Source organism: Halobacillus sp. BAB-2008, from assembly GCF_000328325.1.
GTDB lineage: Bacteria > Bacillota > Bacilli > Bacillales > Halobacillaceae > Halobacillus.
In genome coordinates this window covers 1-57,671 of the sequence record NZ_ANPF01000066.1, presented here as the reverse complement: position 1 = coordinate 57,671, position 57,671 = coordinate 1, and the positions used below count along the sequence as shown (strand labels likewise).

Sequence of the window (57,671 nt, the reverse complement as noted above, 5' to 3'; positions counted from 1 at the left end):
GGTGTCATCCACCGTCATCAAATGGCCCATTATGTATCAGATAAGGATCTAAAGTTAATTACACCGCGTAAAGAAGTTAAGCCGAAGGTGTACCAATTAAACGAAGAGCAGACATTGTTCATTGGTGGACTTGCCAGACTTGACTTTGAGGCCGGCTCCAGAAGTTCATTTATATGTTACGTTTCCAATGAACTCTCCATCCATAGGACAAAGTTGGAAAAGGCTGATGATTTGTATCAGAACCATCTGGGAGAGCTGCTTTCTCCACCAGATGCTGCAACGAAGGAAAAACTCCCGCCGTTAAAAGGGCACACATTAAAGATCAAAGAGGATAAGACGGATATCGTCTTTTCAGGTCTTGGATGGATAACCGTTCCTGAAGGCGGAGTGACCGTTCAGGCGTATGCTCCTGAGGGTGTGAAGGTATCTTTACGAGAGTCTTTGATATAGGAGGGGTTCCTTTGTTGAACTTAGGATTGATTGGACATCCGGTCGGACACTCTTTGTCGCCTTGGATTCATAACCAGCTTATGCAACAACAAGGTTTAAACGGGGAATATAAACTTTATGATATAGATCCGGAACAATTTGATGAGCGAATGGCATGGCTGAAGACGCAAAATCTTGACGGGTTTAATGTAACCGTTCCTTATAAAGAGAAAATAATAGCACACCTGGACGGCTTGGACACGAGCGCCCGCCACCTTGGAGCGGTCAACACAGTAAAGTGTACGGAAGAGGGCTGGATCGGATATAACACAGACGGAATCGGATTCGTCTATTCTTTGAAGCAGCGCTATCCTGATTTATTCAACGGCAGTGCAAAAGCTCTTCTTCTCGGGAGCGGCGGCGCAGCGCGTGGTATATTCGAAGCGTTAATACGCGAAGGGATACGGGAGGTCAACGTATCTAACCGTACCGTAGAACGCGCGGAGAAACTGATCAAGGAGCTGCCGTTTGATGGGAAAGCAGATGCTGTTACTTTAGCGGACGCAGAGCAGACACTCGGCATGTATGATCTGGTTATCCAGACAACTACTGTAGGAATGAGTCCTGAGGAAGACAGCCTTATAATAGCTATGGAACGCTTGACAAAAGGGACGGTTGTGAGCGATATTGTTTATCGTCCTATGAAGACGAAACTGCTGGCAGAAGCAGATAAGAGGGGAGCTCGTCTCCATTTTGGCCATGAAATGCTTTTGCAGCAAGCAGTTTATGCATTTTCCATTTGGACAGGGACCAGTCCCGAGTCCAAGCTGCTGCTTCAAGAGTTCGAACAAAAGTTGAAAGGGGTATAGAATGTTAACAAGTAAACAGAAAAAGCATCTGAGAACAATATCTCATCCGATTCAGCCTATTTTTCAAGTAGGTAAAGCGGGTGTTAATGAAAATATGACCGTTCAAATCAGTGAAGCGCTGGAGAAACGGGAGTTAATTAAAGTGAGTATTCTCCAAAACTGCTTTGAGGATAATCGTCAGGTGGCTGACGAAATTGTAGAAGCAACAGGAGCTGAGCTCGTTCAAATGATTGGAAACACGATTATTTTGTATAAAGAATCCGAAGAAAACAAACAAATCGAACTACCTTAAAGGAGTTTAGATATGAAGAGGATTGGAATACTCGGCGGAACCTTCGATCCACCCCACCTCGGACACTTAACGATGGCCGAGTATGTGTATGAAGAAATGGACCTCGACGAGGTTTGGTTCATGCCTTCTTATATTCCACCGCACAAGGAAGAGGCTTCTACGGATGCCGATAAGCGGGTGGCCATGGTGGAACGTGCCATCAGCGGCCATCCGGACTTCCGAGTGTGTGATATTGAAAGAAAGCGGGAAGGCACGTCTTATACAGTCGATACCATGCGTGATTTAAAGCGGCTGTATCCGGAAGTCATTTTCTATTTCATTATCGGCGGAGACATGGTAGAACATCTGCCGAAGTGGAACAGGATTGAGGAGTTGGTGGATATCGTCCAGTTTGTAGGGGTGAACCGCCCTGGGTATGAACGCAGCCATGAAATACCCGTCGAATTCGTCGATATCCCATCTGTAGACATTTCTTCGACTGTGATCAGGGAGAGGGTCGCTGCCGGAAAGAGTATCCGCTATATAGTCCCCGAATCCGTCACACAATACATGAAGGAGTATGGTCTATATGAAACTGACTCGTGAACAAGCGCTGGCATATGTGAAACCGTATTTAAAGCCGGAGCGGTATGAACACACAGTAAGGGTGGCGGACACTGCGATTGAGCTTGCTTCCCGTTTCGGAGTGGATAAATCGCAGGCGGAGCTTGCTGCAGCCCTCCACGATTATGCAAAGTATATGCCCAGAAACTTGATGGAGCGCTGGATTAAGCAGGACAGGCGCCTGCCGAAAGACCTGCTGCATTACCACCACGAATTGTGGCACGGACCTGTAGGGGCATTGATGCTGGAACAGGAGCTGGGACTCGAAGATGAGGCGGTTCTTTCGGCGATCACTTACCATACCACAGGAAAGAAACACATGTCTCCATTAGACAAGGTCGTATTTCTGGCTGATTATATAGAACCTGGCCGTAACTTCCCCGGGGTTGATGAAGTGCGGGAAATTGCAGAAACTAATCTGGAGCAAGCATGTGCCCTTGCCTTGAAGAATACCATCGTATTTCTAATTAGTAAGGAAAGGACCGTTTATCCGGACACGTTTCATGCATATAATGATTTAATCTAACTTTTATTCTTAAAGGATAAAAGTTATGGAGGATTAAGGGAGGAAACTCATTGGAAAGCAAAGAACTAGTGACACTGGCCGCACAGGCCTGTGACGAAAAAAGAGCAAACGACATTGTCGTACTAGATATGGCCGAAGTATCGCTGATTGCCGATTATTTTCTGATCTGTGAGGGATCAAATGAACGTCAAGTGCAGGCGATTGCAAGGGAATTGAAAAACCAGGCCGAAGAGCAAGGGATCGAAGTGAAAAGAATGGAAGGTTTTGAGCAGGCGCGTTGGATACTGGTGGATCTGAATGACGTTGTTTGTCACATTTTCCACAAAGATGAACGCCACTATTATAACCTCGAAAGACTATGGGGAGATGCGGATACTGTTCCTGTAGAAGGGATCGGCAGTTAAAGTGAGCTATAGGGAGATGGCGCAAGTATATGATCGTCTGATGGAGGATGCTCCTTATGACCGCTGGGTTGAATTCACGGATCGTATGCTGAAGAAATTCCATCCGAAAGCTGCAGCCATTATTGACCTGGGTTGTGGAACCGGTGAAATCACCCATCGCCTTCACAAACGTGGATACCATATGACAGGCATCGATCTTTCTTCCGATATGCTGACTATTGCTCAGCAAAAGGATCCAAAGGCTCCGATTGCCTGGCATAGGCAGGATATGACATCCTTGAGTGGCTTCCATGCTGCAGATTGTATCATCAGTTACTGTGATGTTATCAACTACGTAACAGAAGAGGATGCGGTAAAGGATTCTTTCCGCCATATTCACGAAGCTCTTGGTAAGGGTGGTCTATTCTTGTTTGATGTTCATTCTATAGAGCATATTCAACAAGACCTTTTAGGTGCCACATTTGCCGAAGTGTATGACGATTTATCTTATGTATGGTTTTGTGATCCTGGTGAAAAAGAGAACAGCTTCGTCCATGATTTGACGTTCTTCGTTCAGACGAATGGTTTGTATAATCGTTTTGATGAAGTTCACTACCAACAGGGGTACCAGACAGAAGATTTGGCAACCTGGCTCAAAGATGCAGGCTTTCTTTTGAAAGGCATTTATGCCGACTTTCGTGAACAGCCTTCACAAGAAGGAGATAGGCTTCTGTTCGTTTGTCAAAAGGAAAGCAAATGATATCTATAGGAGGGACTCCTCTAAATGGGGCCCATTCCACTGAGGCATCTGCCTTAATAAGTTTTAGCTGAGGCGTTTTTTCTGAAAAAAAAACGTTCTATGTGAAGCAAGCTAAGTCTGTTGATCATATATGATTGGAAGTTGAAGTTGCTCCACAGCCTGCAAAGAGTCCGATTTTTAGTCGGACTCTTTTTTTTTGCAGGAAACAGGCAGCTTTTGTCGAATACGTTATTTAGCTTAAATCAATTGTTGCTTTATCCTCTTTATGCTTCTTCTGGGTTGCTTCAAACATCTTTTGAAACAAAGGACCTATATTGTCTTCCAACGCCTGAAGTCCTTCTCCGGTAACTCCGCCCTTCACGGTCACTTTGGCCATCAGCTCTTCAAGGGTCATCACCTTTTGGGAGAGCAGCTCTCCAAGTCCCACCACCATTTCTTCGGTCAATGCCGTCGCTTTATCTTCCGGCAGGCCGGCAACTTCTCCTGCTGCCTTAATCCAATTACTAAGTAAATAACTGATGAAGGCTGGACCGCACGAAACGATATCGGAAGAGACTCTGATATGTTCTTCTTGGATATCTATCGGCGTGGAAATGTTTTCAAATAATTTTTCTAACAGAGCACGGTTGGATGCTGTCACTCTGTCGCTGAATGTGAACAGACTTACTCCTGCCAGTGCGTGATTTGTGATCGAAGGGACGATTCTTGCGACCTGACACGGAGTCACCTCTTCCAGCTGTGAAACAGAGACCGGGCTTGTAATGGAAATGAGGCATTGCTGTTCGCTCCATCCTGCTTTTAAGGCATCCAACACATCCTTGTAGTTATGCGGTTTCACACAAAGGAATACGATATCGCTGTTCTTCTGAAGGGCCGCTAAATTTTCCGCCACCTGAATGGTTGGGAATTGATCTTTTAATGCGTCCGCTTTTGCCGGCGTCCGGTTGAATATGGTAATGTCTTTTTCTGCGACCGCACCACTTCTAATAAAACTGGTTACCAGCAGATTTCCCATGTTTCCAGTTCCGATGATTCCTATATTCAAATGGAATCCCTCCCTTTATCCTTATCTAATTATCCATATTCTCCAAAATCAAATATATGAAAGGAGGTCCACTGCCATGACCAAATGGAAAAGGTACCTATGGCTGGGAGCCCCTCTCTTGATCATTCTTCTTCTTTACTGGCGGGAATCTACGTCACCTACACCGGCAGCGGTAGAGAAAGTGGAAGCTAAACACGAAGAGGAAGCAGAGGCGAAGCAAGAAGAGACTGCAACGTTCCGTGTGGATGTAAAGGGAGAAGTGAGCAAGCCGGGCGTATATGTCGTCCGCCCGGGAATGCGGGTGGACGATGTAATTCGTGAGGCGGGCGGTATGACGGAATTTGCAGACCCGCTTCAGGTGAATTTAGCACAGATCCTCCAGGACGAGATGGTCGTTTTGGTACCGAGTGCTGCTGAAGAAGCGGCCGTACCCGGTCCGAGTGCTTCAGCGGTGGGAGAGAAGCTGGCCGTCAATCAAGCGACTGCGGCGGAAATGGAGACACTACCGGGAATTGGTCCTTCTAAGGCTGAGGCGATCATCCAATACAGGGAAGAGAACGGCCCCTTTGCATCTGTTGATGATCTAGTGAATGTACCCGGGATAGGAGAGAAGACCCTTGAGAATATGAGGGACAGTATAAGGGCTCCTTGATCGTTTGACGACCGGTGTTTCGGGAGAGTAAACTGAAGGAGAATAAATAGGAGGAGTACATAAAATGGAACGGATTACTTGGAATCAATATTTCATGTCCCAGAGTTACTTGCTGAAGTCTCGAAGCACTTGTCAGCGGCTCGCCGTCGGGGCAGTCATTGTTAGAGATAAACGAATGATCGCAGGAGGATATAACGGCAGCGTCTCAGGCGGTGTCCATTGTATCGATGAAGGGTGCTATGTGGTGGACGGCCATTGTGTACGTACCATTCATGCAGAAATGAACGCCCTTCTTCAATGTGCCAAGTTCGGTGTTGCAACGGAAAATGCAGAAATTTACGTCACTCACTTTCCGTGCCTTCACTGTACAAAAGCCATCATTCAAGCTGGTATTCAAGCTGTGTATTATAGTGAAGACTATAAGAATGATCCTTATGCGGTCGAAATGCTTCAGCAGGCAGGTGTACGCATTCAGAAAGTCGCTATTGAACGGGAGCCGATGCACGTGGAGCATCAACAGCTCATGGTTGAACTTCTCGACAAACTGGAACATTATGAAGATCCTGACGTCCAACATTTGAGAAAAAAGGCGGACGAACTCTTCCGTTATTCTGAATGATGTGGAAGGGGATATGGCATGTCCCCGTCCTGGCCTTCGTGCTTGGCGGGGTAACTGCTATACAAAGCATCGCGATTCAACTTGTAATGGGTTTCCTTGTTGTGGTGTGGCTGTTCATCCATAGAAAACAAACCTACTGGTGTTTTATCCTCGCCTCTTTTTTTATCCTCGGCTGGTCCTACCTCCCTCTCCATGAGTCTCCTCCCTTTGAAACGGAAAAAGCGCGGAGTTTTCAAGGGACGCTCTCCTCAAATAGAACAGAAACGAGCCATACCTATCAGACAATAATTAAAACTTCCGATGGTACCGGATTTATTCTCCGTCTGTTTAAAGAGGAGGAAGGGCCTGTACCTGATTGGCCGCATGGAGCCTCGTGTGTTGGTGTCGGTGATGTTGAACAAATAGAAGGAGCTAGAAATCCCGGTAATTTTGATTATAAGAATTACATGGCTTCCAAAGGGATATATCAACAAATCACACTTGCCTCGCCTAGTGATCTGGAGTGTGAAGGGCGATCTTTTCTCAGTTATTTGTTTGAATTCAGAAAAAATATGATGGATGCTTTAGAGGAGCAGGTAGAACCTTCGTTATATCCTTGGATGAGGGCGCTTCTCTTCGGGGATTCAGGGGAGCTTCCGGAGGATACCTTGTTCTGGTTTCGGAAATTTAACCTCGCTCATGTTCTCGCGATTTCCGGTCTGCATGTCGGATTGACCGTCGGGGGCATGTATCTCGTTCTTTTCCGAAGCGGGGTGGCAACACGACGTCAAGCCTCTCTGTTCCTTATGTTCTTCCTGCCTTTCTATATCGTTTTTGCTGGATCGGCGCCTTCGGTCATCCGAGCAGGATCGATGGCACTCGTTCTTCTTCTTTTTTCCTTTTTAAAAATACGGATTCCGTTATCAGACCTCCTGTCCGTGACGGCGTTCGTTCTTCTTCTCCTTAATCCTTCCTACTTCCACCATATCGGTTTTCAATTTTCCTTTCTGGTTACATTCAGTCTCATTCTGTCGTTGCCCATTCTTAAACAATACTCGAATGCTGTTCTCCAATCAGCCGTTATCAGCCTCATCAGTCAATTATCGATCCTATCCCTTCAAGTACACTACTTCTACGAATTCCAGCCGCTCTCCTTATTTGTGAATACCGTCTTGGTTCCCTACTTCTCTTTTGTATTTATTCCACTTCTTTTTCTCGTCTTTGCCTGCAGTTTTCTGCTGCCGCAAACAGCTGGACCCTTCTCTTCTTTTGTCTTTCAGTTGCATGAAAACGTTATGGACGTGTCCAAAGGAGTGACTTTCTATATGGATATCCCCTGGGTAATCGGTGCTGTTCCTTCTTCTGTGATCCTGCTCTATAGCACATGCTTCATCCTTATGGTTATATGCTGGTCGAAAAAGAAACGGATTACAGCCTTTCTGGCTGCTTGTGGAGCGGTGGGCGTGCTGATGATATACAGTGCGATTCCTTATTTCTCTGACAAGGGTGCTGTAACCATGCTGGATGTCGGCCAGGGGGACTCTTTTATCATAGAGCTTCCCTACAGAAGCGGTGTATTGATGATTGATGCAGCTGGTCCGCCGACTTTTCAAAAAGCAGGGGATGAAACAGCCAAGCAGATTATCCTGCCTTTTCTTAAATCCCGGGGCATCCATCAGCTGGATGCGTTGATTGTTACTCATGAGGATCAGGATCATAGTGGTAGTGTTTTCCCGTTGTTTCGAGAAATGCAGATTGGACAGCTTGTGGTCAGTCCTTTTTATGAGGGGGAGACGATAGCTGATAAGACAGAGGTGATAGAAGCGGGTGACGTGTTGGAAATCGGATCGTATCGTTTTGAAGTGCTTCACCCGAATGAGGATCAGAACGATGCGAATCATAACTCTTTAGTTCTTGCTTCCGAAATGGGTGGTAAGCGGTGGCTTTTTACAGGAGATGTTCCGCTGGAGGTAGAGGACGAAATTCTGTCCGGTCATCCCGATATTCATACGGACGTATTGAAAGTTGGTCATCATGGAAGTCGTACATCTACTTCCGAATCCTTTCTAGAACAACTATCCGTGGAATATGCATGGATTTCCGTCGGACGGAATAATCGCTACGGCCATCCCCATGAGGAAGTGACGCAGAGGCTGGAGGAGAGAGGAACGGTGATCTTCCGTACGGACCTTCATGGAGCGGTAAGCTATATTTTTTCCGGGCAAAGTGGAACATTTAGGACCTATCTTCCGTATAATGCGAGCAGAGAATAAAAAAAGACTGCCGTTACAGCAGCCTTCCTGACACAAATGGTCATTGTCCGAGGATGGAAAATACCACACCTATGAAGAAGATGACGAAGAAGAAAACAAAGGAAAACACAAACCCTAATCCAGAATCAATGACGTCGTTCGTCTTAGATTGTATGTCGTTCTTAAATTCGTTCATTGTTACCCCTCCTCTTATCTACATCCAGTATAGTCCAAGATAAGGAAAAAATCTACATTCCTTGAAAACAGTCAAGAATCATTCCCACAGCTAGCAAGACTTGTCACAGATAATTCTTTTGGAAGCGGTCAAACTAAACGCAAGAGAGGAACAACATCGTCCTCTTCAAAAGCGCCCGGGGCTTTTGGAATGGCGTTTATATAGATGGAACATACGGCGATACGGTTCACTGTTTTGACAGATGTCCGAAACGGGCATAAAATGGTGACACCGGCACCCGACAGGGGTCGCCGTATCTTTTTTTCATGGAAATGGAAACATAAAAGGAAGGTTAGCCACTATTATGGTCAAAGTAAAACAATCACAGGTATATTTATTATATGGAGAAGAATCCTACCTCATTCAGGAATATAAGAATAAAATCATTGGACAGACACTGAAAAAGGAAGATCAGGAATTCAATATTTCGCAATACGATCTGGAAGAGACACCGATTGAGGATGCGGTCACAGATGCAGAAACGTTTCCTTTCCTCGGAGACGGCAAAGTTGTCATTGCCAATCATCCCGGATTTCTAAAGGCAAAACCGGATAAACTGCCTTTTGAACATGATGTGGATACGCTGTTGTCCTATATTGAAAACCCCGCGGATTACTCGGTGTTGATCTTGATTGCTCCTTATGAAAAACTGGATGAACGTAAAAAATCTTTAAGCAGCTGAAGAAGCACGGCGAGGTTATCTCTTGTCAGCCAGTTAAAGAGTGGGACATGGATAAATGGATTCAAACACTAGCCGGGGAATTACATATTACCGTACCGGAATCGATCCACGAGCTTTTCACACAGGAAATCGGAGCAAATTTGATGGCGCTGCGAATGGAAATGGAGAAGCTCGCATTGAATGTCGGGGAGGGCGGCGTCGTAACCAAAGAATTGGCGGAAGAGCTCTTATCCCACAGTGCCGAAGCATCAGGATTAAAGCTGGTGGATGCGGTAATGGAACGAGACCTTGGAAGGGCGATCCGTATTTATAAGGATTTGGAGAAGTTGAACGAGGAGCCTATTGCATTGACGGCGCTTCTTGCTTCCCAGTTTCGGATCATCAACCAGGCAAAAGTATTGAAGCAGAAAGGATACGCCCAAAACCAAATGAAATCTTACATCAAGGCGCATCCATATGTACTTAAAATGGCTTTGAAGCGGGAGAAGTTCTTCACAAATGAGGAATTAAATCAAATAATGGAGCAGCTTGCGGAAACGGATCATACGCTTAAACAGGGAATGATGGACAAATCTCTGGCCTTTGAGATGCTCCTATATAAGATGATTAACATCAAACAAGGTCATGCTGTATAAAATAGGGGAAATTGTGATTAAGGGGAAAGGCAGCCGTCTCCGGGAAATGGTTGCATCGTATAGCTGTTACAGCTTTGCTGAAGCGGGAGATCTTTATTTATGTGGTAGGAGTTAAAAAAATCACTGGTTCTCTTAAATATGTAGTTTGAAGAAGCCCTCCCGGAATACCGGGAGGGCTTCTTCATGAGAAAAACGATCCGTTCATAAGAAGGATCGTTTGTGTTGGTCATAAATAACAAATTAATTATAATGCGTTAACTAATTTAGTTAGGCGAGATTTCTTACGGTTTCCTGTGTTTTTATGAAGGGCACCGCGTTGCACTGCTTTGTCAATTTTCTTGACAGCTGTAGGAAGTGCTGTTTTCGCGTTGTCAGTATCTTTCGCTTGTACAAGCGTTTCAACACGCTTGACAGCAGTACGCATGTCAGATTTGAAAGCTGCGTTCAAAGCACGAGCATCGCTGTTAACACGTACACGTTTTTTCGCTGATTTAATGTTAGGCATAGTTTCACCTCCTAGGTAAAAACAAAAAGACTCATTCATATCGAACAAGAGACATTTTACCAGAGCGGGACGTGCTTTTCAATACTTATATGCATCTGTTGGAGGATTTGCATAGGATCCCGTCCATTGGGAGAACATGGATATAAGGAGGTTGAAGCGTAATGGATGAACAAATACCTTATACACTGCGTACCGATTTAGCTTTGGAAGCCCACGAAATGAACGTAGATAATGACCCCTCATCGACGGATGATGATGGTGTTCAGGTCAAAGAAGAAGAAGCGGATGATATTAAAATCACCTACGTCACCATTGATCAAAAAGGAGCGGATCGAATCGGAAAGAAAGCAGGGCACTACGTCACCCTTGAATCGCTGGCGATTCGTAAGCAGGATACGGCTATGCAGGTGCGCCTGGCTAAGACGCTTTCTGCCCAGATCAGACAACTGCTCCTTGAATGCGGCATTAGTGAAATGGACAGAGGTTTAATTGTCGGTCTTGGCAACCATAATGTCACGCCGGATGCTCTCGGACCGCTTGTCACAGAGGAGGTGCTCGTAACGAGTCATCTGTTCGAACTTCATCCCGAAACGGTTTCTGAAGGATACAGACCTGTTTCAGCCGTTACACCGGGAGTCATGGGTGTGACCGGGATCGAAACGAGTGATATGGTACACGGAATCATTGAAGAAATTAAACCGGATTTCGTGCTGGTCATTGATGCTCTCGCATCCAGATCCATTAACCGAATCAATGCTACCATCCAATTATCTGATACGGGTATTCATCCGGGTTCCGGTGTAGGAAACAAACGAAAGGAAATCAGTAAGGAAACGTACGGTATTCCTGTCTTATCTATTGGTGTACCAACCGTTGTGGACGCGGTTACCATCACAAACGATACGATTGATTATGTATTGAAACATTTCGGAAGAGAATGGAAAGAGAAAGACAGACCTTCTAACGCTTTGTCCCCTGCAATGAATCCATTCGAGAGAAAATCGCTGACGGACGAAGACCATCCGAATGAAGAACAGAGCAAAGCACTCCTCGGCATGTTTGGAGAGCTGGAGCATGAAGAGAAAAAGCAGTTGATTAAAGAAGTTCTAACCCCTCTTGGTCACAACTTGATGGTCACTCCGAAAGAGGTGGACAGTTTCATTGTGGACATGGCTCACGTCATTGCCACCGGTATCAACGGCGCCCTCCATGCCGGGATAGAGGATGGAGAAGCAGAATCTTTTTCCAGATAAATTCAATAGAGACAGGTTCTATTAAATCCCTCTCATTCATACCATCTACTAGATAGAGTATGAGGAGAGGATTTTTAATGTCTCAATACCCGAAGAAGTGGAAAGGGAAAGAACCGGGCTATATGAAACAGGTAACAAGGTGGACGATCGTCTCCATCACGGTCTTGATTTTACTCTTTATTGGTATTGGAATTCTGACAGGAGCGAAGACGACTTACCGTTTGTATTCCGATACAATCCAGGAATGGACGACTAAGTTGGAAGGGAGTTCTTTTCTTTATCTATTTGAGATGGAGAACAAATCGTATAAAGAAGCGCACCCGGAAGGGAACAGGATTCCCGGGCTTGGAACCCTTTCTTTTCAATTGTTCACCAGTCTTACTCCTAACGATCCACGCAGCCTGCTCGGAAGAGAGATACCCGGCCTGTCTTCTTATAACAGTCAGATTATCATAGCGGGGGAAGGAACCGATTTTTCTAACCTGCCGATCGAATCCGAGCCGCCGGATGAAGTGAAGGAACGGGGCGAAGAAGGTGTGGTCGAGGAGGATCAAGGAAAGGACCAGCAGCAGGAAGAACAGGAGGAAACCCCGGTAGGCGAAGATAAGGTTTACATCTATCATACGCATAATACAGAGTCTTTCTATCCTCACCTGCCTGATGAATCAACCAGCTACGATGGCAAAGTCAACATTACACTGATCGGAGACAGGCTTGGAGAGAGCCTTGAAAAACAAGGGATTGGCACCATAGTAGATAAAACGGACGTTGCAGCAATAAGAAGTGAAAAAGGGTTGGAGTATTATCAATCTTACGATGCTGTCCGCCCTGTAGTCGAAGAAGCCATCAGTCAAAATGACGGACTCACGTACCTCTTCGACCTTCACAGGGACAGTATCGGAGGGGAGCATACGACAACAACGATCGAAGGGAAAAAATACGCAAGGTTCGCTTTCGTGATCGGGGCCGAACACCCAAATTATGAACAGAACTTGAAATTTGCCTCCGCCCTCCACCAACGCCTTGAGAAGGAGTATCCGGGAATCAGCCGTGGTGTTATTACGAAAAAGGGATCAGGTGTTGACGGGGTGTATAACCAGGACCTTAATCCAAACGCTATTTTAATTGAGTTTGGAGGGGTGGATAATCACTTGGAGGAATTATACCGTTCTGCGGATATTCTGGCAGAGGTATTCGGTGAATATTATTTCGAAGATCAGAAAGTGGACACACCATCTTGAACAAGGAGGTCCTAGTGTGAAGGCGATATTGGCTGTGATCTTGATAGCTGCTTCCTTCTTGTTCGGGGCTTTGACAGGGATCGATCGTAACAATCTTAAGGAACCGGAAGAGAAAATCGTAACCAGTGAGCAGGCAGAATCGGCGTCCGCCGTCTCTTCTGCCGGGCTCTCCTGTGAAGTCGGTCCCCAAGAGACGGATATTCCTTGGATTGCCAAACTTGCAGGAGCTATAGGGGAGGGTGTAGCGATTTGTTTCCATGCTGTCATTCTTGTTTTTTCAGGAATCATTCAAAGCGGTTAGCTCTTTAAAAGGGGACAGCTTTATGGTTTAGATTGAATAATGCCCTTTGTATTGCTATAATCAAGCTAGATATTTGTGCCGAATTTCAGTAGGAGTGATTTATGTTGACAACACAATCGAAACAAGAAAGGGTACGCAACTTTTCGATCATCGCCCATATTGACCACGGGAAATCGACGCTTGCTGACCGAATTTTAGAAAAAACAAACGCCCTTACCCAAAGGGAAATGAAAGAACAGTTCCTTGATGCGATGGATCTGGAAAGGGAACGCGGAATTACGATTAAGCTGAATGCCGTTCAGCTGAACTATAATGCTAATGACGGGCTTGACTATACCTTTCATTTAATCGATACACCAGGACACGTCGACTTTACATACGAAGTGTCAAGAAGCCTTGCTGCCTGTGAAGGTGCCATTCTTGTAGTAGATGCCGCACAAGGGATTGAAGCGCAGACGCTTGCAAACGTCTACCTTGCATTGGAGAACGATCTGGAAATTATCCCGGTCATCAACAAAATCGACCTTCCAGGTGCGGACCCGGAACGGATAAAACAAGAAATCGAAGACGTTATCGGCATTGATGCGTCGGATGCAATCCTCGCTTCTGCAAAAGAAGGAATCGGGATTGATGAAATTCTGGAACGGATCGTAACGGATATTCCTGCTCCGGAAGGTAATGCGAACGACCCGACGAAGGCGCTTATCTTTGATTCTTTATATGACTCTTATCGTGGAGTCGTTGCGTACACATGTGTGCGGGAAGGATCTATTAAGCTTGGTGATAAGATTAAAATGATGGCTACTGGTAAAGAGTTCGAAGTTAATGAACTCGGTGTTTTCCGCCCTACACCGACGCCATTGAAAGAATTGAATGTCGGGGACGTCGGGTACCTCTCTGCATCCATCAAAAACATCGGCGACAGCCGCGTCGGTGACACGATTACTTTAGCCAACAATCCTGCTGCCAATCCGCTGCCGGGATATAAAAAGATGAACCCGATGGTGTTCTGCGGGATGTACCCGGTGGATGCCAGTAAATACAACGATCTCCGTGACGCACTTGAGCGTCTGGAGTTGAATGATTCTTCCCTCCAGTTCGAGCCGGAGACCTCCCAGGCACTCGGTTTCGGTTTCCGCTGTGGTTTCCTTGGTATGCTCCATATGGAAATCATTCAGGAACGGATTGAAAGAGAATATAAAATCGATTTAATAACGACTGCTCCGAGCGTTATCTATAAAGTCCGCATGACGGATGGCTCCGAAATGGACGTGGACAACCCATCCATGATGCCGGATAACCAGAAATTAGAGGAAGTGCAGGAGCCCTATGTGAAGGCGAGCATCATGGTGCCGAATGATTACGTAGGTCCTGTCATGGAGATCTGTCAGAGAAAACGCGGGAATTTCATGGATATGCAGTATCTCGATGATAATCGTGTCAATGTCGTCTATGAGATTCCGTTGTCAGAAATCGTTTATGACTTCTTCGATTCCTTGAAATCCCAGACGAAAGGTTATGCATCCTTTGACTATGAATTGATCGGTTATCGTTCTTCCAATCTTGTGAAGATGGATATTCTTCTTAACGGGGACACAATCGATGCCTTGTCCTTTATCGTCCACCGCGACTTCGCTTATGAGCGAGGGAAGCTGATTGCCGATAAACTGAAGAAACTTATTCCGAGACAACAGTTTGAAGTCCCTGTTCAGGCTGCTATCGGCAACAAAGTCGTTGCGCGTACGACAATCAAGGCCATGCGCAAAAACGTTTTGTCCAAGTGTTACGGGGGAGACATTTCAAGGAAGCGTAAGCTCCTTGAGAAACAGAAGGAAGGGAAAAAACGCATGAAGATGGTCGGCTCTGTAGAAGTGCCGCAGGAAGCGTTTATGTCCGTCCTTGATTTGAATGAAGACTAAAAAGGTGCGAAAGAAGCAAACCGCAGGAGATTTTCTCTTGCGGTTTTCCTTATGAAAGGTGGAAACACATCCAATGACTATATCATCCGCTTATATACACATCCCGTTCTGTCAGCAGATCTGCCACTACTGTGATTTTACGAAGTTTTTCTATAATGAGCGTTTAGCTGATGAATATCTTATTGCTCTTGAAAAAGAGATTCACACATACATTCCGAGCGGAAAGGCAAGTGTGCGTACCATTTTCGTCGGAGGCGGGACCCCGACGGCGGTAAACCATCAGCAATTGGAAAAGTTATTGAAAATGATCGACGCCCATTTCGATGTCGCCGGTTGTGAGGAATATACATTTGAGGCGAACCCGGGCGATTTGGATATGGAGAAAGTCCGGCTCTTGAAAGCCTATGGAGTCAACCGCATTTCCCTCGGTGTTCAAGTGTTCGATGATGATATGCTGGAAAAGATCGGCCGTGTCCATAAAGTGAAAGATGTCTATACAAACATCGACAGACTTTTGAGCGGCGGGTTGTCGAATATAAGCATCGACCTCATGTACGCCCTGCCGGGTCAGACGGTCGAGGATTTTAATAAAACCATTGACGAAGCCCTGCAGTTCGGGCTTCCGCATTACTCCTCTTATTCGTTGCAAATTGAACCGAAAACGGTGTTTTATCAAAGGTACAAAAAGGGTAAGCTCTCCAAGGCTCCGGAGGAACGCGAAGCTGAAATGTATGAGCTGCTGCAGCGCAGGCTTGCTGATGCAGGAGCAGTCCAATATGAGATCAGCAACTTCGCAAAGCCGGGGTTTGAAAGCAAGCATAACTTGACATACTGGGATAATGCTTATTATTACGGAATAGGTGCCGGGGCACATGGATACATGCCCGGCAAGCGTACCATCAATATTCGTCCGCTTCCTGCCTATGTTAAGCAGGCGATGGAAAACGGGAAACCTGTCCTTCACGAGGAACCGATAACGAGAAAAGAAATGATGGAAGAAGAGATGTTTCTCGGCCTTAGGAAAACGCAGGGGGTAAAAGTGGAACGTTTCAAAGAAAAGTATGATCAGCCAATAGTCGATGTGTTCGGGCAGGCGATTTCAGCGATGAAGGACCGCCGGTTAATGGAGGAAGAACAAGGATACCTCCGCCTGACTCCAAAAGGTCGCATCCTCGGCAATGAAGTATTCCAGGAATTTTTATTAGATGACTGAAAAAACCGAGCTTAACCGTTGACATGGGAAAGTCCTTTTGATAATTTATTATTAGATTTAGCACTCGCTGTATAGGAGTGCTAACAGAGGTGATCATCGATGTTAACAGATAGACAATTGCTGATACTGCAAGTCATTGTTGATGATTTCATTTCGACTGCGCAGCCGGTCGGCTCGCGGTCCATATCAAAGAAGGACTCTGTGACATTCAGCTCGGCGACTATACGGAATGAAATGGCCGACTTGGAGGAAATGGGCTTTATTGAGAAGACACACTCTTCTTCCGGTAGAGTGCCCTCAGAGAAAGGCTACCGTTTCTACGTCGATCATCTGCTGTCACCACTTCGATTATCCGGTTCAGAGATAACCACTATTCGGGGAGCATTCGCTGAACAAATGATGGAATTCGAACGGGTAGTTCAGAAATCGGCAAGCATACTTTCCGATTTGACGAACTACACTTCCATTGTACTCGGGCCGGAAATATTCGAGACGAAATTGAAGCAGCTGCAAATTGTTCCTTTATCCGAACAATCAGCTATAGCCATCCTCGTCACGGACACCGGCCATGTGGAGCACAGAGCTTTCAACGTTCCATCCGAAATCTCTGGTGCCGATCTGGAGAAGATGATGAATATCCTGAACAGTCGGCTGCAGGGTGTACCGTTAGTGAAGCTTCACGAGAAGCTTTTCACAGAGATTGATGAACTGATCCGTAAACACACTTCCCAGCATGAGGAAGCTTTCACTTATTTGAGGGCTGCCCTTATTGACGATCATCCGTCTAAATTGTATATCGGAGGGAAGACCAATATTCTCATGCAGCCTGAATTCAGGGATCTGGATAAAGTCCGCTCTCTTTATGCCACTATGGAAAAAGAGGCAGAAATGGCAGATCTCCTCCGTTCTGATCCAGAGGGCATCCATGTGAGAATCGGACAGGAAAATCCTTTTGACAGCATGCAAAACTGCAGTTTGATTACAGCAAGTTATCATTTGGGAAATGATCAAGTAGGAACGATTGCACTGCTAGGTCCTACGCGTATGGAGTATAATCGAATGTTTTCCCTTATGAACGTGTTATCCAAGCATATGACCAGGACCTTCCGCGATTGGTATTGAATCGTGTGAGAAAACTTCAGATGGGTGCATGATTCCCATCGCTTCTTTTTGTCTAATGCTTTTTTATGGATAGGAATTCATGTTATAGTCAGTAACGGCTAATGGAAAGTAGGAGGTGGAAGTCATGGAAGAGAACAAACAGGAAATCATTGATGACAAAGAATTAGAAAACGAACAAGATGCAGACCAGGAAGTTGTAGAAGAAAGCAACGACGAGCTGGAACAACTGCGACAGGAGAAAGAAGAAATTAATAATCGTCTGCTTCGTCTGCAGGCAGATTATGATAATTTCCGCCGCCGTACTCAGAAAGAGAAAGAAGCGGATCGGAAATATAGATCCCAAAGCTTGGTGGAAGAGTTGATTCCGGCATTGGATAACTTTGAACGTGCCTTGGCGGTTCAAGTAGACGGAGATTCTGCCAAAAACTTCTCTGAGGGTATGAAGATGGTGTATAACCAGTTCAAGACTGCTTTGGAGAAAGAAGGGGTGGAAGCAATCCCTGCCGAAGGAGAAGAATTCGATCCTCACTTGCACCAGGCTATCATGCAGGTGGAAGATGAAAACTACGAATCCAATGTCGTAGTAGAAGAGTTGCAAAAAGGTTATCGCTTGAAAGACAGGGTTATTCGCCCGTCTATGGTTAAAGTAAATCAATAATATTAGAAGAGTATGTTAAAGGAGGACACAAACCAATGGGTAAGATCATCGGTATTGATTTAGGTACAACAAACTCTTGTGTTGCAGTTATGGAAGGTGGAGAAGCGAAAGTTATTCCCAACCCGGAAGGAAACCGCACGACTCCATCCGCTGTAGCCTTCAAAAATGGGGAACGTCAAGTAGGGGAAGTCGCTAAGCGTCAAGCGATCACAAACCCGAATACAATCCTTTCTGTGAAACGTTACATGGGTACAGACCACAAAGTTGAAGTAGAAGGCAAAGAGTACACACCACAGGAAGTGTCTGCCATCATCCTTCAATATATCAAGAGCTATGCAGAGGACTATCTTGGAGAAACAGTGGATAAAGCTGTTATCACTGTTCCAGCATACTTCAACGATGCAGAGCGTCAGGCAACGAAGGATGCAGGGAAGATCGCAGGACTTCAGGTAGAGCGTATTATTAACGAGCCTACGGCCGCAGCACTTGCTTACGGCATTGACAAAGAGAATGAAGATCAAACAATTCTTGTATACGACCTTGGTGGCGGTACATTCGACGTCTCTATCCTTGATATCGGTGAAGGTACCTTTGAAGTAGTTTCTACTGCCGGAGATAACCGCCTTGGCGGAGATGACTTCGACCAGGTTATCATCGATCACATGGTAGCTGAATTCAAGAAAGAGAACGGCATTGATTTGTCTCAAGATAAAATGGCGAAACAACGCCTGAAAGATGCAGCAGAAAAAGCGAAAAAAGACCTTTCTGGTGTAGCTCAGACGCAGATTTCCCTTCCGTTTATTACGGCTGGCGAAGCTGGTCCACTTCACTTGGAAATGAACTTGACTCGTGCAAAATTCGAAGAGCTTGCATCTGACCTTGTAGAACGCTCTATGAAGCCGACTCGTCAAGCGATGAAAGATGCCGGTATGAGCGCAAGCGAAATCGATAAAGTTATTCTTGTCGGTGGTTCCACACGTATTCCTGCTGTACAGGAAGCCATTAAGAAAGAAATCGGTAAAGAACCGTCTAAAGGTGTTAACCCTGATGAGGTAGTTGCGCTGGGTGCATCCATCCAAGGCGGCGTATTGCAGGGAGATGTTAAAGACGTTGTTCTTCTTGACGTGACACCACTTTCCCTGGGTATTGAAACAATGGGTGGAGTAACAACGAAATTGATCGAAAGAAATACGACGATTCCGACAAGCCACTCCCAGGTGTTCTCTACTGCTGCAGATAATCAGACAGCGGTTGATATTCATGTCCTTCAAGGGGAACGTGAAATGGCTCAGGATAACAAAACACTCGGCCGTTTCCAATTGACGGATATCCCGCCTGCACCACGTGGTGTTCCGCAAATCGAAGTTAGCTTTGATATCGATGCGAACGGTATTGTAAACGTGCGTGCGAAAGATATGGGTACCAATAAAGAGCAATCCATCACGATTAAATCTTCTTCAGGACTTTCTGATGAAGAAGTGGAAGATATGGTACGTCAAGCGGAAGAAAACGCCGAAGAAGATAAGAAGAAGCGGGAAGCTATCGAACTTCGTAACGAAGCAGACCAGCTAATCTTCACAACAGATAAGACTATCAAAGATCTTGGCGAGCAGGTAAGTGAAGAAGATAAGCAAAAAGCGGAAGCAGCGAAAGAAGAACTTCAAACGGCGCTTCAAGGAGAAGATCTTGAAGTGATCAAAGAGAAGAAAGAAGCTCTTCAAGAGCACGTACAGGCTCTTTCTGTAAAACTTTATGAGCAGGCGCAGCAGCAGGCTCAAGAAGCGCAGGGTGCTTCTGGAGATGATGATGTCGTTGATGCAGATTACGAAGAAGTCAACGAAGACGATAAAAAGTAAGAGAAGGTAGAATTCAAAAGTCAAAGTCAGGTTCTTCTTGACTTTGGCTTTTTTCTTGAAGAGGAAGGACGATGGTTTCGGCAAGAGAACCATTTGCCTGCCTCCTTCTTCAATGTTAATATAAACGTTATGTAATAGCGTCCGGGAGAGTGATCGACAAGTGAGTAAACGTGACTATTATGAGGTTCTAGGAGTTTCCAAAGACGCCTCCAAGGAAGAAATCAAGAAAGCTTATCGTAAACTGGCACGTAAGTATCACCCTGATGTCAGTCAGGAAGAAAATGCATCAGATAAGTTCAAGGAAGCGAAAGAAGCCTACGAAACGCTGAGTGATCAACAGAAACGTGCACAATACGATCAATTCGGCCATGCCGGTCCAAATCAGGGCGGCTTTGGTGGTTTCGGCGGCGGAGGAGAAGACTTCGGCGGCTTCGGTGACATCTTTGACATGTTCTTCGGCGGCGGTCGTCGTCGTGACCCGAACGCTCCGCAAAAAGGTCAGGACCTTCAATACACGATGACCCTGCAATTTGAAGAAGCGATTTTTGGTAAAAGTGCAGATATTCAAATTCCGACGGAAGAAGAATGTGATACCTGCGACGGTTCCGGTGCGAAGCCCGGCACGAGTCCTGAAACCTGCCCGCATTGTCAAGGAAGCGGTCAAATTAACCAGGAGCAGAATACACCATTCGGCCGTGTCGTGAATCGCCGCGTCTGCCATCACTGCCAGGGGACTGGTAACCTTGTCAAAGAAAAATGCCAGACCTGCGGTGGCGATGGTCGTGTGAAGAAACGCAGAACCATCCACATCGACATTCCTGCCGGCATTGACGATGGTCAGCAGATCCGCGTTCAGGGCAAAGGCGAAGACGGTGTCAATGGAGGACCGGCAGGAGACTTGTTCGTCGTTATCCGTGTCCAGCAGCACGAGTTCTTCCGCAGAGACGGCGATCACATTTTCTGTGAAATTCCGCTCACGTATGCACAGGCGGCACTTGGCGATGAAATCGAAGTTCCGACTGTTCACGGCAATGTGAAGCTGAAAGTGCCTGCGGGTACACAAACGGGAAAAACCTTCCGCTTAAAGGAAAAAGGGTCTCCGAATGTTCATGGCCGTGGTCATGGCGACCAGCATGTCAAGATGAAAGTGATCACACCGAAGAACCTGACAGAGCGTCAAAAGGAACTGTTGCGTGAATTCAATGATATTAGTGGAAATGAAGCGACAGAAGAGCAGCATGGGAATTTCTTCGAGCGTATGAAGCGCGCGTTTAAAGGAGAATAACAGATGTACGTGTCTGTACGAAAAGGTCTAAAGGGTCTTCTGACAGGATTTCCCTGTCCTGTCGTACAGGCACTTTTTGTATGAGAAGAATTCAATATAATGAAAAGGGTGGGAACCTATGAAGTGGTCTGAAGTCTGTATCCATACGACCAGTGAAGCAGTTGAACCGGTATCGAATATTCTCCATGAGTCTGGAGCGAGCGGAGTCGTCATCGAAGATCCGGAAGATATGAAACGATATAAGACTAAGCTTGGAGAAATCTATGAGCTTAATCCGGATGACTATCCGAAAGATGGAGTATATGTCAAAGCTTATATGCCGATGACTAGTTTTCTTGGGGAAACCGTGGACGGCATTAAACGTTCGGTTAACAACCTAACCGAATTCGGTATCGATATCGGGAGAAATGAAGTCACGATCCAAGAGGTACATGAAGAAGATTGGGCAACATCGTGGAAGAAATATTATAAACCGGTGAAGATTTCCGAGAAAATTACCATTATCCCTACGTGGGAGGACTACACGCCGGTATCCAGTGACGAAATCATTATTGAAATGGATCCAGGAATGGCATTCGGTACGGGGACTCACCCAACGACGGTTCTCAGCATTCAGGCACTGGAACAGTACCTTGTTCCGGGAGACAACGTGATCGATGTAGGAGCAGGGTCCGGCATTTTAAGCGTAGCATCCATTCTTCTAGGAGCGGAACACGCGTATGCTTACGATTTGGACGACGTTGCTGTGTCCAGCTCAAAAAATAATGCTGCTCTAAATAAGGTCGATGATAAAGTGACGGTTCAGGTCAATGATCTTCTTCAAGGGGTGGACTGGGAAGCGGATCTGATCGTTTCCAACATCCTTGCAGAAATCATTGTTAAGTTTACTGATGACGCGTATAACGTGGTGAAACCGGGTGGCTATTTCATCACATGTGGTATTATTTCAGCCAGGAAAGAAATGGTCAGAGATCGTCTGGTGGAATCTGGTTTTGAGATCGTCGAAACAAACATGATGGAAGACTGGGTCAGCATTATTGCACGAAAACCGGAGTGATGGACGATGCAGCGATATTTCATTGATCGAGAACAGTGGCGGGATAGCCATATCACCATAGTTGGTAATGACGTACATCATATAACGCGTGTGATGAGAATGGGAACCGGTGATGAAATCATAGCCATCCATCCCGATAAGGGACCGGCTCTTTGTAAAATTACGGATATATCGGAGGACACCGTTGTATGTAAGTTTGGTGAATGGCGGAAGGAAGACAGGGAACTTCCGGTACAGGTGACGATCGTGTCCGCAATCGGTAAAGGCGACAAGCTTGAGCAAGTTGTTCAGAAAGGAACGGAGCTCGGTGCCCATGCCTTCATCCCGTTTAAAGCGGAGCGTTGTGTCGCGAAATGGGAGAATAAAAAAGTGGATAAAAAAATCAACAGGCTCGAGAAAATCGCTAAGGAAGCGGCGGAGCAGTCAGAGCGGTCTCACGTCCCTGACATTTATCCACCCGTATCATTATCAGAATTAAGAACCAGAAAAAAAGCTTTCGACCGGTGCTTTTTTGCATACGCAGACGAGGCAAGAAGAGGAAGTTCGTATGCACTGCACACACGATTGGCAGAAGCATCTCCGGGAGAGAAGGTTCTCGTGGTCTTTGGTCCCGAGGGCGGCTTTTCTGACCAGGAAGTGCAGACGCTGGATGGGGATGGATTTTTATCTATCCGCTTAGGACCCCGGATCCTTCGTATGGAGACAGCCCCTCTTTACTTCTTGTCCAGTATTTCTTTTCTGTTCGAGGAACAGGAATAAGTGTGCGGTTTTTATATTTGAATCGCTTTCATGCTGTGCTACAATAAGATGTACGAACAACTAAACCGTGAAAGGACGAATCATCCATGGAACAAAACTTAGCTAAAATGATAGACCACACGCAACTGAAGCCGGATACACCAAAAGAAAAAATCACTCAGATTTGTGAAGAAGCGAAAGAGAACCATTTCGCTTCTGTTTGTGTAAACCCACACTGGGTCGAGTATTGCTATAGTCTGTTGAAGGATACAGATGTGAAGGTTTGTACCGTTATTGGTTTCCCGCTTGGAGCCACTTCGAAAGAAACGAAAGCTTTTGAAACGAAGCAGGCAATCGAGAACGGTGCTACAGAAGTGGACATGGTTATTAACATCGGAGAGCTTAAATCAGGGAACAGTGCTCTTGTACAGGAAGATATCGAAGCTGTCGTTAACGCTGCCAAAGATCAAGCTCTTGTAAAAGTTATTATTGAAACATCTCTTCTGACAGACGAAGAAAAAGTAACGGCATGCAAACTTGCCAAAGCAGCAGAGGCTGATTATGTTAAAACATCAACAGGTTTCTCCGGCGGCGGTGCAACGGTTGAAGATATCAGCCTGATGCGCAAAACCGTAGGCCCGGAAATGGGTGTCAAAGCATCCGGCGGTGTCCGCGACTATGATGGAGCAAAAGCGATGATTGAAGCGGGTGCGACCCGGATCGGTGCAAGTGCCGGGATTTCCATCATTAATGGAGGACAGGGTACCTCTGATTACTAATCAAGGATTAGCAGCTGGTTAACGTGGAAGAAAACGGTAATAAAGATCGGTTATTCCGCAAAAAAAGTTGACCGTATGTGCTCCTTATAATATAATTGTCAAAGGTATGGGGGGTTCCCATACAAGAGAAACAGTTTTGTTTGCTTCGGAGGGAGGGAAATTAGCATGTCAAAAACAACTCGCGTTCGTAAAAACGAGTCTCTTGAAGATGCTCTTCGTCGCTTTAAGCGTGATGTATCAAAAAGTGGTACATTAGCGGAATATCGTAAGCGTGAATATTACGATAAGCCTAGCGTACGCCGTAAGAAAAAGTCTGAGGCGGCTAGAAAGCGTAAGTAATTGTAGAGGGTGTTGAAGAGATGACTATTACAGACCGTCTAGCCCAGGATATGAAAACGGCCATGAAGGCACGTGACAAGGAACGTTTGTCAACGATCCGCATGGTCAGAGCTTCTATGCAGAATGAAGCGATTAAACTGGGGAAAGACTCATTATCTGAAGAAGAAGAATTGACTGTTTTAACCCGTGAGGTAAAACAGAGAAATGATTCCCTCCATGAATTCAGAGAAGCTGGACGTGAAGATCTTGTAGAAGGACTCGAACGTGAACTTGAGATTTTACAAGTATATATGCCGAAACAGCTGACAGATGAAGAACTCAAGCAAATCGTTGATGAAGCGATTGCGGAAGTAGGAGCTGCTTCCAAGAGTGACATGGGTAAAGTCATGAGCGCCGTCATGCCTAAAGTTAAGGGCAAGGCCGACGGAACCAAGGTCAATAAACTCGTTCTTCAGCAATTATCTTAAACAATATAAAGGCCTCTCTTATTAAGTAAGAGAGGCCTTTTTATATTTTTGAAACCTGAAACCGCATTCGTTCGTATAGGAATGGTACGATGGGAAAACTATCTGGAGGGAGGTGATGGAGGAATGAAGAAATCGGTTCGCGTTTCGCTCTATGCGGCAATCCTTATCTTCGCCTTATACTTAGCAATCAGTCCTGGAGATATCATAACTCAAGCAGATGGTGAAGGAGAGACTGTATATATCGTTCCTGTAAGGGATACGGTGGAAAGGGGAATGGCGGCCTTTCTTGAAAGGGTAACGTCTGATGCCGAGGAAAACGGTGTCGACCACATCATTTTTGAAATTGATACTCCCGGCGGAAGGGTAGATGCGGCCGGTGACATCGGCGAGATCTTTCAGGATCTCGACATTCCCAACACAGCATTTGTCACAAGCAGAGCGTATTCAGCCGGTTCTTATATAGCATTGAATGCAGATACTATATACATGAAACCACAGGCGACGATGGGAGCTTCCGGAGTAATCAATTCTGATGGGACAGCGGCCGACAAAAAAGCACAGTCTGCCTGGATTTCAGCTATGGTGGCAGCCGCTGAAGCGAATGGAAGAGATCCACAGTACGCAAGAGCCATGGCGGATAGTAATGTAGACCTCCCCGACTATGGTGCGCCGGAAGGAGAATTCCTCACGTTAGGTCCGAAAGAAGCAGAGGAAGTCGGTTATGCAGAAGGAATCGTAGAAGATCGTAATGAACTGTTGAGTGCGCTTGGTTTATCGGATGCAGAGATAGTTGAAGAGAACCCAACGCTTTCAGAGAACGTGGCCAGATTTTTAACGGATCCTGTCGTCATTCCGATCTTGCTTTCAATCGCAAGTATAGGGCTTGTAGTGGAGCTTTATTCACCTGGTTTCGGTATACCTGGAATTATGGGAGCGTTGGCACTCGTCCTGTTCTTCTACGGACATATTGTCGCAGGACTTGCGGGATATGAGGCGATCATTCTGTTGATTCTTGGTGTAGGCCTGGTGATAGCGGAGTTGTTCCTTCCGGGAGGGATAGCCGGGGTGATTGGGGTTGTAGCTATTGTCGCCGCCCTTATGATGTCCTCCGCGGATATGGGGCACATGGCGATGAGTATCGGAATAGCTCTGATTGTTACCATTATCGTGTCCGTCATTCTTTTCAAGACGATCGGACTCGAAAAGGGATTTTTCCGCCACATTATTTTAAATGACTCCACCTCCAGTGATAAAGGATACGTGTCGTCGGTAAGCAGGCTGGAGCTTATAGGTTTGGAAGGAAGCGCCATCACCCCGCTTCGCCCATCCGGAACCGCTGATTTTGATGGAGAAAGGCTTGATGTAGTCACAGAAGGCGGTTTCATCGGAATAGGAGAAAAAGTGAAAGTTGTGAAGACAGAAGGGTCCAGAATAGTTGTCAGGGCCTTAAAAACAGACGAATAAGAGGAGGAAGTATTTTGACACTTCAGGAATTAATGCCGTTAATTATCATCGGTATCATTATTATCGTATTAGCAGTTCTGTTCACGTTTATACCCGTTATGCTGTGGATCAGTGCCTTGGCTGCGGGAGTGAAGATCAATATCTTTACACTGGTAGGTATGCGTTTGAGAAGGGTTATTCCATCCAGAGTCATTAACCCGTTGATCAAGGCCCACAAAGCGGGGGTAAACGTCGATACAAACCAGTTGGAGAGTCACTACTTGGCGGGAGGTAACGTAGACCGCGTTGTTAATGCCTTGATTGCAGCGCAGCGTGCAAATATCGAACTAAGCTTCGAGCGTTGTGCGGCCATTGATCTTGCCGGCCGTGATGTACTGGAAGCTGTGCAGATGAGTGTTAACCCTAAAGTTATTGAAACGCCGTTTATCGCCGGTGTAGCGATGGATGGGATTGAAGTGAAAGCGAAGGCGCGGATTACTGTGCGTGCCAACATCGACCGCCTCGTCGGTGGTGCAGGGGAAGATACCGTTATTGCCCGTGTAGGTGAAGGTATCGTCTCTACTATCGGTTCCAGCTCCAGTCATGGTCAAGTGCTGGAGAATCCGGATCGTATTTCGCAGAATGTTTTAGGCAAAGGGTTGGACGCGGGGACTGCATTTGAAATTCTATCGATTGATATTGCAGACATTGATATCGGGAAGAACATCGGTGCCATCCTTCAAACCGATCAGGCGGAAGCAGATAAAAACATTGCCCAGGCGAAAGCGGAAGAACGCCGCGCTATGGCAATTGCCCAGGAACAAGAAATGCGCGCCCGTGTTCAAGAAATGCAGGCGAAGGTTGTTGAAGCAGAGGCGGAAGTTCCACAAGCCCTTGCTGCGGCTCTCCGTTCAGGAAAAATGGGTGTGATGGATTATATGAACTATCAGAATATCAATGCCGACACAGATATGAGGAATACACTCGGCAAAGGATCTGACGAAGATTCCGAAGGTGAAGATAAATAATCCAATGATGGACGAAAAGGAGAATGGATATGGGAGATCTTCTTGATCTGATATTCAGTAACTTCCTCGTCGTCGCTGCAATCATCGGTGGAATCATCAGCTTTTTCAGTGGAGCAGGGAAGAAAGAGCAGCAGGCAGATAAACCAGCCCGGCCGATGCCGTCTTCCAGCCCGGCTCCTGAGAAGGTGCCGGAACAGAAGGTGGAAGCAGACAAGACGAGTGGAGAAGATCGTCTGAAGCGTTACTATGAAGAGAAACAGCAGCGCTTGAATGAAGTGCAGCAATCCAGAGAGAGAATGCGCGGGTCGGAGCGACGGTCGTCCGGTCCCGGCCCCCAGGTGGAAGTAACTTCTGCGCAGTCAGCAGGAACAGGGCGCAGAGAAGTTAGTGTTGCAAATCCGAAGAGCTGGAATAAAAAGAAGCTTGCGGAAGGAATTTTGATGGCGGAGGTGCTTGGTCCTCCCCGGGCACACAAGCCCCATTCCTCTCATCCGCGAAAAAGATAACCGAAACGCACGAATTGTAGTGATACAATTCGTGCGTTTTTCGTATAAATAAAGAGAGAGGAGGGCGGGCGCATGTCAAAATGGCAGCAGCATATCCGTACATGGATCGGTCGTTACTTTGATTTACCTTCTGATGTCATGCTGGATTTGCCAAGGATCACGACGATCGGCTCGATTCATTTGTACATAGAGAATCATACAGGCCTCCTGCATTTCTCGGATCATGAGATCAGGATTCAATATAAAAAGGGGCAGGTTCGCATTTTAGGTAAGGACCTTGGCGTGAAAATGATGTTGAAGGAAGAGCTGCTACTGGAAGGAGAACTGCAGTCGGTGGAATTCTTGCCTGACTCGGCCGGGGGGGTGAAAACTTGAGGAACCAGCGTGACTTTTTTCATGGCAGGATGATGGTGGAAGTTCAGGGGGCATTAATGGAGCCGTTTCTGCAGGCGTGTGTTAAACGCGGGTGCCATATATCGGATATGAAGCGCACGGAGGAGGGGAAGGTCCTCCTTACGATCCGGTTGAAAGACTGGCAGATACTTCGTCAATTACGGAAAAAGTATCGATGTAAAATATCTATTAAAGGTGGAAACGGGCTGCCGTTTTTTATTAATCAAATGCTGGGGCGGTTGTATTTAGTCTTCGCCTTCCTTGCTGCAGTCGTCGTCATATTTCTCCTCGCTAACACCCTTTGGTCCATCAAAGTGGACGGGCTGACGCCGGAATTAGAAGCGGATGTGGAGACACATTTGAAGGATTATGGAATCAAGCCGGGTAAGTTGACCATCGGGATGAGTGATCCGATCGAGATTCAGCAGAAGCTGCTTGATGATGTACCTGATCTGCTTTGGATAGGGGTCAAGAAGCAGGGGACGAGTTATCACCTTTATGGTGTGGAGAAAACTCGCTATGATACGAAAATGGACAACCGTCCCTCAAACCTGGTTGCTGCAAAGAAAGGGATGATAGTGGAGACGTTTATTAAGAAAGGCCGTCCACTTGTTTCCGTGTACGACGTCGTTAAAAAAGGACAAGTGCTGGCGACCGGAAAACTTGTAGAAGACAAAGAAACTGTCATTCATTCGGACGGGGAAGTAATTGCAGAGACATGGTATAAAGTGGAGCAGAACCTGCCTATGAAACAGGTGCTGACGCTTACAGACGGTCAAGTGGAGTCGGAGTATCACTTCCGCCTTGGGGAGTGGGAAGTTCCCTTCTGGGGATGGTGGAAAGGGGAGGACGGAAATTTTCGAGAAGAGAACCACAGGGATGGCTGGGACTTGTTCGGTTGGGAAAGTCCGTTTGGAATGAAGACGACGGATCACTATTCTATTGACCCGAAAGCATATGCGTCCTCAAGGGATGAGTTAGAGAAACTGGGTCTTGCATCGGGAAGACGAAGCTTGCAGCAGGAGATCCCTAAAGATGCAGAAATCAAGGAGGAAAAAGTTTTGCACCTGGGTGAGGAGCATGGTAAAGTAAAATTAATCCTATTGTATAAAGTACATGAAAATATTGCAGTCACAAAGTATTTAAGCCAAGGAGATTGAGTATGCCAGAAGACTTGAAGAACATGGACATTCAATTAGATAATACGACAGAAGCATTAGCTCTGTTCGGTACAGAAGACCGCAATTTAAAACAGATTGAAGAGCAGTTGAAAGTGACGATCATCACCCGTGGGGAGAAAGTACGTGTGTCCGGCCCGGCTGAGCATGTGAAGATGGTAGAGGACATCCTGATGAGTGTACTCGCTATTATCAGAAAGGGACTGACTGTAACAGAACGTGATATTGTCTACGCGGTGGAACTTGCTAAAAAAGGGAAAATAAATCAATTTGAAGCATTATATGAAGATGAGATCACCAAAAACGCCAAAGGTAAGTCGATCCGTGTTAAGACGCTCGGGCAGCGGAATTATATTGCTGCTATTAAGAAGAACGACCTAGTCTTCGGTATCGGGCCTGCGGGAACAGGTAAGACGTATTTGGCTGTCGTCATGGCGGTAAATGCACTGAAGAACGGAGATGTTAAACGGATTGTCCTGACAAGGCCAGCGGTTGAAGCAGGCGAAAGTTTAGGTTTCCTGCCTGGAGACCTGAAGGAAAAGGTAGACCCGTATCTTCGTCCGCTATACGACTCCCTGCACGATGTGTTCGGTGCCGAGCACACGGCGAGGCTCATTGATAGAGGAACGATTGAAATTGCCCCTCTGGCCTACATGCGCGGGCGGACTCTGGATGACGCTTTCGCAATTTTGGATGAAGCACAGAACACGACACCTGAACAAATGAAAATGTTTTTGACTCGACTAGGATTCGGATCCAAGATGATCATAACGGGTGATATCACCCAAGTCGATCTTCCTAAAGGCGTGAAGTCCGGACTAAGAGTGGCGGAAGAACGCTTAGGGAAAGTGAAAGGCTCGGCATTCATCCACCTGGAGCAATCCGATGTAGTCAGACACCCGCTCGTTCAACGGATCATAGATGCGTACGAAAGGGAAGACAAATAAGGCCCTGAGAAAAGGGTCTTATTTTCTGTTCTGCAAGGAAAATTATGTAAGGGAGTGGCGTGATGTTCGATAGGATGCGTGAAAGATTCTTTAAGGGCGAATGGCGTACATCGAAGCCGATCATCGGATTGTTGGCCTTGGTCGTTGCAGCCTTTTTCTTTATACTGGCGATACCGAACATACAGACTCAGACCTATAATTTGGAGAAATACGGAACGGCCCCGGAGACGATCCGGTCCCCGATTACGATCGAAAACGAACAGAAAACGGACCAGCAGATAAGGGAAGTCACGAGAGCGGTAGATGACCGCTACACGGTTTCTGAGGATATAACGGAAGAGCGGATATCCATGATCGAAGAAATTTTTGATGTAGTGGAAGAAACGGGCGCTGAAGGAGACGATGCCGCTGGGAAGGAAGAGCAGCTTAGGAAAGTGCAGGCTCTTCTTTCTGATGAAATTACTTCAGAGCTTCCGACGGAGATTTTTCTGCCGCTGCTACAGGCAGACAAAGAGGAAAGGGAAACGGCGAAACAATTTCTTATCCCCTCCGTACATACTGCTTTAGAAGATGGAATCCGTGCGGAAGATCTGCCGGATGCCGAGCGGAACATTCATCTCAAAGCAGAATACTCCAGCGTGCCTGCTTCTTTAAAGCAAGTGGTTTCCGACATTGCAGCGTTTGGGCTCGTGGAAAATTCGCTTTACGATCCGAGGAGGACGGAAGAAGCAATTAAGTCAGCAGCCTCCCAGGTCGAACCCATCATGATCCGTGCAGGGGAGGTGCTGGTCCAAAAAGGGTCAACCATTACCAATGATATTTACGAAGACCTTCGTTTAACGGGTGTGTTGAAAGAGCAGAGAAACCTTTTGCCGTTTTTGGGACTGGCATGTTTTGCGCTTCTTTTGGGGACGATTATGTATATGGAAAGTTTTCGTGCTGTGCATCATTACGGCCTTTCACTAAGTCATCTGGCGATTACGGCGCTCATATCCATCTTTATGGTTTTTTTGATGAAGATGATCAGTCTTTATGATAGTATGGATCAGCCTATCTTTTATTTAGTTCCGGCAGCGACAGGGGCGGTGTTGATCAAAGTCCTTTGTCGGGAGAGACTGGCTCTTGTTATGGCGATCCTCTATGCGCTTATGGGCTGTGTATTGTTCAACGGACAATTGTCCGGTACGCTGAATGCTGCTGCCGGTATGTACCTGCTCTTATCCCAGTTGGCCGGTATCTTCTTTCTTACAAGGAAGAAAGAAAGGTTGTCCATCGTGAAGGCGAGTGCCGGTGTTGCTATCACCAATATATGTACCATCTTGTTCTTCCTATTCATTTCTTTTGAGAAATACACCTGGTCGGAAGTGCTCCTTTATTGCGGGTACGGCTTTGCTGCTGCCATGATTGCGGCGGTTCTTACCCTTGGTCTCCTTCCTTTCTTCGAGACAGGTTTCGGTATACTGTCCGACCAGAAACTGTTAGCCTTGGCAAGTCCCAATCACCCGGTCCTGCGGAAAATATTGATAGAAGCACCCGGGACGTACCATCACAGTGTTATGGTCGCTAACTTAAGTGAAGCGGCATGCGAGTCTATTGGTGCCAACGGACTTTTGGCAAGAGTAGCTGCTTATTATCATGATTTAGGAAAAACGGTAAAACCGCACTTTTTTATCGAGAATCAAATGGGGATGAAGAACCCTCATGATTATATGGAACCGGAAGAGAGTGCCGAAATCATTATCGATCACCCTTATGCAGGAGCGGCCATGCTGGAAAAGGAAAACTTTCCGCCCGAGATTATTGCAATTGCGGAACAGCATCACGGAACGACTCTGCTCAAATATTTCTTCCATAAGGCACAGGAACGTAGAGAGAGCGTGAAGGAGGAAGAGTTCCGTTACCCGGGGCCCAAACCTCAAACAAAAGAAGCTGCGATTATCAATATCTGCGATTCCGTTGAGGCTGCTGTTCGTTCTTTGGACCATCCGACAGCAGATAAAATTCGCTCCATCGTCCGCTCCATTATGGAAAGCCGCTTGCTTGATGGGCAGTTAGACGACAGCCATTTGACGTTTAATGACCTTAAGAAGTTGGAATATGCCATATGTGAGACGCTTCAAGGGATCTACCATTCAAGAATTGAATATCCGGATACGAAACAATTAGTCAGGGAGGCTAAATAATGATTACCATTGATTTTCATGATGAAACGAATTCCGTCGACGAAGCGTTCGTTGACTTGATCCACCGCATCATTAGTTTTGCAGGAGAGAAAGAGGGAATTGAAGCGGAAGCAGAAGTGTCTGTTAGTTTCGTGGATGATAAAGAAATTCAGGAGATTAACCGAAATTACCGACAAAAAGATACACCGACGGATGTGATTTCCTTCGCTATGCAGGAATTGGGAGAAGGAGAAGAAGAAGTGAACGTGCTGGATGAGAATATGCCGATGATTCTCGGAGACATCATTATTTCTGTTGATACAGCGAAGATGCAGGCGGAAGAATATGGGCATTCCCTTGAAAGAGAGCTCGGTTTCCTTGCTTTGCACGGTTTCCTGCATCTCCTGGGATATGACCATATGAATACTGAGGATGAGAAGAAGATGTTTGGCCGTCAAGAGGAAATCCTCCATGAGTTCGGACTCGAAAGGTCGTAAAAAGAAACGGGGAATTGGATTTCGATATGCTTGGCACGGTCTTGTTCGTGTCATAAACTCTGAGCGAAACTTTCGAATCCATCTCTCCGTCGCTTCCATCGTATGTATCGCGGGTGCTGTGCTCTCGATTTCCGCTTTGGAATGGGCGGTTGTTGTGGGGATCATCGCTCTTGTAATGACACTGGAGATGGTGAACTCCGCGATTGAACGGATCCTGGATCATCTAGCTCCAGAGCGGCATCCTGCGGTGGGGGAAGTTAAAGATATAGCGGCAGGTGCGGTGCTCGTCGCGAGCGCCGGATCGATCGTGATCGGATTGATCATTTTCCTGCCGAAACTCATTCCGTTGCTCTAACTTCATGAAAGTATGGGCAATGTATAGTAGAATATAGAGAGTAACGTTTAAGTAATTATTGGAGGAACAGCTATGACAGACAATTTCAAGTCCGGTTTCATCACGATCGTAGGTCGTCCGAATGTCGGGAAATCGACATTTATGAACCGCGTCATCGGGGAAAAAATCGCAATTATGAGTGATAAGCCGCAAACAACGAGAAACAAAATTCAAGGGGTCTATACAGATAAAGAAGCACAAATGATATTTATTGATACACCCGGTATCCATAAGCCGAAGCACCGCCTCGGGGACTATATGGTCAATGTTGCTGAGAATACGCTGAATGAAGTGGATGCCGTCTTGTTTATGATCAATGCGGAGGAAGGATACGGCCGGGGAGACCAATTCATCATTGATCGTCTCCAACGCGTCGACCAACCGGTATTTCTGATCATCAATAAGATTGATAAGGTGCATCCGGATGAATTGCTCCCTTTAATTGAGCAGTATAAAGGAATGTTCGACTTTGAAGAAATCATTCCTATTTCCGCCCTTGAGGGAAACAATGTGAACCACCTTGTCTCCGTCCTGAAGAATCATCTTCCGGAAGGTCCTCAGTTTTATCCGGAAGATCAAATCACCGATCACCCGGAGCGCTTTGTTATCAGTGAATTCATCAGGGAAAAAGTACTGCATCTGACAAGAGAGGAAGTTCCGCACTCCATCGCGGTGGTTATCGAGGGAATTGAAAAGCGGAAAAACTCTAATGCCGTTTATATCCAGGCTGCCATCATTGTAGAGCGGAAATCACAGAAAGGCATCATCATCGGCAAGCAGGGCAGTATGTTGAAGGAAGTCGGAAAGCGTGCCCGGAAGGATATTGAAGCGCTGCTTGGCAGTAAGGTGTTCCTGGAGCTTTGGGTCAAGGTGCAGAAAGACTGGCGCAACAAGCAGATCCAGCTCAGCGATTTCGGCTATCGGGAAGACGAATATTGATACTTGGAAAAAATTAAGCCTTATGGTTTCAAGGAGAAGAACGCATTCTAATATTGTGTATTTGTTTAACAATGATATGAAAGGCGGTGTTTCTTGTGCGCGACAAACTTTCATGGAATGTTTTCAGTATGACTGGAAGCGTGGAGACGTATTTGTTAATGAAAGAGTTGGAGTCTCAAGATCAACAGTCTGAAGAGAAACATGCTTCTTCTCCTGAATTTTTATCAACAGATGAGTGGAGACACTAACGAAGCAGGTGAGCCATTTGTTAGACAAAGTGGAAGGCTTGGTCATCCGGACGAACGATTACGGGGAGACTCATAAGGTCGTAACCCTGATGACTAGAGAAAAAGGTAAAATTGCTGTGATGGCGCGCGGGGCTAAAAAGCCGAAAAGCCGGATGTCATCGGTGACGCAGCCTTTCATCCATGGGATGTACCTCATTCATTCGGGGTCCGGATTAGGTTCTATGAGTCAGGGCGAAATGCTCTCTTCGCTGCGATCGATCCGCGAAGATATCGTTAAAACAGCGTACGCTTCTTATATTGCTGAATTGACGGACAAACTCATGGAAGAAAAACAGCCGGATCCTTTTCTTTTTGAACAGCTCCTGCAGACACTGTCCTGGATGAACGAAGGCAAGGATCCGAACATCCTTTCGATGATGTACGAACTGAAGATGTTCAAGAAAGCGGGCTTTGCTCCGGTCGTGGATCAGTGTATTCACTGCGGCAGTCAGGAAGGACCGTTCTCTTTCTCCATCGTGGAAGGAGGCGTCTTGTGCTTTCGTTGTAAAGGGCGCGATCCGGAAGCCTATGGACTGCCGGAACCGCTGCCGAAGCTGTTGCGTGTATTTCTACATATGGATGTCAAGCGTTTGGGTACCATCACGATGAAGGAAGAAAATAAGAAACTGCTCAGGCAGTTGATGGATGATTATTACGAACGATACGGCGGTTATTTTTTGAAATCAAAAAAGTTCCTCAGACAGCTTGATCAGTTCTCCTGATGTTATTTGACAGACATCAGTCAGTAGAGTATGATTTGAATACAAAATATCGTTTTGCGTTGAAGGAAAGTAGTAGCTGAACAATGCTGGTTAAAGCGAGCCTGTGGGGGTGAGAGTCAGGCATCATGCGGTTTGGTGAAGGCGTTCCGGAGCAAATTCTTTAAAAGTGGCTTTCTTATGGAGAAAGCAATTAGGGTGGAACCGCGGAGACCCCGTCCCTATGCTGAAACAGGCATAGGGACGGGGTCTTTTTTATCTACCTATAATTCGAGGAGGGAAACAATGAACATACAAGATATGATCTTAACATTACAAAAACACTGGTCCGACCAGGGGTGTCTGCTCATGCAGGCATACGACACAGAGAAAGGGGCAGGGACGATGTCCCCGATGACACTGCTCCGGAGCCTTGGACCTGAGCCTTGGAACGTGGCATACGTGGAACCATCACGTCGCCCTGCGGATGGTCGATACGGCAAGAACCCGAACCGTCTTTATCAGCACCATCAATTTCAAGTGATCATGAAGCCTTCCCCGGATAATATCCAGGAACTCTACTTGGATTCTCTCCGCGCACTCGGTATCGACCCGGATAAGCACGATATCCGTTTCGTGGAAGATAACTGGGAGAACCCGACGCTTGGAGCTGCCGGGCTGGGCTGGGAAGTATGGCTCGACGGTATGGAAATTACGCAGTTCACTTATTTCCAACAAATCGGTGGATTGGAAGCACGCCCGGTTTCTGCTGAAATTACGTATGGTTTGGAGAGACTTGCCTCTTATATTCAGGATAAGGAGAATGTTTTCGAACTGGAATGGACGAATGGAGTTACGGTCGGAGATATTTTCACACAGCCGGAATATGAACATTCGGTTTATACGTTCGAAGCATCGGATGAACAAATGCTTTTCGATCTCTTTAATACTTACGAGCAGGAGGCAAAGCGCATTATGGAACAAGGCCTTGTTTTCCCTGCCTATGATTACGTGTTGAAGTGTTCCCATACGTTCAACCTGCTTGACGCTAAAGGAGTCATCAGTGTGACAGAGCGTACCGGTTACATCTCAAGAGTTCGTAACCTTGCAAGGAAAATTGCCAAGACTTATGTGGAAGAACGCGAGCGCCTCGGATTCCCGATGCTGAAGGAGGAGAAGGATACCAATGAGTAAAACCGTATTGTTTGAACTTGGAGTTGAAGAATTACCGGCACGATTTATCGATGATGCCATCGGTCAATTAAAAGAGAAGACCATCGCTTGGTTGGAAGAGAACCGCATTCCTTACGGGGCTGTGAAAGACTTCGCCACCCCACGTCGTCTCGCTGTACAAATCACGGATGTAGCGGAAAAACAGCCGGATGTCGAGGAAGAAGCAAAAGGACCGGCCAAGAAAATCGCATTGGATGAAGAAGGCAACTGGACGAAAGCTGCCATCGGTTTTTCCAAGGGGCAGGGAAAAGGTGTCGATGACATCTACTTCAAAGAAATCGGCGGAACGGAATATGTCCATGTCAACAAGTATATCGAGGGCCAGGAAACTTTCGAACTGCTGAAACAGTTTCGTGAAGTCTTCCTTAGTCTCTCGTTCCCGAAAAACATGCGGTGGGGAGATCGTGATCTTCGCTATGTCCGCCCGATTCGCTGGATTGCAGCACTTTTCGGAGAAGAAGTCATTCCTTTCACCATTGAGAATGTAGAAGCCGGTAAAACAACATTCGGTCATCGCTTCCTCGGTGGAAAGACGACGATCCCTTCTGCTGACCAGTACGAACAAATAATGAAGGATCAAAACGTTCTTGCTTCAGCCGAAGAGAGGAAACAGGAAATCCATCGTCAGTTAAAAGCTTTGGAAGCATCAAAAGGCTGGAAACTCATCATTGATGAAGACCTGTTGAATGAAGTTACCCATCTTGTGGAATATCCAACAGTGTTCAGTGGAAGCTTCTCCGATGAATTCCTCGCCATTCCGGAAGAAGCATTGATTACTTCTATGAAGGAGCATCAGCGATATTTCCCTGTTCGTTCTAAAGAAGGAACGCTCCTCTCCTATTTCGTAGGAGTAAGGAACGGGAATGAAAAGCATATAGAGAATGTTGCACGAGGGAACGAAAAGGTTCTAAAGGCCCGCTTAAAAGACGCTCAATTCTTCTACGAGGAAGATCAAAAAGGCAGCATCGACCAGAAAATGGAGAAGCTGTCCCGGATGGTCTACCAGGAAGAGCTCGGGACGCTTGCTGATAAAGTGCAGCGGATCGTTGCCATTACAAAGAAATTGAGTGAGTGGCTTGACCTGGATGAAACGACTGGAAAACATGCGGTACGCGCAGCAGAAATCAGCAAATTCGACTTGGTTACACAAATGGTGGATGAGTTCACGGAACTTCAGGGCGTGATGGGGGAGAAGTACGCCCGCATCTTCGGAGAACCGGAAGAAGTTGCTGTCGCAATTAATGAGCACTACATGCCTCGTCAGGCAAATGGAGAGGTGCCAGCAAGCGTCATCGGCTCCATCGTAAGTATAGCTGACAAACTCGATACCATTGTCGGAAGTATCTCTATCGGCATTATTCCAACCGGTTCTCAAGACCCATACGGCTTACGTCGTCAAGCGCTTGGAATCTTACAGACTTTGAATGAGAGAAAGTGGAACGTGCCAGTGGAAAACCTCATTGACCTTGTGCACCAGTTCTACATAGAACTGAGCACTGCCGACCCGCACGAAAGAAGAAGTCCATGAAGATCTTCACGAATTTTTCCGTGTTCGTGCCGCGTATTTGTTAAGAGAAGACCATATCGATCCGGATATCGTCGAAGCGGTGCTTGCAAACGGCATCGGTGTCTTTCCTTCCGCTTCTGCTAAAGGACGTATCCTCGTTGAGAAAAGACAGGATCAGGCATTTAAACCAGTCCATGAAGCACTGGGGCGTGTACTGAATCTTGCTAAAAAGGCTGAGGATGCAGGAACAGTCGATCCATCCTTGTTTGAAAACGCGGAAGAAGAACGACTTCATCAAGTACATCAATCCATACACGAAGCGTATGTGGCACTTCTGCAACAGGAGCAGTGGGAGGATGCACTGAATAAGTTGTCCGGACTTGCTGAACCTATTCACGCATTCTTTGAACACACTATGGTCATGGCCGAAGACAAGAACGTACGCCTTAATCGTTTAAGCATGCTGAAAGCCATTGCTGAAGATGTTTATCTGTTTGCAGACTTGAATGCAATCGAGTGGAAGCAGCAGTTCTGAGTCACCCCCTTTTACCCGAAGAAGAATATGAGCTATAATAGTAAATAGTATGTCACATTGAGTGATCAGGGTGGTGATGGATTGGAATTATCTAATCGACAGGAACAAATCATACAAATCGTGAAAGACAATGGACCGATCACCGGGGAGAACATAGCGGAGCGCTTGAATTTGACGCGGGCTACCCTGCGTCCGGACCTGGCCATTTTGACTATGGCCGGTTACTTGGATGCCAGGCCCCGTGTCGGATACTTCTTCACCGGCAAGACGGGGTCCGAGCTCTTCACTGAAAAGTTGAAGAAATTCAAAGTAGAGGAATACCAATCGATACCGATTGTCGTCGACGAAAACGTGTCTGCATATGATGCGATCTGCACAATGTTCCTGGAAGATGTAGGGACCCTTTTCGTAATCAATGAGCACACGCACCTCGTCGGTGTTCTTTCGAGGAAAGATTTGCTGCGTGCAAGCATCGGCAATCAAGATTTGACCTCTGTACCCGTCCACATCATCATGACACGTATGCCGAATATAACCGTATGTCAACCCGAAGACCTTCTTTTGGATGCCGCACAAAAATTGATTGAGAAGCAGATCGACGGGCTTCCTGTCGTTACACCCGAGGAAAGTGGGCAGGTCGTAGTCGGAAGGTTGACGAAAACAAATATTACGAAGGCTCTCGTTGAGCTTGCCCGGGATCAACATTTATGAGTCGAGGAAGGTAGGGATGGGAATCGTGGATAAACCATTGATATATGTACTCTCGGATTCCGTCGGTGAAACAGCGGAATTGGTCGTGAAAGCCTGTCTCAGCCAATTCGATGATGGACCGTTCGATTTGCAGCGCATTCCGTATGTAGAAGATAAGGGGACCATTAACGAGGCGGTCCAGCAGGCAAAGGAGCAGGGCGCTATGATCGGTTTCACTCTTGTTGTTCCGGAATTCAGGGATCATCTTATGAAAGAAGCCGACAAGCTGGGCGTTAAGTGTGTAGACATCATGGGACCTATGATGGAGTTAATGGAAGACCATCTGCATATCAAACCACGGCTTGAACCGGGTCTTGTTCACAAACTGGATGCAGATTACTTCAAGCGGGTGGAAGCGATAGAGTTCGCCGTCCGTTACGATGACGGCAGGGATCCAAGAGGGATTACCAAAGCGGACATCGTTTTGATCGGCGTATCAAGGACATCTAAAACTCCGCTATCGCAATACCTGGCTCATAAGCGTTTAAAGGTAGCGAACGTTCCAATTGTTCCGGAAGTCCAGCCTCCTTCTGAGTTGTTCCGGGTTGATCCGGAGAAATGCATCGGCTTGAAGATCAGTGCGGAGAAGCTGAACGATATCCGTAAAGAACGTCTGAAGTCGCTTGGTCTTGGGGCGCAGGCGAGCTATGCGAATATGGACAGAATTAATCAGGAACTTAATCATTTCAACAAGATCGTAGAGCGGATCGGCTGTCCGGTCATCGATGTTTCCAACAAAGCAGTGGAAGAGACAGCTAACGTTATTTTGAACAAACTCCGCAAAGATGCTCAGCAATAGTAAAGATGAAGGAAGTCGCGCTTTGATTAAGCGCGACTTTTGTTGGGAAGAATGAATTTAGGTAAAATTGGACATGGCATAAACAGGAGGAATGTATTATAATATCTATTTGTGGTAAAAATCCTTAAGGGAGAACCGCTTTTCCCTTATCTTCCAACAGGGAACGCTGCTTAACACCCCTGTGAACTTTTCAGAATAATAAAACATTCGTAATTTAGGAGGATTCTACCGCTTATTGTAGAAATACTGATACTATGCCAAAACATAATGTAACCGTATGGGTGGATGCAGACAGCTGCCCGGTCCAGGATGAAATAGTCGAAGTATGCAGCCAGTATGAACTAACTCCTCAATTCATCGCGACCGTCAATCATTACAGCATGAACAAATCGATGATGGAATGGACGTTTGTAGATCACGGATCGCAGTCTGTCGATTTATACATTCTCAATCATGTAAAAAAGTACGATGTCGTCATTACACAGGACTTGTCTCTGGCCGTCCTGCTTACGCCCAAAAGGGTTTATGTCATGACGCCTAGAGGTAAACTGATTAGAGAAGGCGATGCCGATCATATTATGAATCAGAAGTTTCTCCGTCAGCAGACGATGAAACAGAGGAAACGATGGAAAGGCCCTTCTTCCTTTACAATGGAAGACCGGGACAAGTTTCGCGAAGTTTTTTCAGCGCTGTTGAGAGAGCAAGAAGGATTTTGAAGGAAGAGCAAGAATAATGGAGTAGTATGGTGATAATATGGCTGGACATATCCCAGAAGAAACTGTCGATCAGATTAGAAAGTCGATAGATATCGTCGATGTTATCGGTAATTATATCGACTTAAAGAAGCAAGGAAGAAACTACTTTGGTCTTTGTCCTTTTCATGGAGAAAGCACTCCTTCTTTTTCCGTTTCTCAGGATAAGCAGATATTTCACTGCTTTGGTTGTGGAAAGGGAGGGAATGTTTATACCTTTCTGATGGAAATGGAGGGCTTCAGCTTTATACAGGCGCTTAAGCAGCTCGCCGAGCAGGCCGGCATTGATCTGCCTGATCAGGTGACAAATGAGCGGCCATCCGAAAAGAGTACAGAAGCCCAAGCAATGTTGGAAGCACATAAGTGGCTTACCAAATTATATCATCATTTGTTAAAGAATTCCAAAGAAGGCCGGGAAGCCTATCAGTATCTGATTGATCGGGGGTTTACCGATGAGACGATACAAAAGTACCAAATGGGCTACTCCCCGGAATCGAAGGACTTTGTGGTCACGTTTCTTGAGAAGAAAGGTTTTCATCCGCAGACAATGGTGAAGGCGGGTTTGCTGAGTGTTAACGATCAGGGAGATTACGCCGACCGTTTTCGAGGGAGAGTCATATTCCCCCTGCGCAATCACCTTGGAAAGACAGTCGCATTTGCCGGCCGTTCTCTTGGGAAGCAGGAGCCGAAATATTTAAACAGCCCGGAGACCGAACTGTTTCACAAAGGAAGACTCTTATACAATTTCGACCAGGCGAGGGCGTCGATTCGAAAAGAAAAATCGGTTATCCTTTTTGAAGGGTTCGGGGACGTTATTTCCGCAGATCAAGCCGGGGTTCATAATGGTGTAGCGACCATGGGAACTGCCATTTCAAGTGCTCAGGCAAACCTTCTCAAAAAATATGTGGATCAGATTATTGTCTGTTATGACGGGGACAAGCCGGGTATAGAGGCAGCCGTAAAGGCGGCTAAACTTGTGAAAAGCGTAGGCTGTCAAACGTATGTGGCCCGAGTGCCCGATGGACTTGATCCGGATGACTTTATTCAAAAACACGGCGGTGAACGTTTCCGGAAAGAAGTGCTGGACACGAGCGAAACGTATATTTCGTTCATGATGAGCTATCTCAGGCGCGATTATAACCTCCAATTAGAAGGAGATCAAATTGCTTATATCGAAAAGGTATTACAAGAGATTTCCACGTTGGACCGTGCGATTGAAAGAGAGCACTACCTTAATGATATCGCGTCGGAGTTTGGATTATCGATCGACACGCTGAAAGAGGAAGTACAGTCGATCAGGGGCAGGGAAGCTCCCAAGGATAAGGAAAGCAATAACCGATATACTAACACTACAACGAGACAGTCATCGGTGCAGAAGAAGCTGCTTCCTGCTTTTCATAATGCGGAGAGAAAGCTGATTGCGTATATGTTGAACGATCCTTATATTGCTGATAAAGTTCAGGAGGAAATAGGGGGAGCTTTCAATATTGAAGATCATCAGGTCATTGTGACCCATCTTTACGCATATTATGAAGACGGCAATGAATCAGATGTCAGCCAGTTTGTGGAACGAATTGAGGATCCTTCTATTAAGAATCTGGCCGTTGAGCTGGCGATGGCACCGAACGGAGAAGAAATCTCCGATCAGGAAATCCAGGATTATATCGTAAGGATACGATCAGAACAGACGGATCGGACGGACATTAAAGGATTAGAAGCCGAACTGAAAAAAGCAGAACAGCAAAATGATCCAATTAAAGCAGCCCAGATTGCAATGGATCTCATTAAAAGGAAACAAGCCTTAAAACACAACTAGGTTTTAGTTTGTATAGATTGTTGGAAGGAGGGGGACACATGGCAAATAAGAAACAACAGCCATCACGTTCTAAAGAAACGGAAAATCAGACAGAATTGACCCTTGAGCAGGCAAAAGAGCAGGTAGTGGAAATAGGTAAGAAAAGAGGGGTGCTTGCATACGAGGAAATCGCTGAAAAGCTCTCCAATTTTGAATTGGATTCAGATCAGATGGATGAATTCTACGAGCACTTAAGTGAGCAGGGAATCGAGGTAATCGGTGACTCTGAATCGGATCCAAGTATGAAACAGCTCGACAAAGAAGAGGAATTCGACCTCAACGATTTAAGTGTACCTCCCGGTGTGAAAATCAATGACCCAGTCCGTATGTACTTGAAAGAAATCGGGCGCGTCAACCTTCTTTCTGCTAAAGATGAAATCAGTCTGGCACAGCGGATTGAAAGTGGAGATGAAGAAGCGAAGCGGGACTTGGCGGAAGCAAACCTTCGTTTGGTCGTCAGTATCGCCAAGCGTTATGTAGGTCGCGGCATGCTGTTCCTTGATCTCATTCAAGAAGGGAACATGGGCCTGATCAAAGCGGTTGAGAAATTTGATTACCGAAAAGGGTACAAGTTCAGCACGTACGCAACGTGGTGGATCAGACAGGCGATTACCCGCGCCATTGCTGACCAGGCTCGTACGATTCGTATTCCTGTTCACATGGTGGAAACGATCAACAAATTGATTCGCGTCCAGCGTCAGCTTCTGCAGGATCTTGGCCGAGAGCCTACACCGGAAGAAATCGCACAGGACATGGATCTTACCCCGGATAAAGTAAGAGAGATTCTGAAGATTGCTCAGGAGCCTGTATCTTTGGAAACGCCTATCGGGGAAGAGGATGATTCTCATCTGGGAGACTTCATTGAGGATCAGGAAGCGACATCTCCTTCTGACCATGCAGCCTATGAACTATTAAAAGAGCAGCTCGAAGACGTGCTTGACACATTGACGGACCGTGAGGAAAACGTCCTCCGCCTTCGTTTCGGTCTGGATGATGGCCGCACACGCACGCTTGAAGAAGTAGGGAAAGTGTTCGGTGTCACACGCGAAAGGATCCGTCAAATCGAAGCTAAAGCTCTGCGTAAGCTGAGACATCCGAGCCGAAGCAAACGTTTGAAAGACTTCATGGAATAAGCCCACAGACTCAGGACCCTTTTCTTGCAGAAAACGGGTTCTGGGTTTTTATTTTGGCTTCAGGAGGATGCTATGAGAGATGAGCGTACGAAGGTCATAATCAATGAGATCCATTACTGGAAGCAAAATCGTCTACTGCCTGCTACGTACTGTGATTTCCTGTTGGCTCTCTATACTCAGGGAGACGGTCAGGAGGAAAAAAGAGGTTCCCGGCTGAAGTGGAGCAGTCTCCTGTTCTACAGCTTTTTAGCTGTTACCCTGATTTTGTTACCCCTTTCATTTCTTGTCATTTATTTTACTCAAATGGGAATCATAATGCAAACAGGGCTTTTGTCGAGTTTTGTAATCACTGCATGGATTCATTCGGGTTGGTTAAAATATAGAAAATCGATTTGGTTTCCGCTTCCTCTGATTGTCGGTCTGCTTATCTTCTTCGTTCTTTCGATAACAGCGGTGGGGTATTATTTCCCTGGTTCATCCAGTTTGGCGTGGACGGCCGCTTTTCATTGCTTTCTTTGGGTAGCCATCGGACACCGTCTCAGCGTGAAAACCCTTACGATTTCTGGTTTGGCGGGATTTTTACTACTCGCAGTACTTGTGAATTTGTAAAATTTCACAGGTTTACTCTTTTATATGAAACAGTTTTCAAGTAGAATAAAGATAGTCGGACAGACGTGAAAAATTTAATAAGTGGGAATACATAAGGAGGTTGCAACCGATGAGAAGAAACCCTGTGATTCCATTCGCAGTGATTGCTGTTCTGGGGATCATCGCTATGATCATTGTATCCACAGCAGGTAACAATCAACGCGAAGCCATTCAGAACGAAGAAGAAGGCGGCGGAGAGCAGCAAGAAGAAACGGTAGATGCTAACCCTGAAGAGATGTTCCAAAGCAAATGTTCCAACTGTCACGGAGGCGACTTAAGCGGTGGCGCAGGTCCTAACCTGCAGGAAGTAGGCAGCCGCTATTCCGCTGAAGAAATTGAGGATATCATTGTAAACGGAAAAGGTTCCGCGATGCCTGCCGGGCTTTACACCGGAGAGCAAGCTACACAGCTGGCCGAATGGCTGGCAGAGAAAAAATAAGTAACAGGTAAGAAAAGCTTTCTGGGCTGTTTCAGAAAGCTTTTCTTTTTATGAGAGAGGGAATGAAGAAAACTATGAATGTTAACCAATTATCTGACCGTCTGGCTGTTGTAGCCGACTATTTGCCGAAAGGGGCCCGCTTTGCGGATATCGGTTCCGACCATGCCTATCTGCCTTGCTATGTCTGCCTTAAAGATGAATCGGCGAGTGCTGTTGCCGGGGAAGTAAATCAAGGACCGTTTCAAAGTGCAGTAGACGAAGTGCAGACACAAAACCTGGAGGCACGGATTGATGTGCGGCTTGGAAATGGGCTCGAAGTGATCCAGCCAGAAGACGGCATCCAACAAATCACGATAGCGGGAATGGGCGGTCCCTTGATCCGGGATATCCTCGAGCAGGGCAAAGATAAACTTGATTCAGTCGAAAGGATCATTACACAGCCGAACATCGATGCTAAGGCACTTCGCCTTTGGTACATCGCTAACGGGTACGAGCTCATCGAAGAACAGATCCTCGAAGAGAACGGTCACATCTATGAAGTGCTCGTTGCAGAAAAAGGAGAACCGGAAAGACCTTATACATCGAACAAAGAGAAGGAATTGTGGCTCGGACCGTTTCTCTTGTCTGAAAGAAATGATGCGTTTATACAGAAATGTAAAGAGGAAAAGCAAAAGAAGGAATACGTGCTCAGCCAGGTGAAGCGGGCGGCGCGATTCGATGAAGAGAAAATAGCCCGATTGCAGCAAGAAATCGATTGGCTGAAGGAGGAATTGGGGTCATGAATGCAACCATGACAGCACAACAGATTATTAAACGGTTGGAAGAGTGGTCACCTAAAACGTTGGCCTACGATTGGGATAATGTCGGCCTTCAGGTGGGATCATTAAATAAACCCGTCCGTAACGTTATGGTGACGCTGGATGTGTTGGAGAACGTCGTGGATGAAGCCGTTGAAAAGAACGTCGATTTAATTATTGCCCATCATCCGCTACTATTCGTCAAGCTTCATCAAATTAACTTTGATACGCCGAAGGGGCGGGTCGTTCGCAAACTGATCCAACATGATATCACCGTCTATGCCGCCCATACCAATCTGGATATTGCAAGTGGCGGTGTAAACGATGTGATGGCAGATGCCCTCGGGTTGAAGGACACGAGACCATTGATGGAAACAGGGAAAGAAGAGCTTGTAAAGCTTGTTGTTTTCGTCCCGGAGACACATGCGTCTAACGTCCAGGCAGCCCTGGGGTACGCCGGCGCGGGCCATATCGGCAATTACAGCCACTGCTCTTACCAAAGTAAAGGGCATGGAGCTTTTCTCCCTCTGGAAGGTACGGACCCTTATCTCGGGGAAAGCGGAAAACTGGAAACCGTCGATGAGGTGAGGTTGGAGACGATTGTGGAAAAGCGTAAGCTCAAAGATGTGCTCCGGTCTATGGAAGAGGCGCATCCTTATGAGGAAGTCGCCTATGACATCTATCCACTATTGAATGAAGGTGCCTCTTATGGGCTTGGCCGGATTGGGGAGCTGGATGCTCCTGAAGCACTGGAACTGTTCGCTGAAAAAGTGAAGGTTGCCTATGAGATTCCGGCTTTACGTGTTACAGGCAGAATGGACAAGCAAGTGAAAAAGGTTGCTGTTCTCGGAGGAAGTGGAGAGAAATACATTCATGCAGCGAAGCGCATGGGCGCAGATGTCTATATAACAGGCGATATGACGTTCCACGCAGCGCAGGACGCTTTGGAAATGGGGCTTGCTGTCATTGATCCCGGTCACCATGTCGAAAAGCTCATCTGTCCGGTCATTAAAGATTTCCTTGAGCAGGAGTGTAATAAGGATGAAAGGATGAACATTATGGTATCCGAGGCGGTAACGGAACCGTTCACTTTCCAGTAAAAAGAAGGGTGAACAATCTATCCTTAGCTGTCCGGCACCATAAAAGTAGTCCTCAGGATTCAAGGGACCGGCGTTGGTTTATGTTTCTCCAACATACAAAAAAAGCAGGGGGCACGATGTGCTCCCTGCTTTCCTTTATTTACGTTCGCGGTTCTTAACCTTGACGCGGGGCAGGATCTTTTTCTGCTCCACTTTGGATTCACGGATCCATGTTTCTTCATTATTTCTATCGTATTGTTCAATGAATTTAATGACTTCTTTCGTAATCGGTGTCGGTGTGGAGGCACCGGCAGTAACGGCTACCTTCTCTACTCCTTCCAGCCATTCCAACTGGATTTCCGTTACATCGGCGATCCGGTAAGCGGTTGTCCCGGCCTTCTCCATGGAAACCTGCGCGAGACGGTTGGAGTTATTACTCTTAGGGTCACCGACGACAAGTGTGAGATCTGCGGCTCCTGCCTGTTCGGAAACAGCCTCCTGCCTTACTTGCGTAGCCATGCAGATCTCCTGCTGTTTCTCGAGCTGTGGATACTTTTCTTTTGCTTTTTCCATGACATCATACACATCCCATTGACTCATCGTCGTCTGGTTGGTAATCATCAGCTTGTCATGTGTCAGCGTGAGGTTTTCGACATCTTCTTCTGTCTGTACGAGATGCACTTTTCCGGGGGCAACGCCCATGGCTCCTTCAGGCTCCGGGTGTCCCTTCTTCCCGACATAAATGATTTCATAACCTTCAGCGACCTTCTTACGAATCAGATTATGTGTGTTCGTTACGTCCGGACAGGTTGCATCCAGCGTGACCAGCCCTTTCGCTTTCGCGCGCTCTTTCACTTCCGGGGATACTCCGTGAGCCGTGAAGATAACAGTGCCTTCATTGATTCCTTCCAAGAGATCCATCCGGTTCTTCCCGTCGACGGTGATAATTCCTTCTTCTTTGAAGGCATCCGTGACGTGGGAATTGTGGACGATCATCCCTAATATATGAATAGGGCGAGGCAGATTAGGGTCTTTGGCAGCATTCTGTGCAATGACCATGGCATCTACTACGCCATAACAATAACCGCGAGGGGCGATTTTAATGACTTCCATTTGTTAGCGTCCTCCTCTTTATACAATCCAGTGACTATTAAAGTACCATTTTCATTATAAAGGGTAAAGCGAAAGATGACAAAGAAAGTTGTCGCAATAGAACGTTATCGTGCATTTTGGCTCCCACTCCCTTATAATAGGGAAGGAACATTTTACATTAAAGGAGAACGGTTATGAGTAAGCATACATTTGATCAATACGCCATCACTTCGACAGTTAGTCGGATCGTCGAAGGATTGGGCTTTAAGACACCGACACCAATTCAGCAGCAGGTCCTGCCTCCTGCATTAAGAGGGGAGAGCCTGATCGGTCAATCACACACAGGCTCTGGAAAAACCCATGCATACCTGCTGCCTTTGTTGAACAAAATGGATGAATCGCTCGATGAAGTGCAGTTCGTTATTACAGCACCCACAAGGGAGCTAGCTATCCAAATTCACGAGGAAGTGAAAAAGGCAATAAGATTTGCTGGTAAAGAAGAAGCATGGTTGTCCAAGCTTTTGATCGGCGGAACGGACAAGCAGAAGATGGTCGATAAGCTTGCTTCCCGCAAGCCGCATATCGTTGTTGGAACACCGGGTCGTATTTTAGATATGGTGAAGGAAGAGGCGGTCGACCTCTATCATGCGAAAGGTTTTGTCTTAGATGAAGCGGACTTAATGCTTGATCTCGGTTTCATTGAAGAAGTCGACCAAATCCTTGTACGGATGGATGAAAACGTCCAAATGCTTGTATTCTCAGCAACGATCCCGGAGCGTTTACAGCCGTTCCTCAAAAAATATTTGACGAATCCTGTCCACATTCAAATCGAAGATGATAAACCGTCACCGGAAACAATGGAGCACCGTTTAGTACCGCTCCGTCATAAAGAGCCGGCAGACGTAATCATAGAAATATCCAAATCGATTCAGCCGTACCTAGCGATTATCTTCACCAACGGAAAGAAACATGCAGACCAGCTTGCAGATGATCTGATTAGCCGTGGTCTTGAGGTCGGAGTCCTGCACGGTGGACTATCGCCAAGGGAACGAAAGCGGATGCTGAAGGAATTGCAAAGTCTTCGCTACCAGTATATTGTGGCAACGGACCTTGCTTCCCGTGGTATTGATATCCAGGGTGTGAGTCACGTCATCAATGCCCAAATGCCGAAAGAAGAAGAGTTCTATGTGCACCGCGTCGGAAGAACGGCCCGTGCCGGTCTTCAGGGAACGGCAATCAACCTGTATAAAGAATCTGATTTGCCGCTGATTCAAAAGCTCGAGAAGAAAGGCCTTACGTTCGAGTTTTATGAGGTGAAGAATGGCGAATGGAAAGAGATCAACGCCTATAATGAGCGTCAGAACAGAGAACGACGAACATCTGATATCGAGCGAAAAGCGAAACAGATGGTCCGGAAGCCGAAAAAAGTTAAACCAGGATATAAGAAGAAAATTAAAAAGGAAGCAAGTAAGAATCTGCGTAAATTGAAACGGGAAAGTTATAAGAGGAAATAAGAAAGGGAAGGGATTCCATGCTTAAAATCGGTTCACACGTATCGATGAAAGGGAAGAAGATGCTGTTAGGTGCCAGTGAAGAAGCGGCTTCCTATGGCTCCGGTACGTTTATGATCTACACAGGTGCGCCCCAGAATACGAGGCGTCGTCCGATCGAAGAATTGAATATCGAGGCGGGCCTGCAACATATGAAAGAACACGGTATTAATGATATCGTTGTTCACGCCCCGTATATCATTAACTTAGGAAATACAACGAAACCGGAAACGTTTGAACTCGGGGTTGATTTCCTTCGAAATGAAATCGAGCGTACAGAGGCTCTGGGTGCAAGACAGATTGTCCTGCATCCAGGATCTCATGTTGGACAAGGAGTAGATAAAGGGCTGCCAAAGATCATTGAAGGTTTGAATGAAGTGCTTAACAAAGATCAGCACGTCCAAATCGCTCTGGAGACGATGGCAGGTAAAGGATCCGAGATCGGCAGAAGTTTTGATGAACTGGCAAAAATTATGGATGGCGTAACGTTGAATGAAAAGCTGTCCGTATGTATGGATACGTGCCACATCCACGATGCCGGTTATGATGTCGTAAACGACTTTGACGGAGTGCTGGAAGACTTCGACCGGATCGTAGGGCTTGACCGCCTCAAGGTTGTACACGTGAATGACAGCAAGAACGTATGCGGCGCTCAGAAAGACCGTCATGAAAACATCGGGTTCGGACATATCGGCTTTGATGCTCTTCATAAAGTCGTCCATCATCCGGAGTTAAAGGATCTTCCAAAAATTCTCGAAACGCCTTATGTCGGAGAAGACAAAAAGAATAAAAAACCTCCGTATCGCTTTGAAATCGATATGATCAAAGAGGGTACGTTCGATGAAGGCTTAAAAGAGAAAATAATGGAACAATAAGGAAAAAAGGCAGGGAATCTTTCCCCTGCCTTTTTTTATTAGAGCCAATGCTCGACTCCGTATTCTTTAGCAACCTTTTTAAGTAAACGATGAACGGAAAGCGCTGTTTCTTTTGAAGTGATTTTAGCCAGTTTACCAAGCATACGTTTCCTGTCCTCAGGATCGAAGGGGTTCTCCTTCGATTTCCTCAGTTCTTTGACGATTTTTTCTGCTTCCTGCCGAGTGATTGGAATACCGTACTTCCGACTGTAGGATAATAAGTCATCAACGGTCATCTCTTTCAACTTCTGTGCAATGAACTGTTGGGCCACATGCTTCATCATTGGCAGATACTCCCCTTCTTCCCGCTATTTATAACACAGTATGAAAAGTGGGAAGGATTTGTGTTTTTTGAATGCCCCCAACTAAGAAGAAGTGAGTGGTGTGACGCCTCGCTGGCAACTCGAATTTACCATGAACTCCCTCACTTAAAATCACCGTCAGGCACACATACTAAACGTGATTCTCCAAACAGAAAGTGAGGGTGTTCGTATGTATGATCCAAAGAAGCCTGTTGAGAATCAGGAAACAGAAAAAGCTCCGAGACACGGAGATGAATTAGAACAAGTGCACAATGGAGATGAGCCGACTACCGATGAAGTGTTGAATGAAGCTTTTGCAGAGATGCAGGAGCAGGATTTCAGACAGGAAGCCGGTTACCGTGAGCGTGCAGAAGATGTGGACGATCATGGACGTGGACCGGACCAGCCGGTTTACGGGGACAGTTACGAAGAGGAGTTCGCTCAGGAAGCGGCAATCGGCCGTATAGACGAACCGATGAACCATAGAGAACAAGAAACCACTATGGAAGAAAGGGAAGACGTCAAAGTCGGTATGGGCTGGATCGGGCTCACGGCTGCCATTCTCTCCTTCTTCTTTGCACCAATCATACTTGGTGTAACAGGCATCATTTTCGGTGCCATAGGGAAACGACGTGGTGCAGATACGCTTGGAAATATGGCGATTATCATCAGTATCGTATCTATTGCCTTTTCGTTGTTCTTCGCTCCATTTTTTAACTTGATCTGAATGTGAAAAGGGTGGACCTTTATGGTCCACCCTTTTTGTCAGGATTGTTTCTGTTCTTCTTTCTTCAAGCGTTCTTTCTCATAATGTTCTTCAGCGAGTTTGTCGACTTCTTTCTTCAATTCTTCCACCATGATATCTTCCGGTACCTTACGGATGATTTCCCCGTGACGGAACAATAGTCCTTCGCCTCTTGCTCCAGCGATTCCAATATCCGCTTCTCTCGCTTCTCCCGGTCCGTTTACGGCACATCCGAGAACGGCCACTTTGATCGGGGCTTTGATCGTCTGGATGTATTCTTCGACTTCATTGGCAATGGAAATCAAGTCGATTTCAATACGTCCACACGTCGGGCAAGAGATTAGTGTCGCTGCATTGGCAGCAAGACCGAATGATTTCAGAAGTTCCTTCGCCACTTTTACTTCTTCGACAGGGTCGGCACTCAAACTGATGCGGACTGTGCTGCCGATTCCTTTACTAAGAATCGCACCAAGGCCGGCGGCGCTTTTTACAGTTCCGGCAAAAAGCGTTCCTGATTCAGTAATTCCCAAGTGGATCGGATAAGTGAAGGCTGCTGCCGCTTTCTCATAAGCTTCAATCGCCAGTTTTACATCCGAAGCTTTAAGGGAAACAATAATATCATGAAAATCAAGATCTTCCAGGATTTTGATATGATGCAATGCGCTTTCCACCATACCATCCGCAGTCGGATATCCATATTTCTCAAGGATATGACGTTCCAGGGAACCGGCGTTCACACCGATTCGGATGGGAATGCCTTTCTCTTTAGCTGCTTTTACGACAGCTTCCACTTTCTCGCGGCTTCCGATATTTCCCGGATTGATGCGGATCTTATCCGCGCCGCCTTCGATCGCTTTTAATGCCTTTCTGTAATCGAAATGAATGTCGACGACCAACGGGATGTTGATGCGTTTTTTGATTTCCGGAATGGCATCGGCTGCGCGGTCATCCGGACAGGCGACACGGACAATTTGACATCCTGCCTCTTCCAGACGCTTGATTTCGGCAACGGTCGCTTCCACATCGTGTGTTTTGGTTGTGGTCATGGACTGGATGACTACTTCGTCCGATCCACCTATGGTCACGTCGCCGACTTTTACGGGACGGGTATCTTTTCTGTGCGTAATTGGCATGTAAAATCGCTCCTTTATTTATTAACAAAAAGGTATGCAAGGTTATTTTCCAACCTTCATTATAAGGGCTACCGGCAGAAAAGAGAAGCATAGACACTCAAAAGAGATGCCGGTAAGGCAGGAACCCTTCGTAATTATTGGTACCCATGGAATTATACCATGCCGTGGAATTTAAAAAAATGGATAACGTTTGAAACGAATCCGTCTGCTCGCACGTATAAAGTAACATAGAAGGAGAGGAAGTGAAATGCCGTGTTAACCTATGACTGGGTCGCCTTATTCATTACCTTGCTCGGGACGATGTTCCTCATCGGAGAACTCCTTGTCAATATGCGGGGGGTCTTCGCGGTTCTCGGTCTCGGATTCATAACCGTTTATTTTTCCAGTTATCTAGCGCCGGAGATGTTCGTCATTATGATGCTTGTGTATTTACTCGGCATCGCTTGATCATCATTGATGGAAAAGTCGTCAATGATGGGACACTTGCAACTATTGGAGCCGTTACAATGATTATTGCCGTCGGTTTCAGTGCCCCCAACTGGGTTGCCGGCCTATACAGCGTGATCGGTGTAATTATCGGCGGGGCCGCCTCGCTCGTATTTCTTAAAGTGTTCAAACGTCGGGATATGTGGACGAAGATGACGTTGAATGACCAGCTCACATCGGAAATGGGATACAATTCCATGAACGAATCTTACAGTCATTTAGTAGGCAGCAGTGGAACAACGTTGACAGACATGAGGCCTGTAGGGACGATCCGTGTGAATGGAAAAGAGTACAGTGCCGTATCCAATGGAAAGTGGCTGGGCAAAGGAGAATCGATAAGGGTGGCTGCTGTGGATGGGACTAAAATACTGGTTGAAAAGACTTAAAATTACAATTCATTAATACATCATTCATATTCGCTCAACAAATCTCCTTCATACTTTGGAATGGAATGATTCAACGTATGGGAGTGGAGAGGTTTGTTAAATGATGTTGGAAGGAAATTTAAACAGCGCAGGATGGGGAGCAGAAGACGATCTTTAAGCTTTCAATGGAGATTATCGCTCGTCCTTGCGCTCTTTTTGTTAATAGCGGTAATTCTTATTGGTTTCCTTTCCTATTCAAAAGCGAAAGAAAGTCAAATGCAGTTTATCCAGGACCGCCTGGACAGGGAATTGGTGATGATACAGGATATTTCGAAGCAGCTCATGTATGCCTTTGTAGGAGAGGAAGAACAGTTTCAGAAAAGAATGCAGGTCTATGTCAACGCTCAGCAAGCTCAACTGGTACAGGACGGCCTGGATGCTGAAATGTATCTTCTTACTGATTCTGGAATCATTACTTATTCTTCCAATAGGGAGGAGATCTTTCCAGAAGAGTATTTGGATAAAATAAAGGAAACGGAAAGTGGTACGAAAACATGGAAAGTGGATGGGGAGGAGATCCTAGTCACCTTTGCTCCCGTTCAGGAGTTGCAGGGCATATACATCATCCGTATACCTGCTGCCGATATTATGGAGGAAATCAACAATCTGGCCGCATATATCTTCTTTATAGGAGTGCTGGTATTTGTCCTTACCGTTCTGGTGGTATATTGGGCCGTGAAGAAGATAGTCCGGCCGCTCAACCGCTTGGAGGGCGTGATGGATAAAGCCGGGGAAGGGACGTTGAAGGACCCATCTTTTGTGAAAACAACGATACCGGAAATACAGTCCTTGAAAAAAAGTTACAGCAAACTGATCAGCAAAATAACTGGAATCTTGTCCTCCGTCACTGCTGCCGCTCACCGGTTGGGAGAAGGTGGGGAAGGTTTAAGAAGAGCTTTTGAGGGGATGGACCAGTCAAGAAATAAAATCATTCAAGACACAGAACTTTTACGGGAATCTAGCCGACAAACTATCTGTCATCTCAATAAAGAAAAAGAAGTTTTTCAAGACTTAACGGAGATGTTTGAAAGCTTACAACAGGAACTGGAAGTAATGTGGAAACAACAAGAGGCAATGAAGGGTGCGATTATGACTGGACAGGAAGGGATGAATGCAATGGACCGTTCTTTTCTTCGGTTAAAAGATGAAATAGAAGAAATGAGGGAACGGGTCGGAACGTTTGAGCGGTATATGTCCACCATTAAAGATTCTGGTTCTTTGATTCAAGCGATTGCAGAGCAGACAAGAATGCTTGCACTGAATGCTTCAATCGAAGTAGGGAGAACAGAAGGAGAAGGTCGGGGCTTCCACGTCATAGCAGAAGAGATTCGAAAGTTAGCCGATCGTTCGAAGTCGGCAGCGATAGAAATTGATCAGCGTATGAAAGATGTTTTGTCTTTAGGAAGATACTTCTCCGATAAATGTAAGGATTTAGGCAGAGAGATCGAAACGCAGGAGAGGATCGTCGACAGTGAAAAGGATAGCTTCCATGAAATTATGACTGGGATGGAAAGCCTCCGTGCCTATATGGACCTTTCGGAAAGTCATTTGATTACAGGCAAAGAAGTCATTCCTAAAATGGCGGACGCTCAGAATGGAATGGACCATATCGTACATAAACAATCCACATACACCGAAGACCTTTTCGAAATCATGAACCATCATCAGACAGACATGAGAAACTTAGAAGAGATTCAGACCGGCATCACAGAGATGACGAAGGAAATGTTGGCCTTGGTTTTGTCCAATCAATGGAAGGTTGAAGTGGAGACACATGAGCCGGCGGACGGACGGGGCTCTGAGAAGCTAAAGTCCCGCATAGCATCTTAACAAAGGAGCACCTTAAACACAGGTGCTCCTTTGTTGTGTCGGGTTTGTAAGGAAGGAAGAGAATATAGAGTATTGTCCTTTGTAAATTTAATGTTAAGATTCATTTTTATCCTTTACAAATAAAGAGCGCATCGTTAATAATGAATGAGGTGTTTTTAATAGATAAATATAAAAATGTACAACTTGGATGAGGAAAGGGTGGAGAAAAATTGGATATCAACGTGCAGCAGATGATATTTGAATTCATCGGCGGACTCGGTATTTTCCTTTTTGGTATTAAGTATATGGGGGACGGACTTCAGAAAGTAGCTGGAGACCGCCTGAGAGAACTGTTAGATCGCTTTACCAGTAATCCATTGATGGGTGTCATCGCTGGTATGGTCGTAACGATCCTCGTTCAAAGTAGTTCGACAACTACTGTTTTGACCGTCGGACTTGTAAACGCTGGTTTTATGACATTCCGACAAGCAATCGGAGTTATTATGGGGGCCAATATCGGTACGACGTTTACAGCGTTCATCATTGGTATCGATATTAAAGCTTACGGTCTTCCGATCTTAGCAGTCGGTGCCCTGATGATTTTCTTCTTTAAGAATAAAAAAGTAACAAATATTGGACAAACCGTCTTCGGTCTGGGATCTCTGTTCTTCGGACTGGAGCTCATGAGCGGTGGAATGAAGCCTCTCCGATCCTTGGAAGCTTTCCACGAATTGACGTTAAGCATGAGTGAAAACCCGATCCTCGGTGTCGTCATCGGTACATTGTTCACCGTTATTGTTCAGAGTTCCAGTGCAACAATTGGAATTCTGCAAGGGCTGTTCGGGGAAGGTCTGGTCGATTTAAAGGCAGCTCTTCCTGTGCTTTTCGGGGATAACATCGGAACGACGATTACTGCTGTCATCGCAGCTATCGGTGCCAGTGTCGGAGCGAAGCGTGCGGCTACCGTCCACGTTATATTCAACGTAATTGGAGCAACGGTATTCTTAATCCTTCTTCATCCGTTTACGCTTTATGTCGGCTGGCTTCAGGATAAATTTAATCTGGGACCAGAAATGACGATTGCTTTTGCCCACGGATCTTTCAACATTGCTAACACGATCGTGCAGTTCCCGTTCGTAGCTTTCCTTGCTTGGCTGGTTGTGAAGCTGGTACCTGGAGATGACTCTTTGATCGACCATAAGCCGCAGCATTTGGATCCGATCTTTATTGAACAGTCTCCATCTCTTGCGCTCGACCAGGCCAAAGAAGAAGTGGTCCGCATGGGAGAGTACGCATATAAAGGCTTGGAGGAAACGAGCCTTTACTTGAACAGTAAACAGCAGAAACACTCAGAAATTGCTTTGCAGATCGAAGAAGCCTTGAACAATCTCGATCGGAAGATTACCGACTATCTTGTCGATCTTTCCCAAGCTTCCTTAACGGACGAAGAGAGTAAGAAACACTCCACCCTTATGGATTCTGTCCGGGATATCGAGCGTATGGGAGATCACTTCGAGAACATTATCGAGCTGATCGATTACAAGAACTCCAACAAGGTGAATTTGACACCGCAGGCAATCGAAGATTTAAATACGATGATTGATTTGACTTTGATGACGGTGAAACAGTCCATTAAATCTCTGGAAACAATGAGCAGAGAAGAAGCGCTCGCCGTTGTTCAGAAAGAGAATGAGTTGGATCGTATGGAAAGAAGCTACCGCAAGAAGCATATCATTCGTTTGAATGAAGGCGTCTGTACAGGACAGGCCGGTATCGTCTTTGTAGATATGATCAGCAATCTGGAACGTATCGGCGACCATGCCGTGAACATTGCGGAAGAAGTTCTTGGTGAAAAAGAAAGCCTGTAATTAGTTTAAACGGCCATTTATAATGGCCGTTTATCTTTTTTTATCCATGAAATACTTTTCTTTTAAAAAACCCTTGAACTATTCTGGACAGGATGGTATATTATTCTTGTCGCCAAAAACGACACCGGAAAAACTTGTTGACATTACAGTTCGTAAATGTTATATTAATAAAGTCGCTTCAAGCGATATCATGGCGGTGTAGCTCAGCTGGCTAGAGCGTACGGTTCATACCCGTGAGGTCGGGGGTTCGATCCCCTCCGCCGCTACCATACATATTAAATAGAAACATGGCGGTTGTGGCGAAGTGGTTAACGCACCGGATTGTGGTTCCGGCATTCGTGGGTTCGATTCCCATCAGCCGCCCCATGTGGACCCTTAGCTCAGCTGGTTAGAGCTATCGGCTCATAACCGATCGGTCGCAGGTTCGAGTCCTGCAGGGTCCACCACATACATGATACGGAGGAGTACCCAAGTTTGGCTGAAGGGAGCGGTCTTGAAAACCGCCAGGGGCTTTACGGCTCGCGGGGGTTCGAATCCCTCCTCCTCCGCCATCATACATAATGATACGGCTCGGTAGCTCAGTCGGTAGAGCAACGGACTGAAAATCCGTGTGTCGGCGGTTCGATTCCGTCCCGAGCCACTTTTGATAAAGAA

The 57,671-nt window shown here is 46.2% G+C and carries 61 protein-coding genes, 5 tRNA genes and 1 pseudogene (1 of these 67 running past the window's edge); 61 read left to right on the top strand and 6 right to left on the bottom strand.

What is annotated here, in order from left to right:
* The 7 genes in view from yqeH to D479_RS14355 are tightly spaced (at most 50 nt apart) and all read left to right on the top strand, a layout consistent with a single transcriptional unit that may run on beyond the window.
* On the top strand, positions 1 to 450 hold the 3' end of the coding sequence (gene yqeH / locus D479_RS14385) for a ribosome biogenesis GTPase YqeH (protein WP_039871559.1). 654 nt of this gene lie to the left of the window's left edge; 450 of the gene's 1,104 nt are visible here — the last part of the coding sequence; its start codon lies beyond the left edge, outside the window; its stop codon occupies positions 448 to 450.
* An 11-nt stretch (positions 451 to 461) separates the two neighbouring features.
* Complete coding sequence (gene aroE, locus D479_RS14380; protein ID WP_008638333.1) at positions 462 to 1,298, top strand: shikimate dehydrogenase; 837 nt, start codon at positions 462 to 464, stop codon at positions 1,296 to 1,298.
* Position 1,299: 1 nt separating this feature from the next.
* Positions 1,300 to 1,590: a ribosome assembly RNA-binding protein YhbY gene (gene yhbY, locus D479_RS14375; protein WP_008638332.1), complete on the top strand. Its 291-nt coding sequence runs from the start codon at positions 1,300 to 1,302 to the stop codon at positions 1,588 to 1,590.
* Positions 1,591 to 1,602: 12 nt separating this feature from the next.
* Positions 1,603 to 2,175 (top strand): nicotinate-nucleotide adenylyltransferase, encoded by a 573-nt coding sequence (locus tag D479_RS14370; protein ID WP_008638329.1) that lies wholly within the window; start codon positions 1,603 to 1,605, stop codon positions 2,173 to 2,175.
* Entirely contained in the window at positions 2,159 to 2,719 is a 561-nt protein-coding gene (yqeK, locus tag D479_RS14365; RefSeq protein ID WP_008638327.1) for a bis(5'-nucleosyl)-tetraphosphatase (symmetrical) YqeK, read from the top strand. Before D479_RS14370 ends, yqeK begins: the two co-directional genes overlap by 17 nt.
* 50 nt (positions 2,720 to 2,769) lie before the next feature.
* Positions 2,770 to 3,123 (top strand): ribosome silencing factor, encoded by a 354-nt coding sequence (rsfS, locus tag D479_RS14360; protein ID WP_008638324.1) that lies wholly within the window; start codon positions 2,770 to 2,772, stop codon positions 3,121 to 3,123.
* 16 nt (positions 3,124 to 3,139) lie between these two features.
* Positions 3,140 to 3,862, top strand: coding sequence for a class I SAM-dependent methyltransferase (locus D479_RS14355; protein WP_008638322.1), 723 nt, complete (start codon positions 3,140 to 3,142; stop codon positions 3,860 to 3,862).
* A 232-nt stretch (positions 3,863 to 4,094) separates the two neighbouring features.
* Here the strand turns inward: D479_RS14355 and comER are convergent, their stop codons facing one another.
* On the bottom strand, positions 4,095 to 4,907 hold the full coding sequence (comER, locus tag D479_RS14350; protein WP_008638321.1) for a late competence protein ComER: 813 nt from the start codon (positions 4,905 to 4,907) through the stop codon (positions 4,095 to 4,097).
* Positions 4,908 to 4,983: 76 nt separating this feature from the next.
* On the opposite strand from comER, the gene D479_RS14345 reads away from it, so the two are divergent.
* The 3 genes from D479_RS14345 (at position 4,984) to D479_RS14330 (ending at position 8,430) form a co-directional block, all read left to right on the top strand.
* On the top strand, positions 4,984 to 5,559 hold the full coding sequence (locus D479_RS14345; protein ID WP_008638319.1) for a helix-hairpin-helix domain-containing protein: 576 nt from the start codon (positions 4,984 to 4,986) through the stop codon (positions 5,557 to 5,559).
* Positions 5,560 to 5,623: 64 nt separating this feature from the next.
* A complete protein-coding gene (locus tag D479_RS14340; protein ID WP_008638315.1) occupies positions 5,624 to 6,178 on the top strand; it encodes a ComE operon protein 2 in 555 nt (184 codons plus the stop codon).
* Complete coding sequence (locus D479_RS14330) at positions 6,178 to 8,430, top strand: DNA internalization-related competence protein ComEC/Rec2 (protein WP_161484899.1); 2,253 nt, start codon at positions 6,178 to 6,180, stop codon at positions 8,428 to 8,430. The genes D479_RS14340 and D479_RS14330 overlap by 1 nt, the downstream gene beginning before the upstream one ends.
* Before the next feature lie 40 nt (positions 8,431 to 8,470).
* Here the strand turns inward: D479_RS14330 and D479_RS20270 are convergent, their stop codons facing one another.
* Positions 8,471 to 8,605 carry a YqzM family protein gene (locus tag D479_RS20270; protein ID WP_008638311.1) on the bottom strand — a complete coding sequence of 45 codons (135 nt, stop codon included), beginning with the start codon at positions 8,603 to 8,605 and terminating at the stop codon, positions 8,471 to 8,473.
* 343 nt (positions 8,606 to 8,948) lie between these two features.
* On the opposite strand from D479_RS20270, the gene holA (D479_RS21320) reads away from it, so the two are divergent.
* Entirely contained in the window at positions 8,949 to 9,326 is a 378-nt protein-coding gene (holA, locus tag D479_RS21320; protein WP_346773258.1) for a DNA polymerase III subunit delta, read from the top strand.
* Entirely contained in the window at positions 9,311 to 9,961 is a 651-nt protein-coding gene (holA, locus tag D479_RS21315) for a DNA polymerase III subunit delta (RefSeq protein WP_346773259.1), read from the top strand. Before holA (D479_RS21320) ends, holA (D479_RS21315) begins: the two co-directional genes overlap by 16 nt.
* A 244-nt stretch (positions 9,962 to 10,205) precedes the next feature.
* Here holA (D479_RS21315) and rpsT read toward each other — a convergent pair whose 3' ends face one another.
* Positions 10,206 to 10,466 (bottom strand): 30S ribosomal protein S20, encoded by a 261-nt coding sequence (gene rpsT / locus D479_RS14315; RefSeq protein ID WP_008638309.1) that lies wholly within the window; start codon positions 10,464 to 10,466, stop codon positions 10,206 to 10,208.
* Between the two features lie 161 nt (positions 10,467 to 10,627).
* Here rpsT and gpr point away from each other — a divergent pair, with 161 nt between their 5' ends.
* The 37 genes and pseudogenes from gpr to D479_RS14135 all read left to right on the top strand — a co-directional run bounded on the left by gpr (position 10,628) and on the right by D479_RS14135 (position 46,714).
* Entirely contained in the window at positions 10,628 to 11,719 is a 1,092-nt protein-coding gene (gene gpr / locus D479_RS14310; protein WP_008638302.1) for a GPR endopeptidase, read from the top strand.
* A 77-nt stretch (positions 11,720 to 11,796) separates the two neighbouring features.
* Entirely contained in the window at positions 11,797 to 12,960 is a 1,164-nt protein-coding gene (locus D479_RS14305) for a stage II sporulation protein P (RefSeq protein WP_008638301.1), read from the top strand.
* Between the two features lie 16 nt (positions 12,961 to 12,976).
* Positions 12,977 to 13,261 carry a hypothetical protein gene (locus D479_RS14300; protein WP_008638300.1) on the top strand — a complete coding sequence of 95 codons (285 nt, stop codon included), beginning with the start codon at positions 12,977 to 12,979 and terminating at the stop codon, positions 13,259 to 13,261.
* Positions 13,262 to 13,362: 101 nt separating this feature from the next.
* On the top strand, positions 13,363 to 15,180 hold the full coding sequence (gene lepA, locus D479_RS14295) for a translation elongation factor 4 (RefSeq protein ID WP_008638299.1): 1,818 nt from the start codon (positions 13,363 to 13,365) through the stop codon (positions 15,178 to 15,180).
* Between the two features lie 73 nt (positions 15,181 to 15,253).
* Positions 15,254 to 16,393: a radical SAM family heme chaperone HemW gene (gene hemW / locus D479_RS14290; protein WP_008638298.1), complete on the top strand. Its 1,140-nt coding sequence runs from the start codon at positions 15,254 to 15,256 to the stop codon at positions 16,391 to 16,393.
* A gap of 99 nt (positions 16,394 to 16,492) precedes the next feature.
* On the top strand, positions 16,493 to 17,515 hold the full coding sequence (gene hrcA, locus D479_RS14285) for a heat-inducible transcriptional repressor HrcA (protein WP_008638297.1): 1,023 nt from the start codon (positions 16,493 to 16,495) through the stop codon (positions 17,513 to 17,515).
* Between the two features lie 124 nt (positions 17,516 to 17,639).
* On the top strand, positions 17,640 to 18,173 hold the full coding sequence (gene grpE, locus D479_RS14280) for a nucleotide exchange factor GrpE (RefSeq protein WP_008638295.1): 534 nt from the start codon (positions 17,640 to 17,642) through the stop codon (positions 18,171 to 18,173).
* Between the two features lie 35 nt (positions 18,174 to 18,208).
* Positions 18,209 to 20,029, top strand: coding sequence for a molecular chaperone DnaK (gene dnaK / locus D479_RS14275; protein WP_008638293.1), 1,821 nt, complete (start codon positions 18,209 to 18,211; stop codon positions 20,027 to 20,029).
* A gap of 160 nt (positions 20,030 to 20,189) precedes the next feature.
* A complete protein-coding gene (gene dnaJ, locus D479_RS14270) occupies positions 20,190 to 21,314 on the top strand; it encodes a molecular chaperone DnaJ (RefSeq protein WP_008638291.1) in 1,125 nt (374 codons plus the stop codon).
* A gap of 118 nt (positions 21,315 to 21,432) precedes the next feature.
* On the top strand, positions 21,433 to 22,371 hold the full coding sequence (gene prmA, locus D479_RS14265; protein WP_008638290.1) for a 50S ribosomal protein L11 methyltransferase: 939 nt from the start codon (positions 21,433 to 21,435) through the stop codon (positions 22,369 to 22,371).
* Between the two features lie 6 nt (positions 22,372 to 22,377).
* The gene (locus D479_RS14260; protein WP_008638287.1) at positions 22,378 to 23,130 is read left to right on the top strand and encodes a 16S rRNA (uracil(1498)-N(3))-methyltransferase; all 753 of its coding nucleotides are present in this window, start codon (positions 22,378 to 22,380) and stop codon (positions 23,128 to 23,130) included.
* Between the two features lie 86 nt (positions 23,131 to 23,216).
* Positions 23,217 to 23,888, top strand: a complete 672-nt coding sequence (gene deoC / locus D479_RS14255) for a deoxyribose-phosphate aldolase (RefSeq protein WP_008638285.1) — start codon at positions 23,217 to 23,219, stop codon at positions 23,886 to 23,888.
* 165 nt (positions 23,889 to 24,053) lie between these two features.
* Complete coding sequence (rpsU, locus tag D479_RS14250) at positions 24,054 to 24,227, top strand: 30S ribosomal protein S21 (protein WP_008638284.1); 174 nt, start codon at positions 24,054 to 24,056, stop codon at positions 24,225 to 24,227.
* Positions 24,228 to 24,247: 20 nt separating this feature from the next.
* On the top strand, positions 24,248 to 24,694 hold the full coding sequence (locus tag D479_RS14245; protein WP_008638282.1) for a GatB/YqeY domain-containing protein: 447 nt from the start codon (positions 24,248 to 24,250) through the stop codon (positions 24,692 to 24,694).
* Between the two features lie 123 nt (positions 24,695 to 24,817).
* Complete coding sequence (locus tag D479_RS14240; protein ID WP_008638281.1) at positions 24,818 to 26,158, top strand: nodulation protein NfeD; 1,341 nt, start codon at positions 24,818 to 24,820, stop codon at positions 26,156 to 26,158.
* A gap of 32 nt (positions 26,159 to 26,190) precedes the next feature.
* The gene (gene floA, locus D479_RS14235; RefSeq protein ID WP_062514134.1) at positions 26,191 to 27,165 is read left to right on the top strand and encodes a flotillin-like protein FloA; all 975 of its coding nucleotides are present in this window, start codon (positions 26,191 to 26,193) and stop codon (positions 27,163 to 27,165) included.
* A 29-nt stretch (positions 27,166 to 27,194) separates the two neighbouring features.
* A complete protein-coding gene (locus D479_RS14230) occupies positions 27,195 to 27,671 on the top strand; it encodes a hypothetical protein (RefSeq protein WP_008638277.1) in 477 nt (158 codons plus the stop codon).
* 72 nt (positions 27,672 to 27,743) lie between these two features.
* Positions 27,744 to 28,046, top strand: coding sequence for a sporulation protein YqfC (gene yqfC / locus D479_RS14225; protein ID WP_008638275.1), 303 nt, complete (start codon positions 27,744 to 27,746; stop codon positions 28,044 to 28,046).
* Positions 28,043 to 29,224, top strand: coding sequence for a sporulation protein YqfD (yqfD, locus tag D479_RS14220; protein WP_008638273.1), 1,182 nt, complete (start codon positions 28,043 to 28,045; stop codon positions 29,222 to 29,224). The genes yqfC and yqfD overlap by 4 nt, the downstream gene beginning before the upstream one ends.
* A gap of 2 nt (positions 29,225 to 29,226) precedes the next feature.
* A complete protein-coding gene (locus tag D479_RS14215; RefSeq protein ID WP_008638272.1) occupies positions 29,227 to 30,189 on the top strand; it encodes a PhoH family protein in 963 nt (320 codons plus the stop codon).
* Between the two features lie 62 nt (positions 30,190 to 30,251).
* Positions 30,252 to 32,372, top strand: coding sequence for an HDIG domain-containing metalloprotein (locus D479_RS14210; protein WP_008638271.1), 2,121 nt, complete (start codon positions 30,252 to 30,254; stop codon positions 32,370 to 32,372).
* Complete coding sequence (ybeY, locus tag D479_RS14205; RefSeq protein WP_026577199.1) at positions 32,369 to 32,848, top strand: rRNA maturation RNase YbeY; 480 nt, start codon at positions 32,369 to 32,371, stop codon at positions 32,846 to 32,848. Before D479_RS14210 ends, ybeY begins: the two co-directional genes overlap by 4 nt.
* Positions 32,823 to 33,203, top strand: a complete 381-nt coding sequence (locus D479_RS14200; protein WP_008638269.1) for a diacylglycerol kinase family protein — start codon at positions 32,823 to 32,825, stop codon at positions 33,201 to 33,203. Before ybeY ends, D479_RS14200 begins: the two co-directional genes overlap by 26 nt.
* A gap of 72 nt (positions 33,204 to 33,275) precedes the next feature.
* A complete protein-coding gene (era, locus tag D479_RS14195; protein ID WP_008638268.1) occupies positions 33,276 to 34,181 on the top strand; it encodes a GTPase Era in 906 nt (301 codons plus the stop codon).
* A gap of 95 nt (positions 34,182 to 34,276) precedes the next feature.
* Positions 34,277 to 34,429, top strand: a complete 153-nt coding sequence (locus D479_RS20265; protein WP_008638267.1) for a YqzL family protein — start codon at positions 34,277 to 34,279, stop codon at positions 34,427 to 34,429.
* A 17-nt stretch (positions 34,430 to 34,446) separates the two neighbouring features.
* Positions 34,447 to 35,190, top strand: coding sequence for a DNA repair protein RecO (gene recO / locus D479_RS14190; RefSeq protein WP_008638260.1), 744 nt, complete (start codon positions 34,447 to 34,449; stop codon positions 35,188 to 35,190).
* A 282-nt stretch (positions 35,191 to 35,472) separates the two neighbouring features.
* The gene (gene glyQ / locus D479_RS14185) at positions 35,473 to 36,360 is read left to right on the top strand and encodes a glycine--tRNA ligase subunit alpha (RefSeq protein WP_008638258.1); all 888 of its coding nucleotides are present in this window, start codon (positions 35,473 to 35,475) and stop codon (positions 36,358 to 36,360) included.
* Positions 36,353 to 38,441 (top strand): annotated as a pseudogene (gene glyS, locus D479_RS14180) (glycine--tRNA ligase subunit beta). Before glyQ ends, glyS begins: the two are co-directional and overlap by 8 nt.
* 81 nt (positions 38,442 to 38,522) lie before the next feature.
* On the top strand, positions 38,523 to 39,152 hold the full coding sequence (locus tag D479_RS14175) for a helix-turn-helix transcriptional regulator (RefSeq protein ID WP_026577201.1): 630 nt from the start codon (positions 38,523 to 38,525) through the stop codon (positions 39,150 to 39,152).
* Positions 39,153 to 39,174: 22 nt separating this feature from the next.
* Entirely contained in the window at positions 39,175 to 39,990 is an 816-nt protein-coding gene (locus D479_RS14170) for a pyruvate, water dikinase regulatory protein (protein ID WP_193743889.1), read from the top strand.
* 254 nt (positions 39,991 to 40,244) lie between these two features.
* Positions 40,245 to 40,706 carry a DUF188 domain-containing protein gene (locus tag D479_RS14165; RefSeq protein WP_008638248.1) on the top strand — a complete coding sequence of 154 codons (462 nt, stop codon included), beginning with the start codon at positions 40,245 to 40,247 and terminating at the stop codon, positions 40,704 to 40,706.
* A 37-nt stretch (positions 40,707 to 40,743) separates the two neighbouring features.
* Positions 40,744 to 42,558, top strand: coding sequence for a DNA primase (gene dnaG / locus D479_RS14160; RefSeq protein ID WP_008638245.1), 1,815 nt, complete (start codon positions 40,744 to 40,746; stop codon positions 42,556 to 42,558).
* A gap of 38 nt (positions 42,559 to 42,596) precedes the next feature.
* Complete coding sequence (gene rpoD, locus D479_RS14155) at positions 42,597 to 43,730, top strand: RNA polymerase sigma factor RpoD (protein ID WP_008638243.1); 1,134 nt, start codon at positions 42,597 to 42,599, stop codon at positions 43,728 to 43,730.
* A 72-nt stretch (positions 43,731 to 43,802) separates the two neighbouring features.
* Complete coding sequence (locus D479_RS14150; protein WP_008638242.1) at positions 43,803 to 44,339, top strand: hypothetical protein; 537 nt, start codon at positions 43,803 to 43,805, stop codon at positions 44,337 to 44,339.
* A 109-nt stretch (positions 44,340 to 44,448) separates the two neighbouring features.
* Complete coding sequence (gene cccA / locus D479_RS14145; protein ID WP_008638240.1) at positions 44,449 to 44,817, top strand: cytochrome c550; 369 nt, start codon at positions 44,449 to 44,451, stop codon at positions 44,815 to 44,817.
* 62 nt (positions 44,818 to 44,879) lie between these two features.
* Complete coding sequence (locus D479_RS14140; RefSeq protein WP_236096515.1) at positions 44,880 to 45,599, top strand: tRNA (adenine(22)-N(1))-methyltransferase TrmK; 720 nt, start codon at positions 44,880 to 44,882, stop codon at positions 45,597 to 45,599.
* On the top strand, positions 45,596 to 46,714 hold the full coding sequence (locus tag D479_RS14135) for a Nif3-like dinuclear metal center hexameric protein (protein WP_008638235.1): 1,119 nt from the start codon (positions 45,596 to 45,598) through the stop codon (positions 46,712 to 46,714). The genes D479_RS14140 and D479_RS14135 overlap by 4 nt, the downstream gene beginning before the upstream one ends.
* Before the next feature lie 135 nt (positions 46,715 to 46,849).
* Here D479_RS14135 and D479_RS14130 read toward each other — a convergent pair whose 3' ends face one another.
* Complete coding sequence (locus D479_RS14130) at positions 46,850 to 47,806, bottom strand: 4-hydroxy-3-methylbut-2-enyl diphosphate reductase (RefSeq protein ID WP_008638233.1); 957 nt, start codon at positions 47,804 to 47,806, stop codon at positions 46,850 to 46,852.
* A 173-nt stretch (positions 47,807 to 47,979) separates the two neighbouring features.
* Here D479_RS14130 and D479_RS14125 point away from each other — a divergent pair, with 173 nt between their 5' ends.
* The gene (locus tag D479_RS14125) at positions 47,980 to 49,299 is read left to right on the top strand and encodes a DEAD/DEAH box helicase (RefSeq protein ID WP_008638231.1); all 1,320 of its coding nucleotides are present in this window, start codon (positions 47,980 to 47,982) and stop codon (positions 49,297 to 49,299) included.
* 17 nt (positions 49,300 to 49,316) lie between these two features.
* Positions 49,317 to 50,210: a deoxyribonuclease IV gene (locus D479_RS14120; RefSeq protein ID WP_008638229.1), complete on the top strand. Its 894-nt coding sequence runs from the start codon at positions 49,317 to 49,319 to the stop codon at positions 50,208 to 50,210.
* A 38-nt stretch (positions 50,211 to 50,248) separates the two neighbouring features.
* Here D479_RS14120 and D479_RS14115 read toward each other — a convergent pair whose 3' ends face one another.
* Positions 50,249 to 50,533, bottom strand: coding sequence for a DUF2624 domain-containing protein (locus tag D479_RS14115; protein WP_008638227.1), 285 nt, complete (start codon positions 50,531 to 50,533; stop codon positions 50,249 to 50,251).
* Between the two features lie 208 nt (positions 50,534 to 50,741).
* Here D479_RS14115 and D479_RS14110 point away from each other — a divergent pair, with 208 nt between their 5' ends.
* On the top strand, positions 50,742 to 51,278 hold the full coding sequence (locus D479_RS14110) for a hypothetical protein (RefSeq protein ID WP_008638224.1): 537 nt from the start codon (positions 50,742 to 50,744) through the stop codon (positions 51,276 to 51,278).
* Positions 51,279 to 51,316: 38 nt separating this feature from the next.
* Here the strand turns inward: D479_RS14110 and ispG are convergent, their stop codons facing one another.
* Complete coding sequence (gene ispG / locus D479_RS14105) at positions 51,317 to 52,423, bottom strand: flavodoxin-dependent (E)-4-hydroxy-3-methylbut-2-enyl-diphosphate synthase (RefSeq protein WP_193743888.1); 1,107 nt, start codon at positions 52,421 to 52,423, stop codon at positions 51,317 to 51,319.
* A 258-nt stretch (positions 52,424 to 52,681) separates the two neighbouring features.
* Between ispG and D479_RS21310 the strand changes: the two genes are divergently transcribed.
* From D479_RS21310 to D479_RS14065, 9 genes are all read left to right on the top strand, one after another.
* Complete coding sequence (locus tag D479_RS21310) at positions 52,682 to 52,876, top strand: hypothetical protein (RefSeq protein WP_346773257.1); 195 nt, start codon at positions 52,682 to 52,684, stop codon at positions 52,874 to 52,876.
* A gap of 59 nt (positions 52,877 to 52,935) precedes the next feature.
* Positions 52,936 to 53,301 carry an NfeD family protein gene (locus D479_RS21305; protein WP_346773256.1) on the top strand — a complete coding sequence of 122 codons (366 nt, stop codon included), beginning with the start codon at positions 52,936 to 52,938 and terminating at the stop codon, positions 53,299 to 53,301.
* A 93-nt stretch (positions 53,302 to 53,394) separates the two neighbouring features.
* Positions 53,395 to 55,170, top strand: coding sequence for a methyl-accepting chemotaxis protein (locus D479_RS14095; RefSeq protein ID WP_008638222.1), 1,776 nt, complete (start codon positions 53,395 to 53,397; stop codon positions 55,168 to 55,170).
* 209 nt (positions 55,171 to 55,379) lie between these two features.
* Entirely contained in the window at positions 55,380 to 57,017 is a 1,638-nt protein-coding gene (locus tag D479_RS14090; protein ID WP_008638221.1) for a Na/Pi cotransporter family protein, read from the top strand.
* A gap of 192 nt (positions 57,018 to 57,209) precedes the next feature.
* Positions 57,210 to 57,286 (top strand) — tRNA-Met (locus tag D479_RS14085).
* 21 nt (positions 57,287 to 57,307) lie between these two features.
* A tRNA-His gene (locus D479_RS14080) sits at positions 57,308 to 57,383 on the top strand.
* Positions 57,384 to 57,386: 3 nt separating this feature from the next.
* A tRNA-Ile gene (locus D479_RS14075) sits at positions 57,387 to 57,463 on the top strand.
* Between the two features lie 12 nt (positions 57,464 to 57,475).
* A tRNA-Ser gene (locus D479_RS14070) sits at positions 57,476 to 57,568 on the top strand.
* Between the two features lie 16 nt (positions 57,569 to 57,584).
* A tRNA-Phe gene (locus D479_RS14065) sits at positions 57,585 to 57,657 on the top strand.
* Positions 57,658 to 57,671 lie beyond the last annotated feature (14 nt).

Coding starts and splice junctions, on each gene's coding strand:
- yhbY (WP_008638332.1), top strand. CDS start 1,300: ATGTTAACAAGTAAACAGAAAAAGCATCTGAGAACAATATCTCATCCG.
- D479_RS14370 (WP_008638329.1), top strand. CDS start 1,603: ATGAAGAGGATTGGAATACTCGGCGGAACCTTCGATCCACCCCACCTC.
- yqeK (WP_008638327.1), top strand. CDS start 2,159: ATGAAACTGACTCGTGAACAAGCGCTGGCATATGTGAAACCGTATTTA.
- D479_RS14355 (WP_008638322.1), top strand. CDS start 3,140: ATGGCGCAAGTATATGATCGTCTGATGGAGGATGCTCCTTATGACCGC.
- D479_RS14345 (WP_008638319.1), top strand. CDS start 4,984: ATGACCAAATGGAAAAGGTACCTATGGCTGGGAGCCCCTCTCTTGATC.
- D479_RS14340 (WP_008638315.1), top strand. CDS start 5,624: ATGGAACGGATTACTTGGAATCAATATTTCATGTCCCAGAGTTACTTG.
- D479_RS14330 (WP_161484899.1), top strand. CDS start 6,178: ATGTGGAAGGGGATATGGCATGTCCCCGTCCTGGCCTTCGTGCTTGGC.
- D479_RS20270 (WP_008638311.1), bottom strand. CDS start 8,605: ATGAACGAATTTAAGAACGACATACAATCTAAGACGAACGACGTCATT.
- holA (WP_346773258.1), top strand. CDS start 8,949: ATGGTCAAAGTAAAACAATCACAGGTATATTTATTATATGGAGAAGAA.
- rpsT (WP_008638309.1), bottom strand. CDS start 10,466: ATGCCTAACATTAAATCAGCGAAAAAACGTGTACGTGTTAACAGCGAT.
- gpr (WP_008638302.1), top strand. CDS start 10,628: ATGGATGAACAAATACCTTATACACTGCGTACCGATTTAGCTTTGGAA.
- D479_RS14305 (WP_008638301.1), top strand. CDS start 11,797: ATGTCTCAATACCCGAAGAAGTGGAAAGGGAAAGAACCGGGCTATATG.
- lepA (WP_008638299.1), top strand. CDS start 13,363: ATGTTGACAACACAATCGAAACAAGAAAGGGTACGCAACTTTTCGATC.
- hemW (WP_008638298.1), top strand. CDS start 15,254: ATGACTATATCATCCGCTTATATACACATCCCGTTCTGTCAGCAGATC.
- hrcA (WP_008638297.1), top strand. CDS start 16,493: ATGTTAACAGATAGACAATTGCTGATACTGCAAGTCATTGTTGATGAT.
- grpE (WP_008638295.1), top strand. CDS start 17,640: ATGGAAGAGAACAAACAGGAAATCATTGATGACAAAGAATTAGAAAAC.
- dnaK (WP_008638293.1), top strand. CDS start 18,209: ATGGGTAAGATCATCGGTATTGATTTAGGTACAACAAACTCTTGTGTT.
- prmA (WP_008638290.1), top strand. CDS start 21,433: ATGAAGTGGTCTGAAGTCTGTATCCATACGACCAGTGAAGCAGTTGAA.
- D479_RS14260 (WP_008638287.1), top strand. CDS start 22,378: ATGCAGCGATATTTCATTGATCGAGAACAGTGGCGGGATAGCCATATC.
- deoC (WP_008638285.1), top strand. CDS start 23,217: ATGGAACAAAACTTAGCTAAAATGATAGACCACACGCAACTGAAGCCG.
- rpsU (WP_008638284.1), top strand. CDS start 24,054: ATGTCAAAAACAACTCGCGTTCGTAAAAACGAGTCTCTTGAAGATGCT.
- D479_RS14245 (WP_008638282.1), top strand. CDS start 24,248: ATGACTATTACAGACCGTCTAGCCCAGGATATGAAAACGGCCATGAAG.
- D479_RS14240 (WP_008638281.1), top strand. CDS start 24,818: ATGAAGAAATCGGTTCGCGTTTCGCTCTATGCGGCAATCCTTATCTTC.
- floA (WP_062514134.1), top strand. CDS start 26,191: ATGCCGTTAATTATCATCGGTATCATTATTATCGTATTAGCAGTTCTG.
- D479_RS14230 (WP_008638277.1), top strand. CDS start 27,195: ATGGGAGATCTTCTTGATCTGATATTCAGTAACTTCCTCGTCGTCGCT.
- yqfC (WP_008638275.1), top strand. CDS start 27,744: ATGTCAAAATGGCAGCAGCATATCCGTACATGGATCGGTCGTTACTTT.
- D479_RS14215 (WP_008638272.1), top strand. CDS start 29,227: ATGCCAGAAGACTTGAAGAACATGGACATTCAATTAGATAATACGACA.
- D479_RS14210 (WP_008638271.1), top strand. CDS start 30,252: ATGTTCGATAGGATGCGTGAAAGATTCTTTAAGGGCGAATGGCGTACA.
- D479_RS14200 (WP_008638269.1), top strand. CDS start 32,823: ATGAGTTCGGACTCGAAAGGTCGTAAAAAGAAACGGGGAATTGGATTT.
- era (WP_008638268.1), top strand. CDS start 33,276: ATGACAGACAATTTCAAGTCCGGTTTCATCACGATCGTAGGTCGTCCG.
- glyQ (WP_008638258.1), top strand. CDS start 35,473: ATGAACATACAAGATATGATCTTAACATTACAAAAACACTGGTCCGAC.
- D479_RS14165 (WP_008638248.1), top strand. CDS start 40,245: ATGCCAAAACATAATGTAACCGTATGGGTGGATGCAGACAGCTGCCCG.
- dnaG (WP_008638245.1), top strand. CDS start 40,744: ATGGCTGGACATATCCCAGAAGAAACTGTCGATCAGATTAGAAAGTCG.
- rpoD (WP_008638243.1), top strand. CDS start 42,597: ATGGCAAATAAGAAACAACAGCCATCACGTTCTAAAGAAACGGAAAAT.
- D479_RS14150 (WP_008638242.1), top strand. CDS start 43,803: ATGAGAGATGAGCGTACGAAGGTCATAATCAATGAGATCCATTACTGG.
- cccA (WP_008638240.1), top strand. CDS start 44,449: ATGAGAAGAAACCCTGTGATTCCATTCGCAGTGATTGCTGTTCTGGGG.
- D479_RS14140 (WP_236096515.1), top strand. CDS start 44,880: ATGAAGAAAACTATGAATGTTAACCAATTATCTGACCGTCTGGCTGTT.
- D479_RS14135 (WP_008638235.1), top strand. CDS start 45,596: ATGAATGCAACCATGACAGCACAACAGATTATTAAACGGTTGGAAGAG.
- D479_RS14130 (WP_008638233.1), bottom strand. CDS start 47,806: ATGGAAGTCATTAAAATCGCCCCTCGCGGTTATTGTTATGGCGTAGTA.
- D479_RS14125 (WP_008638231.1), top strand. CDS start 47,980: ATGAGTAAGCATACATTTGATCAATACGCCATCACTTCGACAGTTAGT.
- D479_RS14120 (WP_008638229.1), top strand. CDS start 49,317: ATGCTTAAAATCGGTTCACACGTATCGATGAAAGGGAAGAAGATGCTG.
- D479_RS14115 (WP_008638227.1), bottom strand. CDS start 50,533: ATGATGAAGCATGTGGCCCAACAGTTCATTGCACAGAAGTTGAAAGAG.
- D479_RS14110 (WP_008638224.1), top strand. CDS start 50,742: ATGTATGATCCAAAGAAGCCTGTTGAGAATCAGGAAACAGAAAAAGCT.
- D479_RS21305 (WP_346773256.1), top strand. CDS start 52,936: ATGATTATTGCCGTCGGTTTCAGTGCCCCCAACTGGGTTGCCGGCCTA.